General features: G+C 65.1%; 55 protein-coding genes (2 of these 55 cut by a window edge). 11 read left to right on the top strand and 44 right to left on the bottom strand.

The genetic code is table 11. The features are described 5' to 3' along the window. The 6 genes from J0H39_12820 to lexA all read left to right on the top strand — a co-directional run. Positions 1–760: the final stretch of a PAS-domain containing protein gene (locus tag J0H39_12820; GenBank protein MBN9497632.1), read on the top strand. Its footprint begins 1,859 nt before the window's first position; the window shows 760 of its 2,619 coding nt (coding positions 1,860–2,619); the start codon falls outside the window, past its left edge; the stop codon is at positions 758–760. A gap of 56 nt (positions 761–816) precedes the next feature. Then, on the top strand, positions 817–1,851 hold the full coding sequence (gene trpD / locus J0H39_12825) for an anthranilate phosphoribosyltransferase (GenBank protein ID MBN9497633.1): 1,035 nt from the start codon (positions 817–819) through the stop codon (positions 1,849–1,851). 1 nt (position 1,852) lies between these two features. After that, entirely contained in the window at positions 1,853–2,662 is an 810-nt protein-coding gene (gene trpC / locus J0H39_12830) for an indole-3-glycerol phosphate synthase TrpC (GenBank protein ID MBN9497634.1), read from the top strand. Further along, entirely contained in the window at positions 2,659–3,135 is a 477-nt protein-coding gene (moaC, locus tag J0H39_12835) for a cyclic pyranopterin monophosphate synthase MoaC (GenBank protein MBN9497635.1), read from the top strand. The genes trpC and moaC overlap by 4 nt, the downstream gene beginning before the upstream one ends. Then, positions 3,132–4,328, top strand: coding sequence for a molybdopterin molybdotransferase MoeA (locus J0H39_12840; protein ID MBN9497636.1), 1,197 nt, complete (start codon positions 3,132–3,134; stop codon positions 4,326–4,328). Before moaC ends, J0H39_12840 begins: the two co-directional genes overlap by 4 nt. A gap of 225 nt (positions 4,329–4,553) precedes the next feature. Then, entirely contained in the window at positions 4,554–5,300 is a 747-nt protein-coding gene (gene lexA / locus J0H39_12845; GenBank protein ID MBN9497637.1) for a transcriptional repressor LexA, read from the top strand. 68 nt (positions 5,301–5,368) lie between these two features. Here the strand turns inward: lexA and J0H39_12850 are convergent, their stop codons facing one another. Next, a complete protein-coding gene (locus J0H39_12850; GenBank protein MBN9497638.1) occupies positions 5,369–7,522 on the bottom strand; it encodes a ComEC/Rec2 family competence protein in 2,154 nt (717 codons plus the stop codon). Between the two features lie 94 nt (positions 7,523–7,616). Between J0H39_12850 and J0H39_12855 the strand changes: the two genes are divergently transcribed. From J0H39_12855 to J0H39_12865, 3 genes are all read left to right on the top strand, one after another. Beyond that, on the top strand, positions 7,617–9,026 hold the full coding sequence (locus J0H39_12855) for a glutamate--tRNA ligase (GenBank protein ID MBN9497639.1): 1,410 nt from the start codon (positions 7,617–7,619) through the stop codon (positions 9,024–9,026). A gap of 204 nt (positions 9,027–9,230) precedes the next feature. Beyond that, positions 9,231–10,526 carry a citrate (Si)-synthase gene (gltA, locus tag J0H39_12860; protein MBN9497640.1) on the top strand — a complete coding sequence of 432 codons (1,296 nt, stop codon included), beginning with the start codon at positions 9,231–9,233 and terminating at the stop codon, positions 10,524–10,526. A 65-nt stretch (positions 10,527–10,591) separates the two neighbouring features. Beyond that, entirely contained in the window at positions 10,592–10,783 is a 192-nt protein-coding gene (locus tag J0H39_12865) for a hypothetical protein (protein MBN9497641.1), read from the top strand. A gap of 46 nt (positions 10,784–10,829) precedes the next feature. On the opposite strand, the gene gloA is transcribed toward J0H39_12865, so the two are convergent. Further along, positions 10,830–11,219 (bottom strand): lactoylglutathione lyase, encoded by a 390-nt coding sequence (gloA, locus tag J0H39_12870; protein MBN9497642.1) that lies wholly within the window; start codon positions 11,217–11,219, stop codon positions 10,830–10,832. Positions 11,220–11,302: 83 nt separating this feature from the next. Here gloA and J0H39_12875 point away from each other — a divergent pair, with 83 nt between their 5' ends. Continuing rightward, entirely contained in the window at positions 11,303–12,271 is a 969-nt protein-coding gene (locus tag J0H39_12875; GenBank protein MBN9497643.1) for a Gfo/Idh/MocA family oxidoreductase, read from the top strand. Here J0H39_12875 and lpxB read toward each other — a convergent pair. From lpxB to rpsB, 15 genes are all read right to left on the bottom strand, one after another. Beyond that, a complete protein-coding gene (gene lpxB / locus J0H39_12880; protein ID MBN9497644.1) occupies positions 12,255–13,421 on the bottom strand; it encodes a lipid-A-disaccharide synthase in 1,167 nt (388 codons plus the stop codon). The genes J0H39_12875 and lpxB overlap by 17 nt on opposite strands. Beyond that, entirely contained in the window at positions 13,418–14,206 is a 789-nt protein-coding gene (gene lpxI / locus J0H39_12885; GenBank protein ID MBN9497645.1) for a UDP-2,3-diacylglucosamine diphosphatase LpxI, read from the bottom strand. Before lpxI ends, lpxB begins: the two co-directional genes overlap by 4 nt. A 7-nt stretch (positions 14,207–14,213) precedes the next feature. Further along, complete coding sequence (gene lpxA, locus J0H39_12890) at positions 14,214–15,035, bottom strand: acyl-ACP--UDP-N-acetylglucosamine O-acyltransferase (GenBank protein ID MBN9497646.1); 822 nt, start codon at positions 15,033–15,035, stop codon at positions 14,214–14,216. Then, on the bottom strand, positions 15,035–15,511 hold the full coding sequence (gene fabZ / locus J0H39_12895; protein ID MBN9497647.1) for a 3-hydroxyacyl-ACP dehydratase FabZ: 477 nt from the start codon (positions 15,509–15,511) through the stop codon (positions 15,035–15,037). The genes lpxA and fabZ overlap by 1 nt, the downstream gene beginning before the upstream one ends. Then, on the bottom strand, positions 15,508–16,557 hold the full coding sequence (lpxD, locus tag J0H39_12900; GenBank protein ID MBN9497648.1) for a UDP-3-O-(3-hydroxymyristoyl)glucosamine N-acyltransferase: 1,050 nt from the start codon (positions 16,555–16,557) through the stop codon (positions 15,508–15,510). The genes fabZ and lpxD overlap by 4 nt, the downstream gene beginning before the upstream one ends. Before the next feature lie 42 nt (positions 16,558–16,599). Beyond that, on the bottom strand, positions 16,600–17,262 hold the full coding sequence (locus J0H39_12905; protein ID MBN9497649.1) for an OmpH family outer membrane protein: 663 nt from the start codon (positions 17,260–17,262) through the stop codon (positions 16,600–16,602). 18 nt (positions 17,263–17,280) lie between these two features. Continuing rightward, positions 17,281–19,593, bottom strand: a complete 2,313-nt coding sequence (bamA, locus tag J0H39_12910) for an outer membrane protein assembly factor BamA (GenBank protein MBN9497650.1) — start codon at positions 19,591–19,593, stop codon at positions 17,281–17,283. Between the two features lie 149 nt (positions 19,594–19,742). After that, on the bottom strand, positions 19,743–20,864 hold the full coding sequence (gene rseP, locus J0H39_12915; GenBank protein ID MBN9497651.1) for an RIP metalloprotease RseP: 1,122 nt from the start codon (positions 20,862–20,864) through the stop codon (positions 19,743–19,745). Between the two features lie 4 nt (positions 20,865–20,868). After that, the gene (locus J0H39_12920; GenBank protein ID MBN9497652.1) at positions 20,869–22,023 is read right to left on the bottom strand and encodes a 1-deoxy-D-xylulose-5-phosphate reductoisomerase; all 1,155 of its coding nucleotides are present in this window, start codon (positions 22,021–22,023) and stop codon (positions 20,869–20,871) included. Beyond that, complete coding sequence (locus J0H39_12925) at positions 22,020–22,826, bottom strand: phosphatidate cytidylyltransferase (GenBank protein MBN9497653.1); 807 nt, start codon at positions 22,824–22,826, stop codon at positions 22,020–22,022. The genes J0H39_12920 and J0H39_12925 overlap by 4 nt, the downstream gene beginning before the upstream one ends. Further along, complete coding sequence (locus J0H39_12930; protein MBN9497654.1) at positions 22,823–23,542, bottom strand: isoprenyl transferase; 720 nt, start codon at positions 23,540–23,542, stop codon at positions 22,823–22,825. The genes J0H39_12925 and J0H39_12930 overlap by 4 nt, the downstream gene beginning before the upstream one ends. 34 nt (positions 23,543–23,576) lie before the next feature. Further along, positions 23,577–24,137 carry a ribosome recycling factor gene (gene frr / locus J0H39_12935; protein ID MBN9497655.1) on the bottom strand — a complete coding sequence of 187 codons (561 nt, stop codon included), beginning with the start codon at positions 24,135–24,137 and terminating at the stop codon, positions 23,577–23,579. A 36-nt stretch (positions 24,138–24,173) separates the two neighbouring features. Continuing rightward, positions 24,174–24,896, bottom strand: coding sequence for a UMP kinase (locus tag J0H39_12940; protein MBN9497656.1), 723 nt, complete (start codon positions 24,894–24,896; stop codon positions 24,174–24,176). A gap of 23 nt (positions 24,897–24,919) precedes the next feature. Next, positions 24,920–25,843, bottom strand: coding sequence for an elongation factor Ts (locus tag J0H39_12945; GenBank protein MBN9497657.1), 924 nt, complete (start codon positions 25,841–25,843; stop codon positions 24,920–24,922). A 52-nt stretch (positions 25,844–25,895) separates the two neighbouring features. After that, complete coding sequence (rpsB, locus tag J0H39_12950; GenBank protein ID MBN9497658.1) at positions 25,896–26,774, bottom strand: 30S ribosomal protein S2; 879 nt, start codon at positions 26,772–26,774, stop codon at positions 25,896–25,898. A 275-nt stretch (positions 26,775–27,049) separates the two neighbouring features. Between rpsB and J0H39_12955 the strand changes: the two genes are divergently transcribed. Further along, on the top strand, positions 27,050–27,508 hold the full coding sequence (locus J0H39_12955) for a PAS domain-containing protein (protein MBN9497659.1): 459 nt from the start codon (positions 27,050–27,052) through the stop codon (positions 27,506–27,508). A 1-nt stretch (position 27,509) separates the two neighbouring features. Here J0H39_12955 and J0H39_12960 read toward each other — a convergent pair whose 3' ends face one another. The 27 genes from J0H39_12960 to J0H39_13090 all read right to left on the bottom strand — a co-directional run. Next, positions 27,510–28,028, bottom strand: a complete 519-nt coding sequence (locus tag J0H39_12960) for a cyclic nucleotide-binding domain-containing protein (protein ID MBN9497660.1) — start codon at positions 28,026–28,028, stop codon at positions 27,510–27,512. Positions 28,029–28,060: 32 nt separating this feature from the next. Next, complete coding sequence (gene dnaE / locus J0H39_12965) at positions 28,061–31,552, bottom strand: DNA polymerase III subunit alpha (GenBank protein MBN9497661.1); 3,492 nt, start codon at positions 31,550–31,552, stop codon at positions 28,061–28,063. A gap of 65 nt (positions 31,553–31,617) precedes the next feature. Next, positions 31,618–33,291, bottom strand: a complete 1,674-nt coding sequence (locus J0H39_12970) for a HAMP domain-containing protein (GenBank protein ID MBN9497662.1) — start codon at positions 33,289–33,291, stop codon at positions 31,618–31,620. 134 nt (positions 33,292–33,425) lie between these two features. Beyond that, the gene (locus J0H39_12975) at positions 33,426–34,169 is read right to left on the bottom strand and encodes a hypothetical protein (GenBank protein MBN9497663.1); all 744 of its coding nucleotides are present in this window, start codon (positions 34,167–34,169) and stop codon (positions 33,426–33,428) included. Next, entirely contained in the window at positions 34,166–34,645 is a 480-nt protein-coding gene (locus tag J0H39_12980; protein MBN9497664.1) for a hypothetical protein, read from the bottom strand. Before J0H39_12980 ends, J0H39_12975 begins: the two co-directional genes overlap by 4 nt. Before the next feature lie 124 nt (positions 34,646–34,769). Then, positions 34,770–35,450 (bottom strand): ABC transporter ATP-binding protein, encoded by a 681-nt coding sequence (locus tag J0H39_12985; protein ID MBN9497665.1) that lies wholly within the window; start codon positions 35,448–35,450, stop codon positions 34,770–34,772. Next, complete coding sequence (locus J0H39_12990; protein ID MBN9497666.1) at positions 35,443–36,690, bottom strand: lipoprotein-releasing ABC transporter permease subunit; 1,248 nt, start codon at positions 36,688–36,690, stop codon at positions 35,443–35,445. The genes J0H39_12985 and J0H39_12990 overlap by 8 nt, the downstream gene beginning before the upstream one ends. An 8-nt stretch (positions 36,691–36,698) precedes the next feature. Then, on the bottom strand, positions 36,699–38,021 hold the full coding sequence (locus tag J0H39_12995; GenBank protein ID MBN9497667.1) for a proline--tRNA ligase: 1,323 nt from the start codon (positions 38,019–38,021) through the stop codon (positions 36,699–36,701). Positions 38,022–38,077: 56 nt separating this feature from the next. Further along, a complete protein-coding gene (locus tag J0H39_13000) occupies positions 38,078–38,530 on the bottom strand; it encodes a hypothetical protein (GenBank protein MBN9497668.1) in 453 nt (150 codons plus the stop codon). A gap of 286 nt (positions 38,531–38,816) precedes the next feature. Continuing rightward, positions 38,817–39,374, bottom strand: coding sequence for a DNA-3-methyladenine glycosylase I (locus tag J0H39_13005; protein ID MBN9497669.1), 558 nt, complete (start codon positions 39,372–39,374; stop codon positions 38,817–38,819). Positions 39,375–39,378: 4 nt separating this feature from the next. Then, positions 39,379–39,636 (bottom strand): DUF1467 family protein, encoded by a 258-nt coding sequence (locus tag J0H39_13010; protein ID MBN9497670.1) that lies wholly within the window; start codon positions 39,634–39,636, stop codon positions 39,379–39,381. Beyond that, positions 39,633–40,037, bottom strand: a complete 405-nt coding sequence (mce, locus tag J0H39_13015; GenBank protein MBN9497671.1) for a methylmalonyl-CoA epimerase — start codon at positions 40,035–40,037, stop codon at positions 39,633–39,635. Before mce ends, J0H39_13010 begins: the two co-directional genes overlap by 4 nt. Positions 40,038–40,154: 117 nt before the next feature. Further along, the gene (locus tag J0H39_13020; protein MBN9497672.1) at positions 40,155–41,807 is read right to left on the bottom strand and encodes a ribonuclease J; all 1,653 of its coding nucleotides are present in this window, start codon (positions 41,805–41,807) and stop codon (positions 40,155–40,157) included. After that, positions 41,804–42,577 carry a type III pantothenate kinase gene (locus J0H39_13025; protein MBN9497673.1) on the bottom strand — a complete coding sequence of 258 codons (774 nt, stop codon included), beginning with the start codon at positions 42,575–42,577 and terminating at the stop codon, positions 41,804–41,806. The genes J0H39_13020 and J0H39_13025 overlap by 4 nt, the downstream gene beginning before the upstream one ends. Before the next feature lie 2 nt (positions 42,578–42,579). Then, a complete protein-coding gene (locus J0H39_13030) occupies positions 42,580–43,308 on the bottom strand; it encodes a biotin--[acetyl-CoA-carboxylase] ligase (GenBank protein ID MBN9497674.1) in 729 nt (242 codons plus the stop codon). A gap of 20 nt (positions 43,309–43,328) precedes the next feature. Beyond that, on the bottom strand, positions 43,329–44,774 hold the full coding sequence (gene nuoN, locus J0H39_13035) for an NADH-quinone oxidoreductase subunit NuoN (protein ID MBN9497675.1): 1,446 nt from the start codon (positions 44,772–44,774) through the stop codon (positions 43,329–43,331). Further along, positions 44,771–46,315: an NADH-quinone oxidoreductase subunit M gene (locus tag J0H39_13040; GenBank protein ID MBN9497676.1), complete on the bottom strand. Its 1,545-nt coding sequence runs from the start codon at positions 46,313–46,315 to the stop codon at positions 44,771–44,773. Before J0H39_13040 ends, nuoN begins: the two co-directional genes overlap by 4 nt. Positions 46,316–46,319: 4 nt before the next feature. Beyond that, positions 46,320–48,281 (bottom strand): NADH-quinone oxidoreductase subunit L, encoded by a 1,962-nt coding sequence (gene nuoL, locus J0H39_13045; GenBank protein ID MBN9497677.1) that lies wholly within the window; start codon positions 48,279–48,281, stop codon positions 46,320–46,322. Between the two features lie 8 nt (positions 48,282–48,289). Further along, the gene (gene nuoK, locus J0H39_13050; GenBank protein MBN9497678.1) at positions 48,290–48,598 is read right to left on the bottom strand and encodes an NADH-quinone oxidoreductase subunit NuoK; all 309 of its coding nucleotides are present in this window, start codon (positions 48,596–48,598) and stop codon (positions 48,290–48,292) included. Continuing rightward, on the bottom strand, positions 48,598–49,215 hold the full coding sequence (locus tag J0H39_13055) for an NADH-quinone oxidoreductase subunit J (GenBank protein ID MBN9497679.1): 618 nt from the start codon (positions 49,213–49,215) through the stop codon (positions 48,598–48,600). The genes nuoK and J0H39_13055 overlap by 1 nt, the downstream gene beginning before the upstream one ends. Before the next feature lie 10 nt (positions 49,216–49,225). Then, on the bottom strand, positions 49,226–49,717 hold the full coding sequence (nuoI, locus tag J0H39_13060; protein ID MBN9497680.1) for an NADH-quinone oxidoreductase subunit NuoI: 492 nt from the start codon (positions 49,715–49,717) through the stop codon (positions 49,226–49,228). A 19-nt stretch (positions 49,718–49,736) separates the two neighbouring features. Further along, positions 49,737–50,753, bottom strand: a complete 1,017-nt coding sequence (nuoH, locus tag J0H39_13065) for an NADH-quinone oxidoreductase subunit NuoH (GenBank protein ID MBN9497681.1) — start codon at positions 50,751–50,753, stop codon at positions 49,737–49,739. Beyond that, positions 50,746–52,812, bottom strand: a complete 2,067-nt coding sequence (locus J0H39_13070) for an NADH-quinone oxidoreductase subunit G (protein MBN9497682.1) — start codon at positions 52,810–52,812, stop codon at positions 50,746–50,748. Before J0H39_13070 ends, nuoH begins: the two co-directional genes overlap by 8 nt. Positions 52,813–52,825: 13 nt before the next feature. Next, positions 52,826–54,118, bottom strand: a complete 1,293-nt coding sequence (gene nuoF / locus J0H39_13075) for an NADH-quinone oxidoreductase subunit NuoF (protein MBN9497683.1) — start codon at positions 54,116–54,118, stop codon at positions 52,826–52,828. Then, positions 54,118–54,762, bottom strand: a complete 645-nt coding sequence (gene nuoE, locus J0H39_13080; protein MBN9497684.1) for an NADH-quinone oxidoreductase subunit NuoE — start codon at positions 54,760–54,762, stop codon at positions 54,118–54,120. The genes nuoF and nuoE overlap by 1 nt, the downstream gene beginning before the upstream one ends. Further along, positions 54,759–55,988 (bottom strand): NADH-quinone oxidoreductase subunit D, encoded by a 1,230-nt coding sequence (locus tag J0H39_13085; protein MBN9497685.1) that lies wholly within the window; start codon positions 55,986–55,988, stop codon positions 54,759–54,761. Before J0H39_13085 ends, nuoE begins: the two co-directional genes overlap by 4 nt. Before the next feature lie 2 nt (positions 55,989–55,990). Further along, positions 55,991–56,461, bottom strand: partial view of an NADH-quinone oxidoreductase subunit C gene (locus J0H39_13090; protein ID MBN9497686.1) — the 3' portion only. 171 nt of this gene lie beyond the right edge of the window; only the last 471 of its 642 coding nucleotides appear in the window; the start codon falls outside the window, past its right edge — the gene reads right to left on this strand; its stop codon occupies positions 55,991–55,993.

The following is a 56,461-nucleotide window of genomic DNA, read 5'->3' on the forward strand; positions in this document are numbered from 1 at the left end:
GCAGTTCCTGGCCAATATGAGTCACGAATTGCGCACGCCGCTCAACGCCATCATCGGCTTCGCCGAGATCATGAACGACCAGCTGTTCGGGCCCTTGGGCGACCAGCGCTACGCCGAATACGTCAAGGACATCGAGGAATCGGGCAAGCATCTGCTGACGCTGATCAACGACATTCTGGACCTGTCGAAGATCGAGGCGAACGAAGCGACGTTGCGCGAAGAACAGGTCGATCTGGGCGGCGTGTTCGAATCCTGCGCGCGGCTGGTGCGCGAGCGCGCGCAACGCGCGCGCGTCGAACTGCGCGTGCCGTCGGGCGGCGATCTGCCTGTCGTGTGGGCCGATCGCGGAAAGCTGAAACAGATTTTGCTGAACCTGCTGTCGAACGCGGTGAAGTTCACCCAAGCCGACGGCGCGGTCGACGTCGAAACGGGTTTGCGCGAAAACGGCGGCGTGTTCGTGCGCGTGCGCGATACCGGGATCGGTATGCGCACGGAGGATATTCCCCTGGCGTTGCAACCCTTCCGCCAGATCGAAAACACGCTCGCCCGCAAGCACCAGGGCACGGGGCTGGGCCTGCCCTTGTCGCTATCGCTCGCCCGGATGCATGGCGGCGACCTCGAAATCGCGTCGGAGCCCGCCAAGGGCACATCGGTGACGCTGGTCCTGCCCCCCGACCGCACCGTCGCCCCCCACGGCGCGCGCGAAACCGAGCCGAGCGTGGCCGAGTTCCTGGCCGGGCGGGATACCGGCGGCGCCTGACAGCGCCCGCCAAACTCGGCTATAACCGCCCTCCGGATCGAGGGAGACGCATAAAAATGGCCGGCGACATGACCCAGTTGAAGGCGCTGATCGCGCGCGTGGCCGACGGCCATGCCCTGACCCAGGCGGAGGCCGAGCAGGCGTTCGACATCATGATGTCGGGCAACGCCACCCCCGCCCAGATGGGCGCCTTTCTGATGGCGCTGCGCGTGCGCGGCGAAACCGTCGACGAGATCGCCGCCGCCGCGCGCACGATGCGCGCCAAAGCGCTGAAGGTGAACGCGCCGGCCGGTGCGGTCGAAGCCGTGGGCACGGGCGGCGACGCGTCGGGCAGTTTCAACATTTCGACCGCGTCGTCCTTCGTCGTCGCGGGTGCGGGCCAGAAAGTCGCCAAACACGGCAACCGCGCCTTCTCGTCAAAATCGGGGGCGGCCGACATCCTCACCTCGCTCGGCGTCAATGTCGAATGCGACGTGAAGCTCGTCGAATACGCGATCTCCAAGGCCGGCGTGGGCTTCATGATGGCGCCGCGTTTCCACTCCGCGATGCGCCATGTCGGCGGCGTGCGCGTCGAGATGGGGACCCGCACGATCTTCAATCTGCTCGGCCCTCTCGCCAACCCGGCGGGCGTGAAGCGCCAGCTCGTCGGCGTGTTCGCGCGCAAATGGGTGCGCCCCGTCGCCGAGACGTTGGGCCGCCTCGGTTCCGAACACGCTTGGGTCGCGCACGGGTCCGACGGGCTCGACGAAATCACGACCACGGGCCCGACCTTCATCGCCGAGTTCCGCGACGGCAAGATCAACGAATTCGAAGTGACGCCCGAGCAAGTCGGCATCGCCCGCGCCAAGCCCGAGGATTTGAAGGGCGGCACACCGGCGGAAAACGCCGCCCTGCTGCGCGAATTGCTCGACGGCAAGAAGGGACCGCTGCGCGACGTCGTCATGATGAACGCGGGCGCCGTGCTGGTCGTTTCGGGCGCCGCCGCCGATCTGAAGCAGGGCATTTCGCAAGCCGGCGCCTCGATCGATTCCGGCGCGGCGAAACGCGCGCTCGAAGCCTTGATCGAAATCACCAACCGTTCGGCCGCCTGATATGGACGACGTGCTGGCGAAAATCTGCGCGGACACGGCCATCGAAGTCGGCAAGCGCAAACTGCGCGTCTCCGTCGATACGTTGCGCGCCAAGGCCGAGAAGCTGCCGCCGCCGCGCGGTTTCGCGAACGCTTTGCGCGCGACCAAGACGCGCGGCGCAGTACCCTTGATCGCGGAGATCAAGAAGGCTTCGCCGTCCAAAGGCCTGATCCGTCCCGATTTCGATCCGCCGAAACTCGCCCGCGCCTATCGCGATGGCGGGGCCACGTGCCTGTCGGTACTGACCGACAAGCCCTATTTCCAAGGCGAGGATGCGTATCTCGTCGCCGCGCGCGACGCGGTTCCCCTGCCCGCCTTGCGCAAGGATTTCATGCTCGGCGAATACCAGATCGAGGAAAGCCGCGCGCTGGGGGCGGATTGCATTCTGCTGATCCTCGCCTGCCTCGACGATTGCACTGTGCAGGATCTGTGCGAACTCGCGTTGATGCGCGGCATGGACGTGCTGGCCGAAGTACATGACGAGGAAGAAATGGCGCGCGCGTTGAAGCTGCCCGCCACCGGCCCCGGCGGCACGGTGACGATGCTGGGCGTCAACAACCGCAATCTAAAAACGCTGAAGGTCGATCTGGCGACATTCGAGCGTTTGGCGCCGATGGCGCCCAAAGATCGCCTGCTGGTCGCCGAAAGCGGGATCAAGACGTGCGCGGATATCGACCGCCTGACGAAGGCCGGTGCGGGCGCCTTCCTGGTCGGCGAAAGCCTGATGCTGCAAGACGACGTCACCGCCGCGACGAAGGCTCTCATCGGATGAGCAAGCTCACCCATTTCGACGCCGCGGGCAACGCGGTCATGGTCGATGTATCGGCCAAGGATGCGACGGAACGCGAAGCGATCGCGCGCGGACGCGTGGTGATGGATGCGGCGACGCTCGCGGAAATCGTCGGGCGGCGGATCAAGAAGGGCGATGTGCTCGCCATCGCCCAGGTCGCGGGCATCATGGCCGCGAAGAAGACGCACGAATTAATCCCGCTCTGCCATCCGCTGCTGCTGTCGTCCGTCAAAGTCGAGCTTTCGCCCAACGAGGCCGAGAACGCGGTCGAGATCGAAGCGCGCGTCAAGGTCACCGGCCAGACAGGCGTGGAGATGGAAGCGCTGACGGCCGTGTCGGCAGCTGCCCTCACCGTCTACGACATGGTCAAAGCCATCGATCGCGGCATGCGCATCGAAAATATCCGCCTGGTGCGCAAGACCGGCGGCAAATCCGGCACATTCGAACAAGCATGATCCCGGTCGCGGAAGCCCAGCAACGCATCCTTGCCGGTCTTCGCGCGATCGGCGCGGAGACGATCGGCCTCGACGCCGCGTTGGGTCGTACGCTCGCCGAGGATCTGCGCGCGCGCCTCACGCAGCCGTCCGCTCCCGTTTCGGCGATGGACGGCTACGCCGTGCGCGCCGCCGATATCGCGTCGCTGCCCGCATCGCTCAAGCGCATCGGCCAAGCGCCCGCCGGCCATCCGTTCGACGGCAAAGTCGGGCAAGGCGAATGCGTGCGCATCTTCACCGGCGGCGAAGTGCCCGAAGGTGCCGACACGATTTTGATTCAAGAGGACGCCGAGGAAAGCGACGGCATCGTCCGCCCGAAGGAAAGCGTGAAGCGCGGCACTTATGTGCGTCCCGCCGGGCTCGATTTCCGCGAAGGCGACGTGGTCCTGCGCGAAGGCTTGACGCTCGATCCGCGCCATATCGGTTTGGCGGCCGCATCGAACCATGCATGGCTCAGCGTGCGCCGGCGTCCGCGTGTCGCCATTCTCGCGACCGGCGACGAAATCGTGTTGCCCGGCACTGCCCCCAAGAAAGGCCAGATCGTTTCGTCGAACGGTCCGTCGCTCGCGGCTTTCGTGCGCCGCGCGGGCGGCGAGCCGATCGTGTTGCCGATCGCGCCCGATGATCCGGCAGCGTTGAAGGAACTCGCGCGCGGGGCCGCCGGTGCGGATCTTCTCGTCACCTCGGGCGGCGCTTCCGTCGGCGAACACGATCTCGTGCGTTCGGCGTTGGGCGAAGAAGGCCTGTCGCTGGATTTCTGGCAGATCGCGATGCGCCCCGGCAAACCGCTGATGTTCGGCACGCTCGGCGCGATCCCGTTGCTCGGGCTTCCCGGCAATCCGGTGTCGGGCTTCGTCTGCGCGCATCTGTTCCTCGGCCCTGCCATCGCCAAGCTGCTCGGCAAAGCCGATGTGTTGCCGCAGCCTGTCGCGGCGAAACTCGGCCGCGATCTGCCCGCCAATGATCGGCGCGAAGATTATCTGCGCAGCGCATTGACGCGCGACGCGAGCGGCAATCTGATCGCCACACCGTTCGAGAAACAGGACAGCTCGATGATCTCGGTCCTCGCCCGGGCCGATGCTTTGGCGATCCGCCCGGCGAGCGCGCCGGCCGCGCAAAAAGGCGATTCCATTTCCGTTCTCCCTCTGGCCTGAATTCGCCGCAGCTTTCCGGTTGTGGATAAGGCTTGACCGAGGGCACGAACCGAACTAGAACATTCATAGTCCGTTGCACCTCTGTTTTCGACATGTTGTCGGGTGGTGCAGCGGGACACCCCATCGGTGGCGCTTTTTAGTGCAATCGGCCGGGTGCCCCGTCGGACCCCGATCAACCCCGCCTGCCCGGCGTTTCCGGGCGGGCCCGCGACGCGAGGGCGAACCATGCTGACGCGCAAACAATACGAATTGCTGCTGCTGATCAATCAGCGGCTGACCGAGATCGGCGTCCCGCCCTCGTTCGACGAGATGAAGGATGCGCTGGGTCTCAAATCCAAGTCGGGCATCCATCGCCTGATCACGGGGCTGGAAGAACGCGGCTTCATCCGCCGCCTGCCCCATCGCGCGCGCGCGCTGGAAGTCGTGCGCCTGCCCGACAATCTGGCGGCGCAAGGCGTCAAGCCCGCGTCGAACACCGCGATGCCGGCGGCCGAAGCCGCCGCCACGCGCGGCTTCCGTCCGCAGCTCATTCGCGGCGACGGCAAGATGCCGCTGGGCGGTGCCGCCGTCGCCAACGCCAACGAAGTGGTGAAGCTGCCGCTTTACGGGCGCATCGCCGCCGGTCTGCCGATCGAAGCGGTGCGCGATACGTCCAACGCGATCGACGTGCCGCCGTCGCTGCTGGGCAGGGGCGATCATTTCGCGCTGGAAGTCGCCGGCGATTCGATGATCGAAGCCGGCATCCTGGATGGCGACACGGTCATCATCCAGAAGGCCGAAGGCGCCGAGAACGGGCAGATCGTCGTGGCGCTGATCGACGAACAGGAAGTGACGCTGAAGCGCTTCCGCCGCCGCGGTGCTTCGATCGCGCTGGAACCGGCGAACAAGAACTACGAAACCCGCATCTTCGGGCCCGACCGCGTGCGCGTGCAGGGCAAGATGGTCGCGCTGGTGCGCAAGTTCGACGGCTAGCGCCGCCAACTCCTTAGCCTTTCCGATGGGCCGGAAAACCCTGGGGGAAACCCCGGGGTTTTTCGTTTTCAGCGCCGGAATTCGGGCTCGCGCAAGCGCGGCGGCGAAACCCACGGGCGCTGGCCTTGCGCCGCGCGCACGGTTTCGATCCGCAACGCGCCGTCCTTGATCCAGATCGCGTGCGCCCCGTCGGCCAGCAGATCCATGCGATCGATCGCGCGCCCGGTCATGCGCCGGCAGGTCGCGTAAAGCGCCACGGGCGCGATCGTCAGATCCGTGTCGCGGCAGGCGATGGGAAGTGCGCGCGGCTGGCGCACCAGCGCCACCGTCGCGCCGTTCGCGCGATAGACGCAATGCGAGACTGCGCAATCGAGTCTGCCGTCGAGCGATTTGCCGATGCGCGGCCAGGACTCGATGCCTTCGTCGATCTCGCCGTCGCGGCGCAGCCAGGTTTCGCGCGCGAATCCGCCGCCGCGCGGGCGCGACAGCATCAAGCGTCCCGCCTCGTCGCGCACCGCCATCAAACGCCCGTCGCCGGAGACGAGGATATGCGGCGGCTCGACCGTGGCGAGCGACAGCAATCCCGCGATCACGGCGGGGGCACCGGCAAGGCGCACACGGCCGGTCCACAGGCACAGCCACAATCCACCGAACGCCGTCAGCGCCATGCCCCAGAGCGGCATCGCGGGGAAAAGTGCTACCGCTCCGTCGAGCCCCGCGACCCAGCGCGCGATATCGAGCAAGCGGTCGATGCCCCAGCCCATCGGGATCAGCGCCCAGGATTCGAGACCGAAGGGAAACAGCAATCCCGCGACGATCGCCCACGGCATGATCCATAGGCCGGTGAGCGGCACACCGAGGAAATTCGCGAGCAAGCCGAACGCCGCGAAGCGATTGAAATGGTAGAGCGCGAAAGGGGCACTCGCGAACCCCGCGACGACCGACGTCATCGTGGCGCCCGCGAACCACACGAACGCACGGCGCGTCCAGCGCCGGTCGGCGCGCCAGCGCTGGAACGTGTCGCGCGAGGCTTCCCACGCCGCGACGAGTGCCACGACCGCGCCGAACGACATTTGGAACGAAGCACTCAGCAGACTTTCGGGCCGGAAGGCGAGGATCGCGGCGGCGGCCCAGGCAACCAAACGCAGCGTGATCGCCGTGCGGTCGATCAACACGGCAAGCAGCACGATGCCGGTCATCAACCAAGATCGTGTCGTCGGCACGCTCGCCACCGCGAAGAACGTATAGAAGGTGATTGCCGTCAGCGCGGCGAGGGCCGCGATCTTCTTGGTGTCGGTGCCCAACGCGATCGCCGGTACGAAGGCGAGCAGCAAGCGGATCGCGAAGAACACGATGCCCGCGACCATGCCGATATGCAGGCCCGAGATCGACAGAATGTGTTGAAGGCCTGAATCGCGGAAGGCTTCGAGTGCCTCTTGCGAAACAGCGCCCTGCTCGCCCGCGATCAGCGCGGCGGCGATGGGCCCCGCCGGCGGCGGCAGTGTTTCAAGAATGCGGCGCGACACCTCCGCCCGCCAGCGCGCGAGCGTTTGCATCGGCATCGAAACGGGTGCCCGCGCGACGACAAGGGGTGCGTCGAGCGCGTAGCCCACCCCGCCCAAACGTTCGAACCAGGCTTGGCGCGTGAAGTCGAACGCGCCGGGGGCGCTGGGCCCCGGCGGGGGCATCACGAAGGCGCGCGCCACGCGGATATCGTCGCCGGGCGCGAAAGCGCCGAGCTTCGCGTCGATCCGCAAGCGCACGGTCTCCGGCGTCGCCGCCGGATCGAGCCCCGCGATCGACAAGCGGTCGAGCGTCACGCGCGTTCCTTCGGGGCGCAAAGCGAGTTCGATCACACGGCCTTCGATCGCGACGGGACCGATCCGCTTTTCGATCACCGGGGCGGCGACATCCTGCGCGCGGATTTGCGCCAACGCGAAACCCGTGCTCGCCGCCAGCAAAGCCGCCGCCAGCACGCGCACCGAACCGACGCTGCGACCGAGAATCAGGAAGGCCAAAGCCATCGCGGCGAAGGCGGGCGCGATCCAGAAATCCGGCTCCACCGACAGCGCGAAATACGCGCCCGTGCCGGTGCCGAACGCGACCGGCAGCCACAGCACCAGCCGGCCGCGCATCGCTTCGCCGGTACGAACGACGAACCCGGCGAGCCCGTCCGTCCTTGCGGGCAGCGCAAGAGCGTCGGGCGGATCGAAACGATGCATGGGGCGGGGCCATGTGCTAGGCAGTGGCCGCGCCGGGCAGGTCCCGGCGGTCCGTCCCGCCTATCTCAAGTTTTGGATTTAATACGGTTTTCCTATGAGCGACAAGATCGTCTGCCGTTTCGCACCGTCCCCCACCGGCTATCTGCATATCGGGGGTGCGCGGACGGCGTTGTTCAACTGGCTTTACGCCAAGCGTTTCGGCGGCACGTTCCGCCTGCGCATCGAGGATACGGACCGCGCGCGCTCCACGCCCGAAGCGACCGCCGCCATCCTCGACGGCATGAAGTGGCTCGGCCTCGATTGGGACGGCGAGGTCGTCCACCAATTCGCGCGTATGGATCGTCATGCGGAAGTCGCGAACCAATTGCTCGCCTCGGGCGGCGCCTATCATTGCTATGCGAGCCCGCAGGAACTCGACGACATGCGCGCGGCGCAGAAAGCCGCCGGCAAGCCGATCCGCTATGACGGCCGCTGGCGCGACCGTGATCCCAAGGACGCGCCCGAAGGCGTCAAACCCGTCGTGCGCTTGAAGGCGCGCCAGGACGGCGTGACCGTGATCCGCGACCGCGTGCAAGGCGACGTGACGATCGGCAACGATCAACTCGACGACATGATCCTGCTGCGCGCCGACGGCACGCCGACCTACATGTTGTCGGTCGTCGTCGACGATTACGACATGGGTGTGACGCATGTCATTCGCGGCGACGACCATCTGAACAACGCCGCGCGCCAGATGCAGTTGATCGAGCGTTTGGGCTGGCCCACGCCGGTCTACGCGCATATCCCGCTGATCCACGGGGCCGACGGCGCGAAGCTTTCCAAGCGCCACGGCGCGCTGGCGGTCGATGCCTATCGCGATATGGGTTATCTGCCCGAGGCGATGCGCAACTACCTGCTGCGTCTGGGCTGGGCGCATGGCGACGAGGAAATCATTTCGACCGCCAAGGCGATCGAATGGTTCGATATCGACGCGGTCGGCCGATCGGCCTCGCGCTTCGATTTCAAGAAGCTCGACAATCTCAACGGCCATTACATGCGCGAGACCGCCGACGACGTGTTGTTCGGCCACGCCGCGCCGCTGATCGAGAAGGAAGCCGGTGTCGCGATCTCGCCCGAGGGCAAGACGCGACTGATCGCCGGCATGGGCGGACTGAAAGCGCGCGCCAAGACGCTGCTGGAACTCGCCAAGGCGGCGGTGTTCTACGTGCGCAGCCGCCCCCTCGCCCTTGACGACGGCGCAAAGAAGCTTCTCGCGGGCGATGCGAAAGCCAATCTCGCCAAGGGCCGCGACCTGTTGGCGCAGGCGGCGGATTGGAATGCCGCTTTCCTCGAAGAAACCTTCCGCAAGGCGGCGGAAGCCGAGGGTGCGAAGCTCGGCCTGCTGGCCCAGCCGCTGCGCGGCGCCTTGACCGGCCAAGCCACGTCGCCGCCGATTTTCGAAGTCATGGCCATTCTGGGCAAGGACGAGACGCTCGGCCGGATCGACGACGCTTTAGCGGCATAGCCGCCCGGCGATTACGGCAGGGCCCAGGGCTGAGATATCATCACCCTGCCCTTGCCAAAATCCGGCGGCTGGGCTCCAATGCCGCAACTGCGAAATGCCGAGGCCCGTCCGGGCCTAAACGGGGGCCCATCCAGGCCCCATACCCATGCTTCATACGAGGAGCGAAGTCCGCGCTCCGCACTCCAGCAAATCGAGGGGAACCGCATGTCGAAATCCGTGACCTTGACCGACAAAGCCACCGGGAAAGACTACAATTTCCCCGTCCTGTCGGGCAGCGTGGGCCCCGACGTCATCGACGTGCGCAAGCTCTACACGGACACCGGCTTCTTCACCTACGACCCGGGCTACACCTCGACCGGCGCTTGCAAGTCGGCGATCACCTATATCGACGGCGACCAGGGCATTCTTCTGCATCGCGGCTACGCGATCGAAGACCTCGCCGAGAAGAGCGACTTCATGGAAGTCGCCTATCTGATCCTGAAGGGCGAGTTGCCCAACGCCGATCAGAAGAAGCAGTTCGACCGCGACATCACGCTGCACACGATGTTGCACGAGCAGATCAACCGCTTCTTCTCCGGCTTCCGCCGCGACGCGCACCCGATGGCGGTGATGTGCGGCGTGGTCGGCGCGCTCTCGGCCTTCTATCACGACAGCCTGGACATCGCGGATCCGCACCAGCGGATGATCGCGTCGTACCGCCTGATCGCGAAGATGCCGACCATCGCGGCGATGGCCTACAAATATTCGATCGGCCAGCCGTTCATGTACCCGCAGAACAACCTGCCCTACGCCGACAACTTCCTGCAGATGACCTTCGGCGTGCCGTGCGAGCCCTATAAGGTCAATCCCGTCCTCGCCAAGGCGATGGACCGCATCTTCATCCTGCACGCCGACCACGAGCAGAACGCGTCGACATCGACCGTGCGTCTGTCGGGTTCGTCGGGCGCCAATCCGTTCGCCTGCATCGCGGCGGGCATCGCCACGTTGTGGGGCCCGGCGCATGGCGGTGCGAACGAAGCCGTGCTGAAGATGCTGGCGGAGATCGGCCACAAGGACCGCATCCCCGAATTCATCAAGCGCGTGAAGGATAAGAACGAAGGCGTGCGCCTGATGGGCTTCGGGCACCGCGTCTACAAGAACTACGATCCGCGCGCCAAGGTGATGGCCAAGACCTGCCAGGAAGTGCTGGGCGAGCTCGGCATCAAGAACGATCCGCTGCTCGACATCGCTGTCGAACTGGAGCGTATCGCGTTGCAGGACGAGTATTTCGTCTCGAAGAAGCTGTACCCGAACGTCGATTTCTATTCGGGCATCATCCTGAAGGCGATGGGCTTCCCCACCGCCATGTTCACGGCGCTGTTCGCGCTCGCCCGTACCGTGGGCTGGATCGCCCAGTGGAACGAGATGATCGAGGACCCGGAACAGAAGATCGGCCGTCCGCGCCAGCTCTATACCGGCCCGGCGCACCGCCCCTTCGTCCCGCTCGACAAACGCGCCTAACCGAGCTACGAACACCCCGAGCCCGCGAACAACGCGGGCCGGGGTTTTCCCCCGGGAGGAATGCCGTGCTGAACGCCAAACGCCAGGAACGCGTCGAATTCGTGCCCGCCGCCCGTCTCGGGTCGATGCTGGGCCGCCGCCGTTTGCCCCCCGCCGCCAACGACAACCAGCCCGGTTTGGCGCGTATCGCGCGTTGGGCCGGCTTCGCGATGTTCTTGATCGCGTTCGGCGTTTTCGCCCTCAAAGCGGGCGTCTGAGACCGGCTTTGGCCGGCCCCCGCTTGGGGGACCGGCGCCGGTTTCCTTACTTCTCGATCAATTCGATCTTGTAGCCATCCGGATCCTCGATGAAGGCGATCACGGTCGTGCCGTGCTTCATCGGCCCCGGCGGACGGGTGATTTTCACGCCCGATTCGCCCAGCTTTTTGCACACGCCGTAGATATCCTTCACGCCCAGCGCCAAATGGCCGAAACCGTCGCCCAGATTATAGGGCGCGTGGTCCCAATTATGGGTGAGCTCGATCACCGTGTTCGTCGCTTCGTCGCCGTAGCCGACGAAGGCGAGCGTGAATTTGCCGTCGGGATAGTCGCTTTTGCGCAGCAATTTCATGCCGAGCTTGTCGCAATAGAAGGCGATCGACTTGTCCAAGTCGAACACGCGTATCATCGTATGCAGCATCCGGAATTCGGTCATCGCGTCGGGCTCCCCTAAGAGGGCGGCAGAATGGCGCGTCGCGGGGCTTTGCGCCAGCCCCCGAAACGCTGTAGGACGGCGCCATGGACAAAGTCAGGACCGCCGTGATCGGCACCGGCCATTTCGGCCGTTACCACGCCGACAAATACGCCAAGTCGCCGCTCTCGCAATTCGTCGGAATCGTCGACGCCGATGCCGGGACGCGCGATACGGTCGCCGGCAAATACGGTGTGGCCGCCTTCGCCGATCATCGTGAATTGATCGGCAAAGTCGACGCGGTGTCGGTCGTCGTGCCGACCGTGCTGCATCACGACGTGGCGCGCGACCTGATCGACGCGGGCATCCATGTGCTGATCGAAAAGCCGATCGCCGAGACGGTCGAACAAGGCGCCGCCCTGGTGACGTTGGCCGACCGGCGCAATGTGGTGCTGCAGGTCGGGCATCTCCAGCGCTTCCTGCTGCAGCGCTTGGAAACCGCCACGTTCGTCGGCACGCCGCTCTATATCGAAAGCGTGCGCATCCACCCGTTCAAGCCGCGCGCGCTCGACGTGTCGGTCGTTCTCGATCTGATGATCCACGATATCGACCTCGTCCTCGCCTTCGCGAATTCGCCCGTCGAATCGATCCACGCCATCGGCACGCCGGTCGTGACCGAGGAGGAGGATATCGCGAATGTGCGCCTGGGATTCGCGTCGGGATGTGTGGCCAACATCACCGCGAGCCGCGTGAGCCGGACGACCGAACGGCGCATGCGCCTCTTCGGCCGCGAATCCTATGTCAGCATCGATCTGCAAAACCGGCGCTTCGCCGCTATTCGCCGGGGCGACGGCGAGCCTTGGGCGCCCGGACTGCCGCCGGTCGAGCGCATCGAGCGGGAATACGCCGACGGCGACGATCTGGCCGCCGAGATCGACAATTTCCTGGGCGCCGTGCAAGGCAAGCACAAGCCGCTGGTCGATGGGCGCGCCGGGCTTCAGGCGCTGGACGTCGCGCTGAAAATCGAGGAAGCGACGCGCGCGCATCGCGAACGCATCCTCAAGATCTACGGCTGAGAAGCTCCAGCACGGCCGACGCCGCGCGATCCGACGGATAGACCCCCTTTCGGATTTCGCCTTCGCCGAGCTTCGCGCACACCGCGTCGAATTCGCCGCGCATCGCCGCCGCGTAAGTCTTGTCGTCGACGAGACGCGCGAGATCGGCGGCCAGCGTTTCGGGCGTGCACGCCTCCTGCAAACGCTCGGGCAGTATCTCGCGCCCCGCGATCAAATTCGGCGGCGTGACATGCGTCACCTTGATCAGGCGCCGCGCGAGGAATGCGGATAGCGCATTGACCTTGTGCCCGACCGCGACCGGCAATCGCGCGACCGCGAGTTCCAAGACCGATGTGCCCGAAATGCTGAGGGCCGCGTCGGCCGCCGCCATCGCCGCGCGCTTGTCGTCGGGCGAATTCACGCGCACCACGCGGCCAGGCAGCGTCTTGGCGAATTCGATCGACAGCGCGTCGGTGTTGGCGACATAAGGCAACAGGAACACCGGCGCTTTGCGGCCAGCTGCGAACAAGCGCAGCGCGTCGCCGAAGATCGGCGCCATGCGGTTGAACACGCCGCGCCGGCTGCCGGGCAAAACCTCGATCACCAGATCGTCGGGCGCGATGCCACGCGCCGCGCGGAAGGCGTCGCGCGCGCCCGGTACCGGCAAGGCTTCGATCGACGGATGGCCGACATAGATCGCCTTCAAGCCCAGCGTGGCGAAGAAATCCGGCTCGAACGGAAACAGCGCCAGGATCGCGTCGACGCGGCGCTTGAGTTTTTTCGCGCGCCCCGGACGCCATGCCCAAAGCTGCGGCGCCACGTATTGGACGATCGCGACGCCCGTATCGCGCACGCGATCGGCGACGCGCAAGCCGAAGCTGGGCGCGTCGATCAGCACGACGACATCGGGCTTGACCGCGCGGATCGCATTGGCCGTGCGCTTCAGCCGGTCGAGAATGACCGGAAGTTTCGGCAGCACTTCGACGAAGCCCATCACCGACAGATCGCCGATCGGGAACAGCGTTTCCAGACCTTCGGCCGCCATGCGCTCGCCGCCGATTCCGGCGAAACGCAACGACGGATCTTGCTTGCGCAAACTCGCCATCAGCTTGGCGCCGAGATTGTCGCCCGACGGTTCGGCCGCGACGAGGAAGACCAGCTTGCCGGTCATGGCGCCACGCCATAGACGAAGATGCCGGCCGCGTCGGCCGCTTGCGCCATCGCGTCGCGATCCATGACGATCGCCGCCCCCGCCTCCACCGCAATGCCGCGCAAGCCCGCGCGCTTGGCCTGATCGATCGTGTCGAGCCCGATCGTCGGCAGATCGACGCGCCGGTCCTGTCCCGGCATCGCCGCCTTCACCAGAATGCCGCCCGGCAAGGGCGCGTTGCGGATCAGCGCCGTCGTGCCGCCGCGCCCTTCCTTGGCGCGCACTTCGCCGTCGCGCACCAGCACGGCTTGGCCGCGTTCGGTCCGGCCCAAGGCCTTGGCGGCGGCGAAGCCCGCATCGATATCCGCGCGCTCCTTGTCCGTCGGTGATTCCTTTCCGTAAGCGCCGGCCGTCGCGAGAAGATCGGGCCGCAATTCCGGCACCCCCATGACCGTGAAGCCCGCGCGCTCGACTTCGGCGAGGACCCGCGCAAGCAGCGATGCGTCCCCGCCCCACACGGGCAGCAGGCGCAGCAGCACGCGAAAGCCCGTCCAGTCGAGCCGGAGCCCCGCGAAAGACGGGCGCAAGAACAAGCCGGCCATGCCGACATGCGTGCAGCCCGCTTGGCGCAACGCGGCGAAAATCGCACCCGCTTTGCCGACGGGCAAAATCACATCGGCGAGTTTGGGATCGACCGAGCCTTCGAGGCCGAGCACGAACATGTCGGGCCGCGCTTCGCGCAGCAACTCGGGCAGTCTTCCCCCGCTGGCGATCAGACCGATCTTCAACGGAGAGGCCGGGATCATCGGCGGCTCACGCCGCCCCGTCGGCCTTGGGCAGGCACAGCGAACGGTTGTTGGCGGTGCGGATGAACTCGACGATATCCATCACCGGCGCCACATGCGCGTGCAGCTTGGTCGCGTCGTCCAGCCGTTCGGCCAACGTGCCTTCCTGCGCGAACAGCAGGCGATAGGCGGTGCGCAGATCATGGATCTGGTCACGGCTGAAACCGCGGCGCTTCAAGCCGACGATGTTGAGGCCTTGAAGGCGCGCGCGATCGCCGGTGACCATGCCGTAGGGGATCACGTCGCCCTCGACGCCGGTCATGCCGCCGATCATCGCGTATTTGCCGATGCGCACGAATTGGTGCACGGCCGAGTTGCCGCCGACGATCGCGTACTCGCCGACTTCGACATGGCCGCCGAGCGTGGCGTTGTTGACCAGCACGACGCCGTCGTTGACGCGGCAATCATGCGCGACATGGGCGCCGACCATGATCAGGCAATTGGCGCCCACCGTCGTCAGCGACGTGCCGCCCGCCGTGCCGGGATGCATCGTCGCGTGTTCGCGGATGATCGTGTCGGCACCGACCGTCAGGCGTGTGGGTTCGCCCTTGTATTTGCGGTCCTGCGGCGGCTGTCCCACCGCGGCGAAAGGATGGATGACGACGCGCGCGCCGATATCGGTATGGCCGGCGACGACGGCATGGCTGATGAGTTCGACGCCCGCGCCTAGCTTCACGTTGGGGCCGACGATGCAATAAGGTCCGATCTTGACTCCAGCCCCCAGCTCGGCGCCCGGTTCGACGATCGCCGTCGGGTGGATCGACGTCACGGTCTGAGACGTATCGTCCATCACCGGTCCCGGATCATCGCCGAGAACGTCGCTTCCGCGACGCGCTGGCCGTCGACGGTCGCGACACCCTGGAAACGCCACACCATGCCGCGCGAGCGGTCCTTGGTGACCAGAATGCGCAGCTGATCGCCGGGGCCGACGGGCTTGCGGAAGCGCGCCTCGTCGATCCCCATGAAATAGACGAGTTTGCCTTCCGCACTCGGCCCCAGCGTATGCACGACCAGCACGCCGGCGGTCTGCGCCATCGCTTCGACGATCAGCACGCCGGGCATCACCGGATGGCCGGGGAAATGGCCCTGAAAGAAATACTCGTTGATCGTGACGTTCTTGACGCCGACCGCGCTCTCGTCCGACTTCACCTCGACGACCTTGTCGATCATCAGGAACGGATAGCGATGCGGGATCATATCGACGATGCGGTCGATCTCGATCGTCTCGCCGATGGGCGCGGTTTGCGGCGGGGTTTGGTCGTTCATTCTTCTCTTCCGTCTTCGCTTGCGTCGCCGGTCTCGCGTTTGACGAGCTGGCGCAACTTGGCGGCTTGGCGGCGCCACTCGCCGATCGGAACCGCCGGCGATCCGCCGACGGCGCCGCCGGCCGGCACGTTACGCGACACGCCCGCCTGCGCGGCGACGCGCGCCCCGTCGCCGATCTTGAGATGGCCCGCGATGCCCCCTTGCCCGCCGACCATCACCTGATCGCCCAGCTCGGTCGAGCCGGAAATGCCGACTTGCGACACGATCACGCTGGCCTTGCCGATCTTCACGTTGTGCCCGATCTGGACCAGGTTGTCTATCCAGGTACCTGGTCCGATCACGGTGTCGGAAGCGCTGCCGCGATCGATGCAGGTATTGGCGCCGATCTCGCACTTGTCGCCAATGCGCACGATGCCGAGCTGCGGCACCTTCACGAAACCCGTCGGCTCGATCGCGAAACCGAACCCGTCCTGCCCGATGCGGCAGCCCGGATAGATCGCGACCTGGCGGCCGATCACCGCATGGCTGATCGACGCGTTGGCGCCGACGCTCGAACCGTCGCCCAACTCGACCGCTTCGCCGATCGTCGCGTTGGGCCCGATCGCGCAGCCCGCGCCGATCTTGGCGCCCGCCAGGATCACGGCATTGGGCCCGACGCTCGTGCCGTCGCCCAATGTCGCGGTCGGATCGACGAACGCCGTCGGATGGATGCCGGCGGCGGCGACGGGCTTGGGATGGAACGCGGCCGCGACGCGCGCATAAGCGGCGTAAGCCGTGCGCGTGGTCAGCGCCAAAGCCGACGCCGGCGCGCGCGCGGCAAGGGCGGGATGTAGCAGCACGGCACCCGCATTGGTCGCGGCGAGATCGGCGAGATAGCGCTTGTTGTCGAGGAACGAAACATGCGCCGGACCGGCGTCGGAAAGCGACGCCACGCCGTCGAACTCGCGCGCGAGATCGGCACCCGCCGGCGCCGCGGCGCCGGATATCTCGATCAAGCGCCCGAGAGAAAGGCGCCCCGCCCAAGGATGGAAGCGCCTATCGGCCATGATCGTCGCGGACGCGGGCGTGCCCCGGGGGCGGCGGCCGCGTCAGTTACCCATCGAGGCGGTCGGGATGCGGCGGTTCAAGCGCCGCGCGACTTCGCCCGACACGTCGAGCGCCGAGCGCGCGACGAAGATGAACGTGTTCGGCAGGACGATTTGATATTCCTGCTCGTTCATCACTTCGATGACCGATTCCGTCAGCGCCTGCTGAACCTTGCCGGCGGCGTCGGAATAGGATTGCTCGAGATTGCGCCGGCGCGTCTGGATCTGCTGCTGGGCGTTGGCGACGCGATCCTCGAACTGGCGGCGGCGCTGGTTGAACGCGTCCTGCGACAGCACGTTGCGCTGGCCGGTGAGTTCCTCCTCGGCCTTGCGCAACTCGCCTTCCTGGCGCTGGGCGTCGTTCTGCAACGCCGTGCGCTGACGCTCGGCCTGCGAATTCAGGTTCTGCATCGCGGTCGACGCGCGCATCACGGCGTCGACGTCGAAGAACACGATCTGCGTGCCCTTGGGCGGCAATTCAGTCGACAAAGCCGGCGCGGCGGCGCCACCGGCGGCGGGTGCGGCCGGCGCCTGGCGCGGCTGGGCCGGTGCGGGGCGCTGCTGTTGCTGCTGCTGCGCAGCGGCGGGTGCGGCGGCCAATGCCAAGGCCAAGCCAGCCATGGCGGCGAGTTGCGCGGCGCGCGCGCGGAAAGCGATCGTCGACATCGGTATCCTCTTGGGTGACTAGAACCGCGAACCGAATTGGAAACGGAACAGTTCGGTGCGGTCGAATTCTTCCTTGACCACGGCCTTGGCCAAGCTGACGCGGATCGGACCGAAGGGCGAGCGCCACATCAGACCCGCACCGACGCTGGCGCGCAGACTGGAGCTGTCCTGAATGGGCGAGTTCGCACCGGGACGGCCGGGCCCCGGCCGATCGATCGACCACAAGCTGCCAACGTCGGAGAACAGCGCGCCGCGCAGTCCGAATTCCTTCGGCAGGCCGGTCGGGAATTGCAGTTCGGCCGTCGTCGTATAGAAGCGATTGCCGCCCAACGCGCCGCCGGTCGTCTGATCGCGCGGGCCGACACCTTGGGTGCGGAAGCCGCGCAGATTGTCGCCGCCCAGGAAGTAACGGTGCTGCAAGCGCACGCGATCGTCGGACAGGCCGAAGATGTAGCCGACTTCGCCGGTCAGCGCGATCACGTATTCGGGAATGATCGGATAATAGAAGCCGCCCGAAACGCCCGAACGCAGGAACTTGGCGTCGCCGCCCGCCCCCGCGACGTCGTTGGTGAGGCGCACATAATAACCGTCGGTCGGATCCTGACGGTCGTCACGGCGATCGTAGCTCGTGGTATGGCCGAAGCCCGACAGCAGAACTTCGCCCGCGGCATCCTTGACGACATTCGAAGCGCCCGCATCGACGTTGGTGACTTCGTCGTTGCGGATCGTGTAGCGCACTTCTTGCGTCAGATATTCCGTGATCGGATAGGTCAATCGCGGAATGGCGCCGGTCGTGCGGTAGTCGTAGCCGGCTTCGCGCTGGTAGTCGCGCTGCAAGCGGAACAGATCGATACCCGCCGCCATATCCCGGTCGAGGAAATAAGGCTGCGTGAACGAGAAATCGATCTGCTGACGGCGACCCGAGATCGTGCCGCCGAGGCGGATATCCTGGCCGCGGCCGAGCAGATTGCGTTCGCGGATCGAGGTGTCGAACAACGGACCGTCGGCGGAGGAGTAGCCGACGCCGAACGAAACTTCGCCGGTCGATTTTTCCTGCACTTCGACGTTCACGACCGACTTGTCGGGCGCGTCGCCGGGCGTATTCGTGATGTCGACGCGATCGAAGTAGCCGAGCGCGCGGATACGTTCGCGCGAACGGCGGATCTTGGCGTTGTTGAGGGCGTCGCCCTCGACCAGCTGCATCTCGCGGCGGATGACCTTGTCGATCGTGCGGACGTTGCCGACGATGTTCACGCGCTCGACATAAACGCGCGGGCCTTCCTGCACTTCGAACACGATCGCGATCGTGCGGCCGTCGCGGTCGCGCGTCACGCGCGGGCGCACGTCGGCGAAGCCGAAACCCTTCGAATTGGCGTAGTCGGTCAGCGCGTTGACCGAACCTTCGACCTTGTCGGCGTTGTACCACGACCCTTCCGACGCGGTGACCTGACGGATCAGATCCTCCGGCTTCAGATCGCGGATCTGCGACACGACTTCGATCTTGCCGAAGCGGTAGCGCTCGCCCTCGTCCAGCGTGAAGGTGACGTTGAAGCCCGCGCGATCGGGCGACAACTCCGCGATCGCCGAAACGACGCGGAAATCGGCGTAGCCGTAGGACAGGTAATATTTGCGCAGCAATTCGCGGTCGTAGGACAGACGATCGGGATCGTACACGTCGTCGTTCGACAGGAACCGCCACCAGCGGCTTTCGCGCGTCTGGATCTGCTCGCGCAACGAACCGTCGGCGAATTCCTTGTTGCCGACGAAATTGATGCGCTGAATGCCGGTGATCGCGCCTTCTTCGATCTCGTAGACCACGTCGACGCGGTTCTGCGGAAGTTCGATGATCTTCGGCTCGACCGTCGCGGCGAAGCGGCCGGTGCGGCGATAGATGTCTTGAAGGCGCTTCACGTCCGCTTGGATCTTCGCGCGCGTGAACACGGTGCGCGGCTTCAAGCCCATTTCGGGGGTCAGCGTTTCGTCCTTGATGCGGCTGTTGCCTTCGAAGGCGATGCGATTGACGATCGGGTTCTCGACCACGCGCACGACCAGCGCGCTGCCTTCCTGGCGCAACGTCACGTCGGCGAACAGGCCCGTGCCGAACAGCGCCTTCAACGCCTTATCGAGATTTTCGCCGTCGAGCGTGTCGCCGGGCTGGATCGCGACGTAGGAGCGCACGGTTTCCGGCGCGATACGCTGCGTGCCTTCGATGCGGATTTCCTGGACGGCGCCGGACATGACGCCTTGGCGCGTGGTGAACTGTGCGGCGGCCGGCGCGGCGCATGCCGCAGCCAGCGCCAATACGGCGCACGCGGCGCGCAGCGCCTTCATGCCGCTCGCCTTCTTGCCGAATTCAGTCCCGTCAGCCATGCGAACCCGTGAACCCGCCCTAAACCATAAACGCCCGTCGCAGCCGCCAAATTGACGACTCCGCCATCTCTTACTTACCCGAATCCCGGCCGAAGATCACGAGATGGGAATCAAGAGACCAGCCCGACGAGGAAACGGACCGCGCCCGTATGGACGAGGTCGTTCCAAGTCGCGAAAATCATGAGGGTTATAACCAAAGCGAAGCCGATCCGGAAACCGTAATCGACCGCCCGTTCGGGCAAGGGTTTGCCGCGTACCGCTTCGGCCGCGTAAAGCACCAAATGCCCGCCGTCGAGCATCGGAATCGGGAACAGGTTGATCAGGCCCAGATTGACCGACAAAACCGCCATGAACACGATCAGACTGGCAATTCCGCCCTGCGCGACCTCGCCCGACATCTGGGCGATGCGGATCGGCCCGCCCAATTCCTCGGTCCCGCGACTGCCGGTAACGATCTGACCGAGCGCCTTCAGCGTGCCGGTGGTCTGGTTCCAAACCTCCCCACCCGCCCGCCAGATCGCCTCGGCCGGGTTGTGGCGCTTGAAGGCCACACCCTGGCCGCGAATGCCCAGGCGCGCGATGCGTACATTGTTGCCCAGCCGGTCGGTTTCCTGAATGACCGTCGGCACGGCGTTCAGATCGACCGGCACGCCACCACGATCCACCTGGATATTCAAAGGCTTGTCGAGATTGAGCTGGACGATGCGCTGGATATCTTCGAAGCGCTCGATCCCCGATCCGTTGATCGCGACGATCAGATCGCCTTCCTGCAGACCGGCGCGCGCGGCGGCCGAATCTTCGACCACCCCGCCGACCCTTGCCGGCGTGAAAGGCTGGCCGATGAAGGCGAACACGCCGGCGAAAAGCACGATCGCCAGCAGGAAATTCGCCGCCGGCCCGGCCGCCACCACGGCGGCGCGCTGGGCGAGCGTCTTGTGATGGAACGAGACCTTGCGCTCCTCGGCGGTCATTTCCCGGACTTCGCCCGAGGGGGTCGAAGCAGCATCGGCATCGCCGAACATCTTCACGTAGCCGCCCAGCGGCAGCAGCGCCACCTTCCAGCGCGTGCCCGATTTGTCGGTCCAGCCGAACAACTCGCGCCCGAAGCCGATCGAGAACACCTCGACCTTCACGCCGCAGCGTCTGGCGACCCAGTAATGCCCCAGCTCGTGGAAGAAAATCAGGACCGAGAGGACGAGCAAGAACGGCAGAACATAATCAAACAAATTCATATTACTATCCAGCCTTCTTGATCCAATTTTCCGCCTTGCGGCGGGCGGTCCTGTCGAGTTCAGCGACCGCATCCAGATCGCCCGGGGCGGCCGGACGATCCTCGGCGAGAACCGCTTCCACGCAAGCGACGATATCGAGAAACCCGATCCGTCGCGCCAGGAAAGCCGCCACCGCCACTTCGTTGGCCGCGTTCAGCAATGTAGGTGCGGCCCCGCCCTCCCGCAAGGCGTCTCGGGCGATCCGAAGGGCCGGAAAACGTTCAAAATCAGGATCTTCGAACGTCAAGTTCGCTGATTTCTTGAAATCCAAGCGCGGCACGGGGGCGGCCATCCGGTCGGGCCAGGCCAGCGCCACGGCGATGGGGGTGCGCATATCGGGCGTGCCGAGCTGGGCGAGGATCGAGCCATCGATATACTCGACCATCGAATGCACGACCGATTGGGGATGGACGATAACGTCGATCCGCTCCGCTCCGACGGGAAAAAGGAACATCGCCTCAATGGTTTCGAGGCCTTTGTTCATCATAGTTGCAGAGTCGACGGAGATCTTCGCCCCCATCGACCAATTGGGATGTGCCACCGCCTGCTCGGGTGTCACGTCGCGCATCTGATCCAGCGTGCGGGTGCGGAACGGCCCGCCCGACGCCGTCAGAATCAGCCGGATGACTTTGTCGGCCCGCGCGGGTTCGAAGACCTGGAAGATCGCCGAATGCTCGCTATCGACCGGGATCAGCGTCGCGCCCGCCTTGGCGACTTCCCGGGTCATCAACGCGCCGGCGGAGACCAGGGTCTCCTTGTTGGCGAGGCCGATGGTCTTGCCCTGGCGGATGGCCGCGAGCGTGGGGGCAAGCCCCGCCGCCCCGACGATCGACGACATGACCCAATCGGCCGGCATCTGGGCGGCCTCGACGACGGCGTCCGGCCCGGCGGCGGCTTCGATCCCCGTCCCCGCCAAGGCGGCCTTGAGATCGTCATAGGCGGCCGGATCGGCCACCACCGCGCGCTTGGCCTTCAACGCCACGGCCTGGGCCGCCAGCGCCTTGACGTCGCGATGGGCGGTCAGCGCCTCGACCGCGAAACGATCGGGCTCGCGGGCCAGCAAATCGACCGTGCTGCGCCCGACCGAGCCTGTCGCGCCCAGCACCGTAACGCGCTTCATCGCCATGCCAGCACCGCCCCGCCGGTGACCCATTGGAACAGGGCGAAGGCGGCGGCGGCCGTCAGCAGCCCGTCCACGCGGTCGAACAAGCCGCCATGGCCGGGGATCAGCTTGCCGCTGTCCTTCACCCCGAAATGACGCTTCACGAAGGATTCGAGCAGATCGCCGCCCTGCGCCACCACCGCGATCGCGGCACCCGCGAACGCCAAGCGCCAGCCCGACGGGCCGGTGGGCGCAAGCCAGCCGGCGACCGGTGCCACGAGGGCCGCGCAAGTCATGCCGCCGATCAATCCGGCCCAAGTTTTGTTCGGCGACAGGGCGGGCGCGAGCTTGGGGCCCCCGATGCCGCGCCCGGCGAAAAAGGCGCCCGTATCGGTCGCCCAAACGCACGCCATCAGCCACAGAATGGTTTCGAGCCCGGCGAGGTCGTAGCCGCGCAGCCAGATCAGCGCCACGATCGGCAGACCGATATAGAGCGGTCCCGCCGCCAGCCAGCGCGGATGGCCGCGCTTGCCGCCCTCGGCCACCAAGAACACGCCGATGGCGCCGGCGATGCACACGAGCAGGGCGAGCGCGAAACGTTCGTCGGTCGCGACGGCCCCCGCCGCCAGCACGACGAAGGCGATGGCGAGGCCGGAGATGCCGAAACGCCCCTCGCCCACCAGCCGCGTCCATTCCCATGCGAGAACGGCGCCGCACAAGGCCAGCATCAATTCGAAAGATTCGCGCCCCGAAAACAAACCGAGCAGCGCCAGGATCAGCATCACGATCCCGGACAGGATCCGTTTGCGCAGCGCGCTCATCCCACGATGGCGCCGTAGCGCCGATCGCGTTTGCCGAATTCGGCGATCGCCGCTTCGAAATGCGGGCGGTCGAAATCCGGCCACAGCACGTCGAGGAAGACGAACTCGGTATAGGCCGCCTGCCACAGCAGGAAGTTGGAGATGCGCTTCTCCCCGCTCGTGCGCACCAGCAGATCCGGATCGGGGATATCGCTGGTGTAGAGATACTTGGCGATATCCGCTTCGCCGATCGTCTCGGGATCGATTTCGCCCGCCTTGGCGGCATGCGCCAGCGCGCGGGCCGCGCGCGCGATCTCGGCCCTGGCGCCGTAGGACAGCGCGATGATGAAATCGAGCCGGGTGTTCGCCTCGGTCGTGCGTTCGGCCTGCTCGATGAGCGTGACGATATCCGGCGCCAATCGCGCGCGGTCGCCGATCACGCGCACGCGTACACCTTGCTTGTGCAACTCGGCGATCTCGGAGCGCAGATAATTGCGCAACAACGCCATCAGATCGGTGATTTCGTCGAGCGGGCGTTTCCAATTCTCCGACGAAAAGCCGAACAGCGTGAGGTAACGCACGCCCAGCTCGCCCGCGGACTTGACCGCGCGGCGCACGGCATCGGCCCCGCGCTTATGGCCCGCCACGCGCGGCAGGCCGCGGGATTTCGCCCAGCGGCCATTGCCGTCCATGATGATCGCGACGTGTTTGGGAACGGCGCGGGGCTCGGCGGTCATCGACCGTCCTCGACGTTGGAGAGCGAGCGGCGGATCAAACCGCCATGATGTCCTTTTCCTTGGCCGCGAGCTGCTCATCGATCTTCTTGATGAACTCGTCGGTTAGGGCTTGGAACTGGGTCTGCGCCTTGCGGTTCTCGTCCTCGGTCTGCTTGCCGTCCTTCAGCGCCGCCTTCAGACCGTCCATGCCGTCGCGACGGACGTTGCGGATGGAAACCCGCGCCGCCTCGGCGTAGTTCTTCGCGACCTTGGAGAGTTCCTTGCGGCGCTCTTCGGTCATCGGCGGCATCGGGATGCGGATCGACTGACCTTCGGTCATCGGGTTCAAACCGAGATTGGCCTCGCGGATCGCCTTCTCGACCGACTTCACCAGGCCCTTGTCCCAGACCTGAACCGACAGCATGCGCGGCTCGGGCACCGAAACGGTGGCGCATTGCGACAGCGGCATCGCGCTGCCATAGGCTTCGACCGTCACGGGATCGAGCATGTTGGCGTTGGCGCGGCCGGTGCGAAGTCCGGAGAATTCCTTCTTCAGCACGTCCATCGAGCCGTTCATACGGCGGCGCAGTTCTTCGATATCGGCGGTGGCGGACATGGTCTCGTTCCCCTATTGCGACAGGCCTGACGCGCGTCAGTCGGCGACGAGCGTGTGGCGGCCTTTGCCTTTCATGACCTCGGCGAATCCGCCGGGATTCTGGATCGAAAACACGAGGATGGGAATGCGGTTTTCGCGGGCGAGCGCGATCGCCGCGGCGTCCATGACGCCCAGATCGCGTTCGAGCACTTCCTTGTAGCCGAGCTTGTCGTAGCGCTTGGCCTTCTTGTCCTTGTTCGGATCGGCCGAGTAGACGCCGTCGACCTTCGTGCCCTTCAGCAGCGCGTCGCAGCCCATTTCGGAGGCGCGCAACGCCGCCGCGGTATCGGTCGTGAAGAACGGATTGCCCGTGCCCGCACCGAAGATCACGACGCGGCCCTTTTCCATATGGCGCATGGCGCGCCGGCGGATATAGGGCTCGCAGATCGACGCCATCGGAATGGCCGACTGCACGCGCGTGGTGACGCCGATACCTTCAAGCGCGTTCTGCAAGGCGAGCGCGTTGATGACGGTCGCCAACATGCCCATGTAATCGCCATGGGCGCGCTCGACGCCCTTCTTGGCCCCGGCGAGGCCCCGGAAGATGTTCCCGCCGCCGATCACCAGGCAGACTTCGATGCCTAGATCGCGGACTTCCTTCACATCGGCCGCGATACGGTCGATGGTTTCGGGGTGCAGGCCGAGCCCCGCGGGCCCGGCCAGCACTTCGCCCGAAATCTTCAGCAGCACGCGTTTGTACTTCGACGAGGCCTTAGCCATTCGCGCGCTCCTGTCGTTGGTGTTTAGGACTTGAGCTGAGCCGCGACTTCCGCCGCGAAGTCTTCCGACTTCTTCTCGATGCCTTCGCCCAGACCGTAGCGCACGAAGCCCTTGAGGGCGACGGCGGTGCCGAGGTCCTTGCCCGCCTTCGCGACCACGTCCTTCACGCGGGTCTCGCCGTCGACGACGTAGACCTGCTCGAGCAGCACGGTTTCCTCGTAGTACTTGCGCACGCGGCCTTCGACCATCTTCTCGACGACGGCCGGCGCCTTGCCCGACGCAGCGGCCTGCTCGGCGAGCACGGCCTTCTCGCGCGCCAGCACCGCCGGATCGACCGAGGTGATGTCGAGCGATTGCGGGTTCGCGGCGGCGATGTGCATGGCGATTTGCTTGCCCAGCGCCGTCAGCTTCTCCTTGTCGCCCGTGCTTTCCAACGCGACGAGCACGCCGATCTTGCCCAGGCCCGCCGACACCGACGAGTGGACATAGGTCGCGACCACGCCGTCCGACACGCTCAGCGACGCCGTGCGGCGCAGCGACATGTTCTCGCCGATCTTGGCGACGAGTGCGGTCAGCGCGTCGGCCGCGGTGCCGCCCGAGGGCAGCGCCGCGGTCTTCAGTTTTTCGACGTCGCCGCCGGCCGACAGCGCCGCCGTGGCGGCTTCGCGCACGAAGGCCTGGAACGCATCGTTGCGCGCGACGAAGTCGGTTTCCGAGTTGACCTCGAGCACCGCGCCCGTCTTGCCGTTCGACGCGACGCCGATCAGGCCTTCGGCCGCGATGCGGCCGGCCTTCTTGGCGGCCGCGGCGAGGCCCTTCTTGCGCAGCCAGTCGACGGCGCCTTCGATGTCGCCGCCGTTTTCGGTCAGCGCACGCTTGCAGTCCATCATGCCGGCACCGCTTTTTTCGCGCAGTTCCTTCACGAGAGCGGCGGTAATCTCGGCCATGTTCGTCCTCTAACGTATTCGATATTGGGAAAGCGGAAAGGAAACCTCGGCCTTATTCGGCCGAGGCCTTTTCCTTCGCGGGCTTCTTGGCGCGCGGCTTCTTGGGCTTGGCTTCGGCCGCGGCGGCCGCGTCCTTGTCGGGCACCGCCTCGCCTTCGGCCGGCGCGGCCGGAGCTTCGGAGACGGCTTCCACCGGCGCTTCGACCGCGGCGCCGACGTCGACGCCGGCGGCCTTCATTTCGGCCTGCAAGCCGTCGAGCACCGCGCCCGCCATCAGATCGCAATAGGTCTGGATGGCGCGCAGCGCGTCGTCGTTACCCGGCACCGGGAAGGTGACGCCCTTGGGATCCGAGTTCGAATCCAGGATCGCGATGACCGGAATGCCCAGACGGCGCGCTTCCTCGACCGCGATCGACTCCTTGTTGGTGTCGATGATGAACAGCAGGTCGGGCAGACCGCCCATTTCCTTGATGCCGCCCAGCGAACGCTCGAGCTTTTCCTTCTCGCGCGTCATGTAGAGCATTTCTTTCTTCGTGAGGCCCACGGCGACGCTGTCGCCGCCCAGACGCTCGTCGATCTCGCGCAGACGCTTGATCGAGTTCGAGATCGTCTTCCAGTTGGTGAGCATGCCGCCCAGCCAACGGTGGTTCACGTAATACTGGCCGCAACGCTTGGCGGCTTCGGCCACCGGATCCTGCGCCTGGCGCTTCGTGCCGACGAACAGCACGCGACCGCCGCGCGAGACGACGTCGCGCGCCGCCTGCAAAGCGGCGTCGAGCAGCGGCACGGTCTGCTGCAGGTCGATGATGTGAATGTTGTTGCGCACGCCGAACAGGTACGGCGCCATTTTCGGGTTCCAGCGACGGGTCTGGTGGCCGAAATGCACGCCCGCTTCGAGCAGCTGACGCATCGTGTAAGACGGAATCGCCATAAGCGAGGTATCCTTTCTCCGGTTGATCCGCCGCGGGACGAGCACCGGGTTCCCCAAGGGAACCGGCACCGGAACGGCCTCCGGCCTATGGCGCCGGAAGACGGAAAGTCCCGCGTGAGGGTTTGTCGCCAATCGGGCAGGATGCCCGGTGACGCGGGCAGGCATGTACCCCACCCCTCCATGCTTTGCAAGCGCGGCCTATGGGTAATTAATTACCTCGAATTTCCCGATCCGGCTTCAGGCGCCATTCAGCCCGGCTTGGCATGGTTCGCCGCATGAACCCCGCATCCACCCAACTGCGCCCCGAACGGCCGGAGCTGCGCCGCCTGCTGGAATACTGGCAGGCGAAACGCCGCACACTCGGCCGCCTGCCGGCACGGGCGGATATCGACCCGTTGGAGATGCGCTTCGCGTTGGGCCATCTGATTTTGGCCGATGTCGAGCCCGGCAATCCGATCCGGTTCCGCCACCGCTTGATCGGCACGCGTATCGTTGAGCATGCGGGCTACGACGCGACCGGACTCTATGTCGACGACATTCCTGATCAGGAACTGGCGCAGCGGCTTATCCAAACGTATCTCGACGTCGTCAAAACGCGCGAGCCGGCGCATGACCGCGTCGGCGGCATGGTCGGCGGGCGGGCGATAGACCTGGAAGTTCTTCGGCTGCCGCTGTCGGCGGACGGCGCGGCGATCGACATGGTACTGACCGGCGCCTATTTCAGGCGCATTTGAGTTACGCGGGCGGCAAACGCCGTTTGGCGTAGAAAATCAGCAGATCGGCGAGCGTGCCGAGGAATTCGTCGCCGCCGCGCGAGACGTTCTGCGTCAACTCCGCGCCGTCGATTAGCGCCGTCATTTCCGCGATCGTCGCGGCGTCCGGCGCGCCCTTCTCGCCGGGCTTGGCGAGACCGTGGGGCAACGTATCGCGCACGAATTCGATCAATCGCGCGAAAGTGCGATGGTCGTTTTCCGGCAAAGCGTCGAGCTTGCCGCGGAAGATCTTTTCGTCGAGCAGGAAGACCTTGCTGGGGATCAGCGCGCGCGCCGTCGCCATGCGCTTGCCGCCATCGACCAGCGAGAGTTCGCCGAAGATGCGCCCGGGCTGCACCTGCGCGATCGGCACGCGGGCGGCACCCTCGCCGCTGAACAGCTCGACCAAACCTTCGCGCAGCAGACACGCGAAATGGCCATCTTCACCTTGGGTGAAGATGATTTCGCCGGTCTTGTAGCTGCGGGTGAATTCCTCCGCCATGGCGGGGGAGAATAGCGACTATCGGGCGCGCGTCAAATCTCGGCGACTTCCAGGATGCCTGGGACTTGGCCCAGCGCTTGGCGGATCTCCGGCGTAATCGCGAAGGTTTCCTTCAAGCGGATCTCGACCTCCGCGCCTTCCGCACTGCGCACTTGGACGCGAATTGCGCCTTTGCCCTTCTTGGCGTTGGCGACGACCTTGCGCAATTCCTCGACCGCGCCCGCATCGCCGATGCCGATGCGCAAGCCCGCCGCCGAATTCGCGACCTCCTGGTCCAGCGCTTTGATGTCGCTGGCCAGCAGGCGCACGTTCTCCTCCTCCACCCGCGCATCGGCATAGACGAGCAGCGGTTTGCCGCTGTCCAAAAGCTCGCGCGATTTCGCCAGCACTTCGGAGAAGATCATGATCTCGTAGGTGCCGCCCGCGTCGGACAATTGGGCGAAGGCGAATTTATTGCCCTTGGCGGAGGTGCGTTCCTTGCGGCCCAGCACCGTGCCGGCCAAGCGCACGCGCGTCGACCCGCCGGCGGCGAGGCTGCGCGCGATCTCGCCCGAGCGCACGACGCCCAAACGCTTCAGCCCGACCGCGTAGGCGTCGAGCGGATGGGCGGCGAGATAGAAGCCCACGCTTTCGAACTCCGCCTGCAAGCGTTCGTGCAGGCTCCATTCCTTGACCTTGGGCAAGGGCGGATCGTTGGCGGCCGGACCGCCGGGCCCGCCGCCGAACAGATTGACCTGGTTGGTCTCGCGTTCTTCCGCCGTCGCTTGCGCGGTGCGCAGCAGCATTTCGATCGCGGCGAACACGCGCGCGCGGTTCGGATCGAGGCTGTCGAACGCGCCCGCCTTCACGAGGTTTTCGAGCTGGCGCTTATTGAGCTGGCGCGCGTCCATGCGCCGCGCCATGTCGAACAGCGATTTGAACGGCCCGTTCGCGTTGCGCTCGGCGACCAACGCTTCCATCGCGGCGAGGCCGACATTGCGCACGGCGGCGAGCGCGTAGCGCACCGCCCCCTTGCCCGCCGGGCCGTCCGGATATTCGACCGTGAACGCGGCTTCCGATTTGTTCACGTCCGGCGGCAGGATTTTGTAGCCGAGGCGCTCGACCTCCTGCCGGAACATATTGAGCTTGTCGGTGTTCGACAGATCGAGCGTCATCGACGCGGCGAAGAACTCGACCGGATGGTTCGCCTTCAGCCACGCCGTTTGATACGCGACGATCGCATACGCGGCCGCGTGGCTTTTGTTGAAGCCGTAGCCCGCGAATTTATCGACGAGGTCGAAGATCGACGAGGCTTGCGTTTCGTCCACGCCGTTGGCGACCGCGCCATCGACGAAGATCTTCCGCTGGGCGTCCATCTCCGCCTTGATCTTCTTACCCATCGCGCGGCGCAGAAGGTCGGCACCGCCCAGCGAATAGCCGGACAGCACCTGCGCGATCTGCATCACCTGTTCCTGATAGATGATGACCCCATAGGTCTCCTTCAGGATCGTTTCCAGCTTGGGATGGAGATAGTCCGGTTTCTCCGCCCCCTGCTTGACCGCGATGTATTTCGGGATGTTCTCCATCGGGCCCGGGCGGTAGAGCGCGACGAGCGCGATGATGTCCTCGATCCGGTCGGGACGCAGGCGGCGCACCGCGTCGCGCATGCCCGTACTTTCAAGCTGGAAGATGCCGACCGTGTCGCCTTTCGAGAGAAGCTCGTAGGACTTCCGGTCGTCGAGCGGCAGATGGTCGATATCGACCGTCACGTTCTTGCGCGCGATCAACTCGACCGCACGCACGATCACGGTCAGCGTCTTCAAGCCGAGGAAGTCGAATTTGACCAGACCGGCTTTCTCGACGTCCTTCATGTTGAATTGCGTGACCGGCATCGAGGATCGCGGATCGCGATAGAGCGGCACCAATTCGTCGAGGGGCCGGTCGCCGATCACCACGCCGGCGGCGTGGGTCGAGGCGTGGCGATAGAGGCCTTCGAGATTCTTCGCGATCTCCACGAGCCGCGCGACCGCTTCGTCGGCCGCGATCATCTCGCGCAAGGCGGGCTCGCCGTCGATCGCCTGTTGCAGCGTGACGGGTGCCGCCGGGTTATTCGGCACGAGTTTACAGATGCGATCGACCTGGCCGTAAGGCATGCCGAGCACGCGGCCCGTGTCGCGCAGCACCGCGCGCGCTTGCAGCTTACCGAAGGTGATGATCTGCGCGACGCGGTCTTCGCCGTAAAGGCTTTGCACGTAGCGGATGACTTCGTCGCGCCGATCCTGACAGAAATCGACGTCGAAGTCGGGCATCGACACGCGTTCGGGATTCAAAAAGCGTTCGAACAGCAGACCGAAGCGCAAGGGATCGAGATCGGTGATCGTCAGCGCCCACGCGACGACGGAGCCCGCCCCCGAGCCGCGGCCCGGGCCGACGGGAATGCCTTTCGCCTTCGCCCATTGGATGAAGTCGGCGACGATCAGGAAGTAACCCGGAAATCCCATCTGCACGATGATGTCGGACTCGAATTCGAGCCGCTTGAGATAGGGTTCGGCGATTTCCGCGCGCTTTGCGGCGTCCATATCGGACGTCCACACGTTTTCGATCAGGCGCTTCTCCAAACCTTCGCGCGCGAGGGCGCGCAGCGCGTCGGCCTCCGAAATCTCCTTGGCGCGCGACGAGCGCGGCAGGATCGGCTTGCGGCCGGAGAACCACCACGCGCAACGCTTGGCGACGACCAGCGTGTTGTCGATCGCCTCGGGCAGATCGGCGAACAACGCGCGCATTTCGGCGGCGGTCTTGAAGCGATGTTCGGGCGTCAGGCGCCGGCGCTCGCGATCGGCGACGAAGCGCCCCTCGGCGATGCACAGCAGCGCGTCGTGCGCTTCGTACATGCCGGTACCCGCGAAATATACGCCGTTGGTCGCGACCAGCGGCAGGTCGCGCGCATAGGCAAGCTCGATCAGCGCTTCTTCGATCTTCGCTTCTTCCGGCAAACCGTGGCGCTGGATCTCGATATACAAGCGCCCGGGAAACGCTTCCTGCAATTTGTCGAGGATGGCTTCCGCCGCCGCGCGCTGGCCTTCCAGCAGCAAGCGGCCGACCGGACCTCGCGCGCCGCCGGTCAGGCACAACAGGCCTTCGGATTTCTCGGCGATCTGCGCCAGCGTGACTTGCGGCGTTTCGCCCGGCGGCGTGTCGAGATAGGCGCGGCTCGACAATTTGCCGAGATTGGAACCGCCCGCTTCGTTCTGCGCGATCAGCAACAGGCGATCGGGCTCCGGCGCTTTGCCCACGCGCGCGGCCATGCCGCCGCCCTCGCCTTCGCGGCGCACGCCCAGATCGCAGCCGATGATCGGCTGCACGCCCGCGTCGATCGCGGCGTAGGAGAATTCGAGCCCGCCGAAAAGATTGCCGGTATCGGCGATGCCCAAAGCCGGCATGTCCGATCCCTTGGCGAGATCGACCAGCTTCTTCACCTTGATGGCGCCTTCGGACAGCGAATAGGCCGAATGGGCGCGCAGATGGACGAAATCGGCGTGGGGCATGGACGCTAATTTGGCATCCATGCCCCGAGTCGTTCCAGCCTTCCGGCCGCTTGTGGATTACTGCGTCAGGCCGCGCGGATTTTGGCGAGGAACCCGTCGACCTGGCCGCGCAAATGCTCGGCGTTCTTGGCGAGTTCGGCCGAAGCGCTCAGTACCTGCTCGGACGCGGCCCCGGTTTGGGTCGCGGCTTGGGTGACGCCAGTGATGTTGCTCGACACCTCCGTCGTGCCCGCCGCCGCCTGCTGGACGTTGCGCGCGATCTCCTGCGTCGCGGCGCCCTGCTCCTCGACCGCCGACGCGATCGCGACCGCGATCTCGTTGACCTGCGAGATCGTCTTGCCGATGCCCTTGACCGCATCGACCGAACGGCCGGTCGCGTTCTGCATCTCGTTGACCTTGGCGCTGATTTCCTCGGTCGCCTTGGCGGTCTGGTTGGCGAGCGACTTCACTTCCGACGCGACGACCGCGAAGCCCTTGCCCGCTTCGCCCGCGCGCGCGGCTTCGATCGTGGCGTTGAGGGCGAGGAGGTTGGTCTGCGACGCGATCTCGTTGATGAGTTGCACGACCGTGCCGATGCTTTGCGCGGCGTCGGCGAGGCCTTGCAGTTGCGTGTCCGTGCGTTCGGTTTCGGTCACCGCTTGGCTGGTGATGCGCGTCGACTCCGACACCTGACGCGTGATCTCCGCGATCGAGGATGACACTTCCTCCGTCGCCGCCGCGACAGTCTGCACGTTGGTCGATGCCTGTTCGGAGGCCGCGGCCACCGCCGTCGATTGACGGCTGGTGTCCGCCGCCGTCGCCGACATCGAACGCGCCGTCGTCTGCAATTCCTCGGCGGCCGACGCCACAACCTGCAACACGCCGGTCACGGTCTTGTCGAAATCCTTGATGTAGCCGTCGACGACGCGCTGACGCTCTTCCTTCTTGATCTGCTCCTGGCGCTGGGCTTCGGCCAACTCGTCGGCCTTGATCATATTGTCCTTGAAGACCTGGACGGCGCCGGCCATCTCGCCGACCTCGTCCTTGCGGCCCACGCCCGGGATCGCGACGGCCTTGTCGCCGCCCGCGAGTTTCAGCATCGCGTCGGTCATCGACTTGATCGGGCCGGCGATGCTGCGCGCGGCGATCAACGCCAGACCGATGCCGATCATCACGGCGGCGATGCCCGCGATCAGCGACACCATGATGCCTTCGCGCAGATCGGCCGCCGCTTCAGCGGTCGCTTGTTCCGCCACGTCGAAGAAATTCTTCTGCATCGGATCGGCGATGCCGAAGATCTTCGCCGCCTCCGCGTTCGTCGCGTCGATCGCCGCGCGCCATTCGGGCGCCTCGACCGACACGTTGCGCGCGCGCAGATCGCGCAGCGCCATCGCGCGCGCGATATAGGCATCGACCGCGGCGCGAAGTTCGCGAATTTGCCGCAGACGCTCGGGATTGACCGTCGATTTCTCCAGGCTTTCGAAGCCCGCCGCGACGGCCTTCAGCGATACCTGCGCATTGTCCCAGCGCGCCAGATCGTTCGTCGCCACGCCGATCCAAATATGCGCGCGGCCTTCGTGCATGCTGCGCAGCGATTGCTGGATCAGCGTTTCGTTGTTCTTGATCCGCACGACGCGTTCGAATGCCGCGATCGTATCCCTGGATGCGTCGACGTTGTAGTAGCTGAGGCCGGCGATCATCAGAACCAGCAGACCGAAACCGATCAACAGGCGGTAGGCGATTTTGAGATTGGCGAGCATTGGGGACTCCTGCGCGGTCGGAAATTCTTGCGCCGATCAATGCGCCGGAGTCTTTAAGCGCGGGTTAATCCGCACGCCGATAAGTCGCATCGCGTGCGAAATTTATTCCGACAATTTTCGGGGTATTCGCGGGGTTAACCCGCCGCTAACCAACGCCACGCCGGATCGCGCAACGCCTGGTCGTCGCACGTAGTCAGAACGCCGATGCGCGGATCGTCGAGGATCGCGACGGTTTCTCCGCCCCAGCGATCGAGCCATGCGGCGAGCGACGCCGCTTCGGCCGCGTCGAGATCGTCGGCAAGATGCCACAAGCCGATCGCATAGAAGCCCGATGCGCGTGCGCCGATCGCGCGTTGCAGATCGGCATACATATCGGCACCGTCGCGCTTCTCGGGGTACACGGGCAGATAGATGCGCCCGTGATTGCGGTTGCCGACGAACGGCCCGCCGAGCCTGATCGCCGCGTTGCCGGTGCGCGCGCGCCACGCATTGCCCGCACGCAGATAGCCGTCCGCCCCTTGCCCATCGACCGGCCCGGCGATGGTCGCGTGCAGTACGTCGCGGCGCTTGTCCTGCGTCGTCCACGCGATTTTTTTCGCGACCGCGCGGCCGCGCAGATCGGCGTCGAGTTCGCGATAGATGGCGCTCGCCAGCAACGTCTCCGTCGCGACATGCACGGCGAGCGCATGGCGCGGCGTGGCGTAATAGCCGCGCTGGTAATCCTTGCCCGGCACTGACGCGATAATCTTGGGATGGGCGGGATCGACCAGCGGCAAATGCGCGAGACGATAATCCTCGCCCAACGCGAAACCTTCGCCGGGAACGAAACGATGTCGGGAGGCTTCGTAGCGCAGATCCGCGCCGGAACAGAAAATCACCGCAGCGGCGCGCTATCGACCTGCGGGCGCGGATTGGCCGGCAGCGGGGCCGGCTGCGTCGGCTGCGGACCGTTGGACATGACCCGCAATTGACCCGTGCGCGGCGTCATCGAGAATTCGACCTTGCTGGCGGCCGTGATCGTGCCCGACGGGTTGATCTGGATCGTCGCCACGCGGTCGCCCTGCTGGAACACGAGCACCGAATTCGCCGAGCGGATATTCGACACCTCGGACCAGCCGAAGCGCGGCATCTCGCGGCGGTAGAATTCGTACATGTCCGCGACCGAACTGCCCGGCGACAGCACGATTCGGCCGAACCATGCGCCGTCATTGCCCATGACGAACAGATTGTTGAGATCGACCGACGCGTTGGCCGGCATCGGCACGTCGGTGAAGCGCACGAAACCGGGACCGGGCGACGCGTTCTTGTCGTTCGGACCCGCCGCCGAACCGGTCGACGCAGATTGGCCCGTCAAGCCGCACGCCCCCAAAACGAGGGCGGTGACGGCAACGATTCCCAAATTGCGAATTGCGGTTAGGCGCAAAACCGACTCCCGAGTCGCGAAGATGTCGTTAGTGTTTCGCCCCGCTCCGCTTACGTCAAGTGGCGGCGAGCAATCCGTCGCGTAAGGTGAGCTTTCGATCCATCCGATCGGCGAGTTCGGGATTATGCGTCGCGACCAACGCCGCCAGCCCGGTCGTGCGCACGAGATTCAACAATTCCGAAAACACGCCTTCGGCGGTCCGCGGATCGAGATTCCCCGTGGGTTCGTCGGCCAACAACACGCGCGGCCCGTTGGCGACGGCGCGCACGATCGCCACGCGCTGCTGCTCGCCGCCCGACAGACGCGCGGGGCGATGATCCTCGCGCGCCGACAAGCCCACGCGCGCGAGCAGTTCCTTGGCGCGCGATGCCGCCTGCACTTTCGTTTTGCCGGCGACGAGTTGCGGCATCATCACGTTTTCAAGCGCGGTGAATTCCGGCAGCAGATGATGGAACTGATAGACGAAGCCGATATCGGAAAGCCGTGCCTTGGTGCGTTCCGCTTCGTCCATCATCGCGCAATCGCGCCCGCCGAGCAGGACCGCACCTTCGTCGGGCTTCTCCAACAGCCCCGCGCAATGCAGCAGCGTCGATTTGCCCGCCCCCGACGGGCCGATCAGCGCCACGCATTCGCCGGGCATCAAGCGAAGCTCGGCGCCGCGCAAGACATGCAGCGTGCCGCCCGCTTGCGAAAAACGGCGATGCAGGGCTTTGAGTTCGAGCGCCGCGTCACTCATAGCGCAGGGCCTCGACCGGATCGAGACGCGCTGCGCGCCACGCGGGATAGATCGTCGCCAGGAACGACAGGCCCAGCGCCATCAGCACGACCTGGATGACTTCGTTCGGGTCGGTCTTCGACGGCATCGTCGCGAGGAAATAGACCTCGGCCGAGAACAATTGCGTGCCCGTCACCCATTGCAGGAACTGGCGGATATGCTCGATGTTGAGATTGAACAACATGCCCAAGCCCAGGCCCGCGAAGGTGCCGAGCACGCCGATCGACGCGCCCGCCATGAAGAAGATGCACAAAACCGATCCGCGCGAAGCGCCCATCGTGCGCAGGATCGCGATGTCGCGCGACTTGTCCTTCACCAGCATGATGAGGGACGAGATGATGTTGAACGCGGCGACCAGGATGATCAGCGTCAGGATCAGGAACATCACGTTCCGCTCGACCTGCACCGCGTTGAAGAAGCTGGAATTGGCTTGCTGCCAATCGAGCACGCGCACCGGCTGCTGGGCCGCCGCGATCACGTCCTGGCGCGCGCGCCACACGCGTTGCGGATCGCGCACGAAAACTTCGATGCCCGACACGTCCTCGCCGGTGCGGAAGAAATTCTGCCCCGCCTCCATCGGCAGGAACACGAAAGCGTTGTCGTATTCGAACATGCCGACTTCGTAGATCGCGGCGATTTTGAAGGCGCGCAAGCGCGGCATCGTGCCGAAAGCGGTGACGTTGCCTTGCGGCGAAATCAGCGTGATCCGGTCGCCGACCTTCAAGCCCATGCGACCGGCCATGCGAATACCGATCATCGCCGCGTCGTCGCCCGTGAAATCGGCGATGTCGCCCGATTTGACGTTGGAGACGATCAGCGTGCGCCGCGCCATATCTTCGGGCTTCATTGCGCGCACGAGCGCGCCGCTCGCCGCCCCGTTCGCCGTCGCCATCGCCTGGCCTTCGACCAGCGCCGTCGCGTCGACCACATCGGGAAGTGAACGCATGCGCTGGGCGACCGCATCCCAATCGCGCAGCGGTTCGGCGGCGCCATAGACGGTCATATGGCCGTTGAGGCCGAGGATGCGGCCGAGCAATTCGGCGCGGAAGCCATTCATCACGCCCATGACGATGATGAGCGTGGCGACACCCAGCGCGATCCCGGTCAGCGAGAACCACGCGATGACGGAGATGAAACCTTCCTGGCGGCGCGCGCGCAGATAGCGCATCGCCACCATCCGCTCGAACACGCCGAAGGCCATGCGCGGGCTCAGGCCGCCGGCGCGAGCAGGCGGTTCAACGCCTCCTCGACCGACAATTCGATACGCTCGCCCGTGCGGCGGCGCTTCAATTCGACCTTGCCGTTGGCGAGGCCGCGCGGGCCCACGACCAGCTGCCAGGGCAAGCCGATCAGATCCATCGTCGCGAATTTGGCGCCGGCACTGTCGGACGTATCGGCGTAGAGCACGTCTTTGCCCGCCTTCTGGAGCTTGGCGTAAAGGTCTTCGCACGCCGCGTCGCATTTGGCGTCGCCCACGCGAAGATTGACCAACGCCACGTCGAACGGCGCCACGGCGTCGGGCCATACGATGCCCGCTTCGTCGTGGCTCGCTTCGATCAACGCGCCCACGAGGCGCGACACGCCGATGCCGTAGGAGCCCATCTCGACCAGTACCGGTGCCCCGTCGGGCCCCGCGACCTGGGCGTTCATCGGCTTCGAATATTTGGTGCCGAAATAGAAGATGTGGCCGACTTCGATGCCGCGCGCCTTGCGCAATTGGTCGGGCGGGACCGGGCATTTCGCGGGATCGTGCATCTCGCTGGTCGCGGCGTATTTCGACAGCCACTCGTCGACCAGCGGCTGCAGATCAGCCGAGAAATCGACGTCCTTCTTCAGCACGTCGGCTTCCATCCACGACGCGTCGCAATAGACTTCCGACTCGCCCGTATCGGCCAGGATGATGAACTCATGGCTGAGATCGCCGCCGATCGGGCCCGTATCGGCGCGCATCGGAATGGCTTTGAGGCCCATGCGCGCGAAGGTGCGAAGATAGGCGACGAACATCTTGTTGTAGGCGGCGCGGGCGCCCTTCCCATCGATGTCGAAGGAATACGCGTCCTTCATCAGGAATTCGCGGCCGCGCATCACGCCGAAGCGCGGGCGCACCTCGTCGCGGAACTTCCACTGGATATGATAGAGGTTCAGCGGTAGGTCCTTGTAGCTCTTCATATAGGTGCGGAAGATATCGGTGATGAGCTCTTCGTTCGTCGGCCCGAACAGCATTTCGCGCTCGTGCCGGTCGACGATGCGCAGCATCTCCTTGCCGTAATCGTCGTAGCGGCCGCTCTCGCGCCAAAGATCGGCCGATTGGATCGTCGGCATCAACAGCTCGATGGCGCCCGAGCGGTTCTGCTCCTCGCGCACGATCTGCTCGATCTTCTTCAGCGCCTTGAAGCCCAGCGGCAGCCAGGAATAGATGCCCGCCGCCGATTGGCGGACCATGCCCGCACGCAGCATCAAGCGATGCGAGACGATCTGCGCCTCGGAGGGGTTTTCCTTGATCGTGGGCAGAAAGTAACGCGACAGGCGCATGGGACCGTTCGGGGCTGGAGGGCGGTTCGGGAAAGTGGCGCGACCGTAAGCGAATCTTAGCGTGGCGCCAAGCCTTGGGCTTTGCAGGCTTCGCGCAAAGCTTCAATCTCCGGATTGCCGATCGCCTCGCCGTTATAGAGGGTCTTGCCGGTCAACACGTCGACCCGCACCTCGCCCAGCTTCACCGAGGGCTGGAACAAGGGCGAGGTTTGCGGCACGCCGAAACGGCGCAGATCGACCGCCACGTCGAAGGCCACGGTTTCCGGGACTTTGATCTGTGGCGCGGGGTTCAAATCGGCCGGGGCGACCGGCTTGCCATGGACGTCCACCCCCGGCTTATAGGCGACATCGGCCGAAGGCTGGTGGGTCACGAACAACCGGCGGCAATCCACCCCCGTCACCTCGATCTTGGTCGGAGTCGCGGGCGGATTTTGCGCCCGAGCGAACCCCGGCACCGCGACGGATATTGCGAGCCCGATGACGGCGATCCACCTGAAATTGGCGGTCATTTAGGCCTCCTGCGCCTAGCGCCCTTCAATCTCATGATAATCCGGCAGAATTACGACAGGCCTGCCCGGCTTTTGTGCAGCGCAACAAATTCTTGAAACTTCATTTCGTATGTACACAAGCAACTTCTCACAAATTGCTCGACAGGCGCGTTTGGCTCTCTATACTCGCCTTAAATAAGAACACGCCCCGCACGGGGACGCACGGCCCAAGTTTGGGGAGTTCACGCCAATACCAACCCGGCGGGTTCGCTTAAAAAGCGGCCGCCGGGTTTCGGTTTTCTGGGGCTCAGTAAACGAAACCTTTCTTCGCCGCCTTCATCCAAGGCGGGTTCCGCTTGGCAATACGTTTGTAGGCGGGGCACGTGTCGCGGTGCGCACCGGGCAGATAGCCGATGCTCATCAAAAATTCGCCGACGATTTCGCCGCCGGTGAATTTGAAGGTCTTCGCGAAGACCTTGCACCATTCCTTCTTGGTCAGCGGATGATACGCTTCGATCCAATCGGCGAAGGACCCGTGCGACTTGGCGATGCCGAGGATCACGTTCGCGTTGTGGATCGCCGCGGCGACCTTCAGGCGATTGCGCACGATGCCGGCATCCGCCAGCAAGCGCGCCGTGTCCTTGGCGCCGAAGCGCGCGACCTTGGCGACCGAGAACCCGGCATAGGCTTCGCGGAAGCCTTCGCGCTTCTTCAGCATCAATTCCCAGGACAAACCGGCCTGGTTGATCTCCAGCAGCAAACGCTCGAACAGCGCGTCGTCGCCGGTCAGCGGAAAGCCGTACTCGCCGTCGTGATAGGGCCCGTGCAGCGCGTGGCCGGGGGCGAAATCGCAGTAACCGCTCATCGGATCATCTCGGCGGCAGTTGAAGCGCGTCGCGCACCGGCAGAAGATCCGAATGCACGATCGCGAAGATGATAAGCCAGACGACTGCCGCGACGATGCTGGTCCAGATCACCTTCTTGCCCATCATCGGCTTTTCGGGGGCGCCGGTCATCTGGCCCTTCCCGCCCGGCGCCTCGGTCGGCTTCACGCCGAAAGGGAGCACGGCGAACAGCACGATCCACCAAATCACCACATACATCGCGATGGCGGTGAACGGCGTCATGCTTGTTCCAGCTCCACCAGCGTGCCAGCGAAATCCTTCGGGTGCAGGAACAGCACGGGCTTGTCGTGCGCGCCGATCTTCGGCTCGCCGTCGCCCAGCACGCGCGCACCCTGCGCCTTCAAGCGGTCGCGCGCCGCCAGAATATCGTCGACCTCGTAGCAGACATGGTGCATCCCGCCCGAGGGATGGTCGGCGAGGAATTTCGCGATCGGCGATTTCTCGCCCAGCGGATGCAGCAATTCGATCTTGGTGTTGTCGAGTTCGACGAACACCGTCGTCACGCCGTGGGCGGGCAGATCGACGGGGGCCGAGACCTTGGCGCCCAAGGTCTCGCGATAGGTGCGCGATGCCGCGGCCAAATCCGGCACGACGATCGCGACATGGTTCAAACGGCCGATCATGGGGAAGGAAATAGCACTCTCCGTCACCCCGGCCAAGCCGACGCGAAAGCGTCGGCGCCGAGCCGGGGCCTGGAGATCCCGGGTCTCGCGAACGCTCGCCCGGGATGACGCGTTTTCTTAAACCCGCACGACGTGGATCTGGGCGACCGGCTTCTTTCCCAGACGCTGATTGACGAGCTTGCGCACCGCGCGGCGCGCGGCTTCGGCGATCTCGTCCTCCGGCGCTTTGTCGGGCACGCGGGCGACGGCGCCGCGCACCGCCTCGATCAGGTCGTCGGCCAATTCGTCGCCCGGATCGTCGGAATCGATCAGGCCGGGGGCGGAGACTTGCGGATCGGCCATCAAACGGCCCTTGCGATCGACCACGACGGTCGCGACCACGGCGCCGTTCCACAGCAGCTTCGCCCGGCCGCGCACCACGGCGCCATCGACCGGCAGCAAGCGCCCGCCATCGACCGCCCAGCGCCCCGATTGCACATGATCGACGACCTCCGGCCCGCCGGGCAAATCCAGGCGGATGATCTGGCCGTTCTCCGGCACGATCTGGAACGGCACCTGGCAATCGCGCGCCAAGCCGGCATGCGCCGTCATATGCAGATGTTCGCCATGCACGGGGATCGCGATGCGCGGACGGATCCATTGATACATCGCCGCCAATTCATCGCGGCACGGATGGCCCGAGACATGGATCGGCGCATCGCGATCGGTGATGACCTTCACGCCCAGGCGCATCAATTGGTTCTGCATCCGGCCCACGGCACGGTCGTTGCCGGGAATGGTGCGCGAGGAGAACAAGACCCAGTCGTCCTCCTCCAGCACGATATGCGGATGATCGTCGGCCGCGATGCGCGACAAGGCCGCGCGCGGCTCGCCTTGCGAGCCCGTGCAGATCAGCGCGATCCGGTCGCGCGGCACGTAACCCGCGTCGGTCTCGGTCATGAAGGGCGGCAAATCGGCGAGATAGCCGTTCTCGCGCGCACTCTCATAGATGCGCCACAGCGAGCGGCCGACCAGCGCCACTTCGCGCCCCGCCGCCCGCGCGGCGCGCGCGATACTTTCGACCCGCGCGACGTTGGACGCGAAACACGCGATCGCCACGCGCTGCGGGGCGGCGGCGATCTGTTTCACGAGTTCGTCGTAGACCGAACCTTCGGAGCCTGACTCGCCGTCCTTGATCGCGTTGGTGGAATCGCCGACCAGCGCCAACACGCCTTCGTCGCCCACGCGGCGATAGGCGTCGGCATCGGTCACCGGGCCGATCAGCGGCTCGGCATCGAGCTTCCAATCGCCGGTATGCAACACCGTGCCCGCCGGCGTGCGTATCGCCAGCGCGTTCGGCTCCAGGCAGGAATGGGTGATGTGGATGAGTTCGACGTCGAAATCGCCGATCTGCAGACGCGCGCCCTGCTCGATCACATGGATCGGCACTTGGTTGGCGAAATCGGTCTCCGCCAGTTTGCGCTTCAGGAACGACGCGGTGAAGCCCGTGGCGTAGATCGGGCAGCGCAACAGCGGCCACAGATACGGGACCGCACCCAGATGGTCCTCATGCGCGTGGGTCAGCACGAGGCCGAGCAGATCGTCGCGGTTCTCGGCGATGAAGCTGGGATCGGGCGTGATGACGTCGATGCCCGGCATCGTGTCGTCGCCGAAGGTGACGCCGAGATCGACCATCAACCACTTTCCGCCATAGCGGTAGAGGTTGAGATTCATCCCGATCTCGCCGGAGCCGCCGAGCGGCAGAAAATAAAGCCCCTTGTCCACGCTCATCGGTTCAATCTGTGGATATCGACCAGACCTTTCAAGGTCAGATCGGGATCGACATGGGCGAGAAGCTTGGTGTGCTCGGCGATAATGGAGATAAGGCCGCCCGTGCCGATGAAGGTCGGCGTGCCGCCCAGTTCCTCGGCGATGCGTGTACCAATGCCCTCGATCAGGCCGACATAGCCCCAGAAAATGCCCGACTGCATCGCCGTCACGGTCGACGTGCCGATGGTGCGCGCGGGGCGTCGGATTTCGATGCGCGGCAATTTCGCCGCCCCCATATAGAGGGCTTCGAAAGCGAGATTGATGCCGGGGCTGATCGTGCCGCCGCAGTAATTGCCGGCCGCATCCAGCACGTCGAATGTCGTGGCGGTGCCGAGATCGACGACGACGCCCGGCACTTTGTAGCGCGTGCGCGCCCCCACCGCGTTGGCGATGCGGTCGGCCCCCGCCTCCTCCGGCCGGTCGATGCGGATCTCCAGGCCGTATTTCAGGCCCTTCTCGCCGACGATGACGGGTTCCGCCTTCGCGTAGCGGCGGCAGAAGTCGCGCAGATTGAACATCGCCTGCGGCACGACGTTCGACACGACCACGCCCTCGATCTGCGCGAGCGTCATCGATTGCAGCGCCATCAGATGCGTGAGCCACACCGCATATTCGTCGGCGGTGCGTTTCGGATCGGTCGAGATGCGCCACGAGGCGCGCTTCTCGCCCGTCGCGTAATCGAACGCACCGAACACGGTGTTGGTGTTGTTGGAGTTGATGACGAGCAGCATGGTCATCCGATCCCGGGTAAATGGACGTCGCCCGCCGTGACGATACGCCGCCCGGCGGCGGTGTCGAGCAACAACTCGCCCCCCGGACCCAATTCGGCGAACACGCCGCTCAGCGTGGTGTCCGGCAAACGCACTTCGATCGCTTGGCCCAAACGCGCGGCAAGGGCGAGCCACGCCTCCCGGATGGGCGCGAAGCCTTCATCCGACCAGCGGCGATACCAGAGCAGGAAATGCCGCGCGAAAGCTTCGAGCGCCGCTTCGACCGGGGCCGCATTGTGCAGCGACGTGGCGGGGTAGCGCGTTTCGGCGGGCGAGGACGCCAGATTGATGCCCACGCCCAGGATCAAATAGGCAAGGCCGTCGCCGCCGCTTTCGGCTTCGAGCAGCACGCCCGAGATTTTGCGCCCGCCGACCAGCACGTCGTTGGGCCATTTATACTCGATGTCTTGCGCGCCCAATTCGGCGACCGTCTCGCCGACCGCGACGCAGGCAACGAAGGAAAGCTGTGCGGCGGTTGCGGCTTTCGCGTTGGGCCGCAGGACCAGCGAAAGATAGAGATTGCCACGCGGGCTGGCCCAGGTGCGGCCTTGGCGGCCCCTGCCCGCCGTTTGCTCGCGCGCCCAGACGAGCGTGAGATCGGCGGCACCGCCCTGCGCCAACGCCTTGGCTTCGTCGTTGGTCGAGCCGACGCTGTCATGCGCCGCCAGAAGGAATTCCGGCGGCAAGCGCATACGATCGGCAACCGGCGCGATCAACCGCCGAACAGCGACGCGGCGGCGGTGGTCGCGGCCGCGACCAGCGGACCGGGCAGCAGGAAGAACAGCAGCGTGAAGACCGACGAAACCGCCAGCACCGCCGCCGGGCCATTGCCTTCGGCCGCGTCGAAGGCGGGTACGGGCTCGTCGAAATACATGATCTTGACGATGCGCAGGTAATAGAAGGCGCCCACGACCGAGGCGAGCACGCCGATCACGGCGAGCAGATAGAGGCCCGCCGACACCGCCGCGAGGAAGACATAGAGCTTGCCGAAGAACCCGGCGAGCGGCGGGATTCCGGCCATCGAGAACATCGCGATGCCAAGCCCGCCCGCCAGCATCGGCCGCGTGCGCGCGAGACCGGCGAGATCGCCGATCGTTTCGACCATCTTGCCGTCGCGCTTCATCGACAGGATCACGGCGAAGGCGCCGAGATTCATCACGACGTAGATCGCCATATAGACCAGCACGCCGCGCACGCCGGTTTCGTCGCCGGCGGCGAGACCGACCAGCGCGTAGCCGACATGGCCGATGGAGCTATAGGCCATCAGGCGCTTGATGCTAGTCTGCGCGATGGCGGCGAAGCTGCCGATCAGCATCGACAGGATCGCGACGAAGACGACAATTTGCCGCCAATCGCCGACCAGGGAGCCCAGCGGCTCGACCAGCACGCGCACCAGCAGCGCCATCGCGGCGAGCTTCGGGGCGGCGGCGAAGAACGCCGTGACGGGCGTCGGCGCGCCTTCGTAGACGTCGGGCGTCCACATATGGAACGGGGCCGCCGACACCTTGAAGGCCAACGCGGCCGAGACGAACACGATGCCGAACACCACACCGATCGGAGCCCCCCCCGAATGGTCGGTCATCACGCCGGCGATGGTTTCGAAATTCGTGGCGCCCGAGAAGCCGTAGATCAGCGACGAACCGTAGAGCAGCATCCCCGACGACAGCGCGCCGAGCACGAAATACTTCAAGCCCGCTTCGGTCGCGCGCGGGGAATCGCGGCGGATCGAGGCCAGCACGTAAAGCGACAGCGACTGCAGTTCGAGGCCGAGATAGAGCGAGATGAGGTCGTTCGCCGACACCATCATCGACATGCCCAGGGCCGCGAAGATCGTCAGCACCGGATATTCGAAGCGCGCGAAGCCTTCGCGGCGGTTGTAGTCGTCCGACAGGACCAGGGCAGCCGCCGTCGCCAGGAAGATTACGACCTTCGCGAAGCCGGAAAACGCGTCGGCCACGAACATGCCCGACATCAACGTCGTGCGGTCGGGCGCTTGCGTGGCGGCCGCGAGAGCCGCGACCAGCAACGAAGCGATGGCGAGCACGTTCACGTTGCGCGTCGGATCGCCCTTCGAGAACGCGCCGACCATCAACAGCGTCAGGCCCGAGACGGCGAGGATCAGCTCGGGCAACAGCGGAGCGAGTGCGAAGTCGGTCATCGGGCGTTCTCCGCCGGCACTTGTGCTTGCGTCGGCGCTTGGGTGTCGGCGTGGTTATGCGTGCCGCGATCGGCCTCGTAGCGATCGACGACCGATTGGATCGTCGTCCCCATCATGTCGAGCACGGGCTTGGGCTGGATGCCGAGCCACAACGTGGCAACGATCAGCGGCGCGAAGATCAGCTTCTCGCGCCAGTCGAGATCCAGCATGTCCTTGAGGTCGTCGCGCACCAGCTTGCCGAAGATCACGCGGCGATAGAGATAGAGCATATAGGCCGCCCCCAGGATCACGCCGGTCGCGGCCAACGCCGCGGCCCAGGTCGAGGCCTGATAGGTGCCGGTCAGCACCAGGATTTCGCCCACGAACCCGGCCGTGCCCGGCAAGCCGACCGCACCCATGGTGAACACCATGAACACGGCCGCGTAGACCGGCATGCGATGGACGAGGCCGCCGTAACGCTTGATCTCGCGCGTGTGAAGGCGGTCATAGACGACGCCCACGCACAAGAACAAGGCGCCCGAGACCACGCCATGCGCGATCATCTGGAACATCGCCCCTTCGACGCCTTGGCGGTTGCCCGCGAACAGGCCCAAAGTCACGAAGCCCATATGGGCGACCGACGAATAGGCGATCAGCTTCTTCATGTCTTCCTGCACCAGCGCGACGAGCGAGGTGTAGATGACCGCGACGATCGACAGGGTGAATACCAGCGGCGTGAAATAGGCGCTCGCCTCCGGGAACATCGGCAGCGAGAAGCGGATCATGCCGTAGCCGCCCATCTTCAACAGCACGCCGGCCAGGATGACCGAGCCCGCCGTCGGCGCTTCCACATGCGCGTCGGGCAGCCAGGTGTGGACGGGCCACATCGGCACCTTCACCGCGAAGGACGCGAAGAAGGCGAGCCACAGCCACATCTGCATCTGGCGCGGGAAGTCGTAGTCGAACAGCTCGACGATGTTCGTCGTCTCGGTCTGCCAATACATCGCTAGCATCGCGATCAGCATCAGCACCGAGCCGAGCAGCGTGTAGAGGAAGAACTTGAACGCCGAGTAGACGCGGCGCGCCCCGCCCCACACGCCGATGATCAGGAACATCGGGATCAGGACGGCTTCGAAGAAGACGTAGAACAGCACCATGTCGAGCGCGATGAAGGTGCCGACCATGAAGGTTTCCAGCACCAGGAACGCGATCATGTATTCGCGCACGCGCTTTTCGACGTGCCAGGACGCCGCGATGCACAGCGGCGTCAGGAACGTCGACAGCAGCACGAAGGGGGCCGAAATCCCATCGACGCCGACGTGATAGCCGATCCCGTAGCCGGGGATCCACACATGGCGCTCGACGAATTGGAATTCCGCCGTCCCGCGATCGAAGCCGAACCAGATCGGCAGCGACAGCACGAACACGACGAGCGAGGTCCACAGCGCCGCCCAGCGTGCGTTGCGGGCGACCGCTTCCTCGGTGCCGTTGAGCAGCAGGATGAACAGCGCCCCGGCCAGCGGCAGGAACGCGACGAGGGAAAGGATGGGCCAGTCGGTCATGATCTCAGCGGCCCGTCCGCAGAATGTACCAGGTGGCGAGGACCACGATGCCGATCAGCATCGCGAAGGCGTAGTGGTAGACGTAGCCCGTTTGCAGGCGGCCGGCGCGCTTGGCGACGACCAGCGTGCCCGCCGCGATCGCGTCGGGCCCCATGCCGTCGATCACCGTGCCGTCGCCGCGCTTCCACAGGAAGCGGCCGATGACGAAGGACGGGCGCACGAACAGCGCGTTGTAGAGCTCGTCGAAATACCACTTGTTGAGCAGGAACTCGTACAGGCCCTTGAAGTCCTTCGCGATCTGCTTGGGCTTGGAAGGGTTGCGGATATAAAGGCCGTAGGCGATGCCGATGCCCGCGATGCCCACCGCGATCAGCAGCGGCGGAATCCAATGCGGGGCGTGGTGTGCCGCTTCGATGCCGTCATGCAGCGTGAAGATGGCCGTGCCCCAGAACGCTTCGCGGCCATCGCCGACGAAGAAGTAATAGAGGCCCATGCCCGAAAACAGCGCGCCGAAGGCGAGCACGAACAACGGGATCAGCATGACCATCGGCGATTCATGCGCGTGGTCGACCGCGTGATGATCCGTATCCGGCGCCTTGTGGAAGCTCATGAACAGCAGGCGCCAGGAATAGAAGGCGGTCATCGTGGCGGCGGCGAGGCCCAGCCAGAAAGCGTATTGGCCCGCGCCCGTATGGACGCCGTAGGCGGCCTCCATGATGATGTCCTTGGAATAGAACCCGGCGAAGCCGATGTTCAAACCCGGGATGCCCATGCCCGCCAGCGCCAGCGAGCCGATCCACATCATCGCGTAGGTGATGCGGATTTTGGTCCATACCTGCCCGCCCATCTTGCGCATGTCCTGCTCGTGATGCAGCGCGTGGATGACAGAGCCCGCCGATAGGAACAGCAGCGCCTTGAAGAAGGCGTGGGTCGTCAGGTGGAACATCGCGGCCGAATAGGCCGACACGCCCGCCGCGAAGAACATGTAGCCGAGCTGCGAGCAGGTCGAATACGCGATCACGCGCTTGATGTCGTTCTGCACGAGGCCGACCGACGCGGCGAACAACGCGGTCGAAGCGCCCACGATCGTCACGACCATCAGCGCCGTCGGCGCGTATTCGAACAGCGGCGACAGGCGGCAGACCATGAACACGCCCGCGGTCACCATGGTGGCGGCGTGGATCAGGGCCGAGACGGGCGTGGGGCCTTCCATCGCGTCCGGCAGCCAGGTGTGCAGGAACAACTGCGCCGACTTGCCGCAAGCGCCAACGAACAGCAGCAGGCAGATCAGCGTCAGCGCATGGAATTCCTTGCCGAGGAATTCGAGCTTCGCTTCCGTGAACTGCGGGGCGGCCGCGAAAATCTGGTCGAACTGGACCGAGCCGAACAGCAGGAAGCAGGCGAAGATGCCCAGGGCGAAGCCGAAATCGCCGACGCGGTTCACGAGGAACGCCTTGATCGAGGCTTCGTTGGCGCTTTCCTTCTCGTACCAGAAGCCGATCAGCAGGTACGACGCGAGACCCACGCCTTCCCAGCCGAAGAACATCTGGATGAAATTGTCGGCCGTCACCAGCATCAGCATGAAGAAGGTGAACAGCGACAGATACGCCATGAAGCGCGGGATCGACTTGTCCTCGGCCATGTAGCCGATGGAATAGAGATGCACCATCGACGAGACGATGGTGACGACGCACAGCATCGTCGCCGACAGCGCGTCGAATTTCAGCGCCCAGTTGGCGACGAAGGCGCCGCTTTCGATCCAGGTGAACAACTCGACCGTGCGGGTCTGCCCCTGCACGCCGACCTGGTAGAAGATGACCAGCGAGAAGAGGCCTGCGAGCATCACGCAGCCCGTGGTCACGTATTGGGCGACGCGTTCCTTGGTCGCGTGGGGCAGCGACGAGGCCATCGCCAGACCGGCGATCGCGAAACCGAGAAGCGGGAGAAGGACGGCGGCGGAGTACATGGCCCGGATCAGCCCTTCATCATGTTGATGTCGTCGACCTCGATCGTCCCGCGATTGCGGAAATAGACGACGAGGATCGCGAGCCCGATGGCGGCTTCGGCGGCCGCGACGGTCAGCACGAACAGCGCGAAGACCTGGCCGACCAGGTCGCCCAAATGGGTCGAGAACGCGACGAAGTTTATGTTCACCGCAAGCAGCATCAATTCGATCGACATAAGAATGACGATCACGTTCTTCCGGTTGAGGAAGATGCCGACGACGCCGAGCGTGAACAGGATCGCCGCGACGGCGAGGTAATGCGCGAGACCGATGGCCATCAGACGTCGACCCCCTTGCGGCTTTCGACCGAGACGACGGCGACACCTTCGGCGCGCGTGCGCGCAACCTGGCGGGCGATCGACTGGCGCTTCACGCCCTCGCGCTCGCGCAAAGTGAGGACGATCGCCCCCACCATCGCGACGAGCAGCACGAGGCCCGAAGCCTGGAACACGTAGACGTAATCGTCGTAGAGCACGAGGCCGAGCGCCTTCGTGTTGTGGATCTGCGAAGGATCGGGGATCGGCAGCGCCATCGCTTCGGGCAACGCGGGCGACACGGTCCAAGCGCCGAAGACGAGGATGAGTTCGGCCACAAGCACAAGGCCGATCGCCGCCCCGATGGGCAGGTAATTCGCGAAGCCGCTGCGCAGCTTGGCGAAGTCCACGTCCAGCATCATGACGACGAACATGAACAGCACCGCGACCGCGCCGACATAGACGACGACCAGCAGCATCGCGAGGAATTCCGCACCCATCAGCACGAACAAGCCGGCCGCGTTGAAGAAGCACAGGATCAGGAACAGGACCGAGTGGACCGGGTTGCGCGCGACCACGACCATGGTGGCGCCGCCGATCAACACGGCCGAGAACAGGTAGAAGACGATGGTCTGGAGCATCCCCTCGCCCTCAACGATACGGCGCGTCGGCCGCGAGATTGGCCGCGATCTCGGCCTCCCAGCGGTCGCCGTTCGCCAGCAATTTGGCTTTGTTGTACATCAGCTCTTCGCGCGTTTCGGTCGCGAACTCGAAATTCGGACCTTCGACGATCGCGTCCACCGGGCAGGCTTCCTGGCAGAAGCCGCAATAGATGCATTTCGTCATGTCGATGTCGTAGCGCGTCGTGCGGCGGCTGCCGTCGTCGCGCGGCTCGGCCTCGATCGTGATCGCCTGGGCGGGGCACACGGCCTCGCACAGCTTGCACGCGATGCAGCGTTCTTCGCCCGAGGCGTAGCGGCGCAGCGCATGCTCGCCGCGGAAACGCGGCGAGATCGGGCCCTTCTCGTAGGGGTAGTTCATCGTCACGGTCGGCTTGAAGAAATACTTCAAGGTCAGCGCCATGCCCGTGACGAGTTCGGACAGGAGCAGCGATTTCGCGGCGCGGTCGAGGCCGGTGGCCATTGTGTTTCTCCCCATCCCCTCAGCGCGGGACCCAGCCGGTGGCCATCAGCACGCCGGCGGTCAAGACCACCCAGAACAGCGAGAACGGCAGGAACACTTTCCAACCGAGACGCATGAGCTGGTCGTAGCGGTAGCGCGGCATCGTCGCGCGCACCCACAGGAACACGAACAGGCAGAACGCGACTTTCAGCGCGAACCAGATCGGGCCCGGCACCCAGTTGAAGGGCGCGATATCGACCGGCGGCAGCCAGCCGCCCAGGAACAGGATCGAGGTCATCCCGCTCATCAGGATCATCGCCGCGTATTCGCCCAGGAAGAACAGCGCGAAGCTCATCGACGAATACTCGACGAAATAGCCGGCGACGATTTCGGACTCGCCTTCGGGCAAGTCGAAGGGCGAGCGGTTCGTTTCCGCCAAAGCCGAGATGAAAAAGATGACGAACATCGGGAACAGCGGCACGGCGAACCACATGTTCTTCTGCGCCATCACGATGTCGGTCAGGTTCAGCGAACCGACGCAGAGCAGCACGGTGATGATGACAAAGCCGATCGAGACTTCGTAGGACACCATCTGCGCCGCCGAGCGCATGGCGCCCAGGAACGCGTATTTCGAGTTCGACGCCCAGCCGGCCATGATGATGCCGTAGACGCCCAGCGACGAAATCGCGAAGAGATAGAGGATGCCGACGTTCAGATCGGACAGCACGATCCCGTAATCGAACGGGATCACCGCCCAGGCGACGAGGCTGAGCAGGAACGTCACCATCGGCGCCATCATGAACACGAACCGGTTGGCGCCGGTCGGCACGATGGTTTCCTTGAGCAGCAGCTTCAGGCCATCGGCGAAAGGCTGCAACAGGCCGAAGGGCCCGACGACGTTCGGGCCTTTGCGCAGCTGCATGGCGCCGATGACCTTACGCTCGGCGAGCGTCAGGAAGGCGACGGCCACGAGCAGCGGCACCACGATCGCGAGGATCTTCGCGATGATGATGGCGCCGGGGACGATCACGCCCCAGAGGAGATCGTTCTCAGCCATGCGTACCGGTCCGGGGCGCTTCGCCCTTCACGTAGACCCGGGTGCACTCGGCCATCGTCGCCGAGGCGCGGCTGATCGGGTCGGTCATATAGTAATTGTCGATCGGCGAGACGAACGCCGCCGGGTCCACCGCGCCCGCCTTGCCCAGCGCGCCGAGCGTGGCGGCCGGATGGGCGGTTTCGATTTCGGCGAACACGGGCGACGCCTTCGCCAAGCGCGCGCGCAACTGCGACAGCGTGTCGTAAGGCAGCTTGGCGCCCAGCGCGTCGGACAGCGCGCGCAGGATCTTCCAATCCTCCTTCGCTTCGCCCGGCGGGAACACGGCGATACGCGCGTGCTGCGCGCGGCCTTCGACGTTCACATAGGTCGCGTTCTTCTCGGTATAGGCGGCACCCGGCAGGATCAGATCGGCGCGATGGGCACCCTTGTCGCCGTGATGGCCCTGATAGATGACGAACGCCTTGCTGAGCTTCGACGTGTCGATCTCGTCGGCCCCCAGCAGATAGACGACGTCGATCTCGCCCTTCGAAGCACCGTCGAGAATGCCGGCGACGTCGCGCCCGTTCGCCCCCGGCACGAAGCCGAGTTCGAGGGCACCCACGCGGCCCGCGGCGGTGTTGAGCACGTTGAAGCCGTTCCAGCCGTCCTTGACGATACCGGCCTTGGCGGCGAGTTCGCCCGCCAGCGCCAACACGGCCGCACCGTCGGCGCGCGCGAGGGCACCCATGCCGATAATCAGCGTCGGCTTCTGCGCATTCTTCAAAGTCTCGAAGAACGCGTTCTTGCCCGAAGCCAAGTCGGCGAGCGTCGTCGGGCCCGCGCCGAGATATTCGTATTTGTAGCGCAGATCGAGCTGCGGCCCGATCGCGGCGATCTTCACCCCGCCCGCACGGTAGCGCTTGCGGATGCGCGCGTTCAGCACCGGGCTTTCCCAGCGCGGATTGGTGCCGATCAGCAGGATCGCGTCGGCATCTTCGATGCCTTGGACGGTCGAGTTGAACAGCCACGACGCGCGGTTCACCGGATCGATCTTGGCGCCATCTTGGCGGCAATCGAGATTGGCGACGCCGAGCCCGGCGAGAATATCCTTCAGGGCGGCAACCGATTCAGCGTCGGCGAGATCGCCGGCGATCGCGCCGATGCGCGACGCGTTCGTGCCCTTGAGCTTGGCGGCGGCGGCGGTCAGCGCCTCGGCCCACGAAATGGGCTGGAGCTTGCCGTCCTTGCGCAGATACGCACGGTCGAGGCGCTGGCGCTTCAAACCGTCGACGGCGTGGCGCGACTTGTCGCCGATCCACTCCTCGTTCGTTTCCTCGTTCAAGCGCGGCAGAACGCGCAACACTTCGCCGCCGCGCGCGTCGACTCGGATCGACGCGCCCAGCGCGTCGAACACGTCGATCGATTCCGTCTTGCGCAGTTCCCACGGGCGCGCCGTGAAGGCGTAAGGCTTCGACGTCAAAGCGCCGACCGGGCACAAATCGACGATATTGCCGGAGAGTTCGCTGGTCAGCGCCTTCTCCACATACGTGTCGATTTCCATATGCTCGCCGCGGAACACGGCGCCGAGTTCCTCGTTGCCCGCGACTTCGGTCGAGAAGCGCACGCAGCGCGTGCAATGGATGCAGCGCGTCATGGTCGTCTTGACCAGCGGCCCGATTTCCTTGTCGGGCACGGCGCGCTTGTTCTCGTGATAGCGGCTGCTGTCCTTGCCGTAGGACATCGCCTGATCCTGCAAATCGCATTCGCCGCCCTGATCGCAGATCGGGCAGTCGAGCGGATGGTTGATCAGCAGGAATTCCATCACGCCGTTGCGGGCCTTCTTGACCAGCGGCGTGTCGGTCTTGATGACTTGGCCTTCGGCGACCGGCATCGCGCAGGACGCGACGGGCTTCGGGCTCTTCTCCATCTCGACGAGGCACATGCGGCAATTGCCGGCGACCGACAGGCGCTCGTGATAGCAGAAGCGCGGCACTTCCTTGCCCGCGATCTCGCAGGCTTGGAGGACCGTGATGCCCGCGGGCACTTCGATCGTTTCGCCGTCGATGGTGACTTTCGGCATCGTTCGCTTCCCGTTATTCCGCGGCCTGGGCGGTGAGCGCCGCCTTGTAGTCGCGGATGCGCTGTTCCATGTGCGGGCGGAAATTGCGGATCAAGCCCTGCACGGGCCATGCGGCCGCGTCGCCCAGCGCGCAGATCGTGTGACCTTCGATCTGGCGGGTGACTTCTTCCAGCATGTCGATCTCGGAAAGATCGGCCTGGCCCTTCACCATGCGCTGCATGACGCGGTAGAGCCAGCCCGTCCCTTCGCGGCACGGCGTGCACTGGCCGCAGCTTTCGTGCATGTAGAAACGCGACAGGCGCGCGATCGCCTTCACGATGTCGGTCGACTTGTCCATGACGATCACGGCGGCCGTGCCCAGCCCCGAGCGATGCTCGCGCAGCGCGTCGAAATCCATCAGCACCGTGTCGCAGATCGACTTGGGCAACGCCGGCACCGACGAGCCGCCCGGAATGACCGCGAGCAGATTATCCCAGCCGCCGCGCACGCCGCCGCAATGCTTCTCGATGAGCTCCTTCAGCGGGATGCTCATCGCTTCTTCGACCGTGCAAGGCTTGTTCACATGGCCGGAGATGCAGAACAGCTTCGTGCCCGAATTCTTGGGCCGGCCGATACCGGCGAACCACGCGGCACCGCGACGGATGATCGTCGGCGCGACGGCGATGGATTCCACGTTGTTCACGGTCGTCGGGCAGCCATAGAGGCCGACACCCGCCGGGAAGGGCGGCTTCAGGCGCGGCTGGCCCTTCTTGCCTTCGAGCGATTCGATCAGCGCGGTTTCTTCGCCGCAGATATAGGCGCCGGCACCGCGATGCACATAAACGTCGAACTTCCAGCCCGAGCCGCACGCGTCGTCGCCGAGCAGCTTGGCGTCGTAGGCTTGCTGCACCGCGAGTTCGAGATGCGAGGCTTCGTTGTAGAACTCGCCGCGCACATAGATGTAGGCGGCATTGGCGCCCATCGCGAAACCGGCGATCAGGCAGCCTTCGATCAGCTTATGCGGATCGTGGCGCAGGATCTCGCGATCCTTGCACGTACCCGGTTCGGATTCGTCGGCGTTGACGACCAGATAATGCGGACGGCCATCCGATTTCTTCGGCATGAAGGACCATTTCATGCCGGTCGGGAAGCCCGCACCGCCGCGCCCGCGCAGGCCCGAATCCTGGACTTCCTTGATGATCCAGTCGCGGCCCTTGGCGAGAATGTCCTTGGTGCCGTCCCAATCGCCGCGCGCCATGGCGCCTTTCAGGCCCCAGTCGCCGTCGGCATAGAGATTGGTGAAGATGCGGTCCTTGTCCTGAAGCATCAGTCTTCTCCGGCACCCGTCTTGGCCGCGAACTCGGTCAGCGACGTGCGCCCGCCTTCGGGCATCGAATGCTGACGGCCCTTCATCGAACCCTTGGGCGGCACTTGGCCGCTGCGCAGCGCGTCGATCAGCTTTTCGGTCAGCGGACCGTCGAGATCTTCGTAGAAATCGTCGTTCACCTGGATGATCGGCGCGTTGACGCACGCCCCCAGGCATTCGACTTCGCGCACGGTGAACTGGCCGTCGGCCGAATGCAGGAACGACGCGTCCTGCTGGCCCTTGATGCCGAGCTTGCGCTCGCACGCGGCCATCACTTCGTCGGAGCCGCGCAGCCAGCACGGCGTGGTCGTGCAGACTTGCAGGAACCACTTGCCGACGGGCGCGAGGTTGAACATCGAATAGAAGGTCGCGACTTCGTAGACGCGGATCGGCGCCATATCGAGCAAGCCGGCGATGTAATCCATCGCCGCGCGCGGCAGCCAATTATGGTGCTGGCGTTGCGCGAGGTCGAGCAGCGGCAGCACGGCGCTGGCCTGACGGCCCGGCGGGTACTTGGCAATGATGCGCTGCGCACGCGCCAGATATTCGGGCGTGAAAACGAAGCTCGCCGGCTGTTCGACGTGAGAGTGGTTTGCGCCGCTCATCGATCGACTTCTCCGAACACGATGTCGAGCGAACCGATGATCGCGACGACGTCGGCCAACATGTGGCCCTTGGCCAGGAAATCCATCGCCTGCAGGAACGCGAAACCGGGTGCGCGGATCTTGCAGCGATAGGGTTTGTTCGTGCCGTCGGAAACGAGATACACGCCGAACTCGCCCTTGGGCGCTTCGACGGCGGTGTAGGTCTCGCCCGCGGGCACGTGATAGCCCTCGGTATAGAGCTTGAAGTGATGGATCAGCGCTTCCATCGACTTCTTCATCTCGCCGCGCGTCGGCGGCGTCACCTTGCGGTCCGGGCCCTTCACGGGACCGGAAGGCATCTTCTCCAGGCACTGCTTCATGATCCGCAGCGACTGGCGCATTTCCTCCATCCGGCACAGATAGCGATCGTAGCAATCGCCGTTCTTGCCGATGGGCACGTCGAATTCCATCTGGTCGTAGGCGTCGTAGGGCTGCGACTTGCGCAGATCCCACGGAATGCCCGACCCGCGCACCATCGGGCCCGAGAAACCCCAGGCCAGCGCGTCCGCCTTCGACACCACGCCGATATCGACCGTGCGCTGCTTGAAGATGCGGTTTTCGGTCAGCAGCGTTTCGATGTCGTCGATGATCTTCGGGAAATGCTCGACGAACTTCATCATGTCGTCGGCGAGACCCGCGGGCATGTCCTGCGACACCCCGCCCGGGCGGAAATACGCCGCGTGCAGACGCGCGCCGCACACGCGCTCGTAGAACTCCATCAGCGTTTCGCGCTCTTCGAAGCCCCATAGCAGCGGCGTCATGGCGCCGACGTCGAGGGCGAAGGTCGTGACGTTGAGGATGTGATTCAGGATGCGGCCGATTTCGGCGTAGAGCACGCGGATATATTGCGCGCGTGGCGGCGCCTGGATGCCCAGCAGCTTTTCCACCGCCAGCGCGTAGGCGTGCTCCTGGTTCATCGGCGAGACGTAGTCGAGGCGGTCGAAATACGGCACCGCCTGGAGATACGTCTTGTACTCGATGAGTTTCTCGGTGCCGCGATGGAGCAAGCCGATATGCGGATCGGCGCGCTCGATCACCTCGCCGTCCATTTCGAGCACGAGGCGCAGCACGCCGTGCGCGGCCGGATGCTGCGGCCCGAAATTGAGCGAGTAGTTCTTGATCTTGACCTGGCCGGCGGCGTGATCCGGATCGGCGGCGACGTTCGTCGTGGCGACGGGTTCGGCCATGATTACTGTCCCTTCGCCTTTTCGTCGCCCGGCAGCGGCGGCTTCGGCTCGCCGAGCTGGTTGAGGCCCAGGCCTTCCCACGGCGACATGAAATCGAAGCTGCGGAAATCCTGCGTCAGCTTCACGCGTTCGTAGACGACGCGGCGCTGCTCGGCGTCGTAGCGCACTTCGACATGGCCCGTGAGCGGGAAGTCCTTGCGCAGCGGATGCCCTTCGAAACCGTAATCGGTCAGGATGCGGCGCAGATCGGGATGGTCGGCGAAGAACACGCCGTACATGTCCCAGGTCTCGCGCTCGAACCAGCCCGCCGACGGAAACACGCCCACGGCCGACGGCACCGGATTGTTTTCGTCGGTCGTCAGCTTCACGCGGATGCGGCGGTTATGGCGCATCGACAGAAGATTGTAGACGACCTCGAACCGCTCGGGCTTGGCCGGCCAATCGACGCCGCACACATCCATCAACGCGCCGAA

Source organism: Alphaproteobacteria bacterium (assembly GCA_017308135.1).
Classification (GTDB): domain Bacteria; phylum Pseudomonadota; class Alphaproteobacteria; order CACIAM-22H2; family CACIAM-22H2; genus Tagaea.

Bases quoted from the DNA above. Each gene is read 5' to 3' on its own strand.
- trpD (MBN9497633.1), top strand. From the start codon at position 817: ATGGCCGGCGACATGACCCAGTTGAAGGCGCTGATCGCGCGCGTGGCC.
- trpC (MBN9497634.1), top strand. From the start codon at position 1,853: ATGGACGACGTGCTGGCGAAAATCTGCGCGGACACGGCCATCGAAGTC.
- moaC (MBN9497635.1), top strand. From the start codon at position 2,659: ATGAGCAAGCTCACCCATTTCGACGCCGCGGGCAACGCGGTCATGGTC.
- J0H39_12840 (MBN9497636.1), top strand. From the start codon at position 3,132: ATGATCCCGGTCGCGGAAGCCCAGCAACGCATCCTTGCCGGTCTTCGC.
- lexA (MBN9497637.1), top strand. From the start codon at position 4,554: ATGCTGACGCGCAAACAATACGAATTGCTGCTGCTGATCAATCAGCGG.
- J0H39_12850 (MBN9497638.1), bottom strand. From the start codon at position 7,522: ATGCATCGTTTCGATCCGCCCGACGCTCTTGCGCTGCCCGCAAGGACG.
- J0H39_12855 (MBN9497639.1), top strand. From the start codon at position 7,617: ATGAGCGACAAGATCGTCTGCCGTTTCGCACCGTCCCCCACCGGCTAT.
- gltA (MBN9497640.1), top strand. From the start codon at position 9,231: ATGTCGAAATCCGTGACCTTGACCGACAAAGCCACCGGGAAAGACTAC.
- gloA (MBN9497642.1), bottom strand. From the start codon at position 11,219: ATGACCGAATTCCGGATGCTGCATACGATGATACGCGTGTTCGACTTG.
- J0H39_12875 (MBN9497643.1), top strand. From the start codon at position 11,303: ATGGACAAAGTCAGGACCGCCGTGATCGGCACCGGCCATTTCGGCCGT.
- lpxB (MBN9497644.1), bottom strand. From the start codon at position 13,421: ATGACCGGCAAGCTGGTCTTCCTCGTCGCGGCCGAACCGTCGGGCGAC.
- lpxI (MBN9497645.1), bottom strand. From the start codon at position 14,206: ATGATCCCGGCCTCTCCGTTGAAGATCGGTCTGATCGCCAGCGGGGGA.
- lpxA (MBN9497646.1), bottom strand. From the start codon at position 15,035: ATGGACGATACGTCTCAGACCGTGACGTCGATCCACCCGACGGCGATC.
- fabZ (MBN9497647.1), bottom strand. From the start codon at position 15,511: ATGAACGACCAAACCCCGCCGCAAACCGCGCCCATCGGCGAGACGATC.
- lpxD (MBN9497648.1), bottom strand. From the start codon at position 16,557: ATGGCCGATAGGCGCTTCCATCCTTGGGCGGGGCGCCTTTCTCTCGGG.
- J0H39_12905 (MBN9497649.1), bottom strand. From the start codon at position 17,262: ATGTCGACGATCGCTTTCCGCGCGCGCGCCGCGCAACTCGCCGCCATG.
- bamA (MBN9497650.1), bottom strand. From the start codon at position 19,593: ATGAAGGCGCTGCGCGCCGCGTGCGCCGTATTGGCGCTGGCTGCGGCA.
- rseP (MBN9497651.1), bottom strand. From the start codon at position 20,864: ATGAATTTGTTTGATTATGTTCTGCCGTTCTTGCTCGTCCTCTCGGTC.
- J0H39_12920 (MBN9497652.1), bottom strand. From the start codon at position 22,023: ATGAAGCGCGTTACGGTGCTGGGCGCGACAGGCTCGGTCGGGCGCAGC.
- J0H39_12925 (MBN9497653.1), bottom strand. From the start codon at position 22,826: ATGAGCGCGCTGCGCAAACGGATCCTGTCCGGGATCGTGATGCTGATC.
- J0H39_12930 (MBN9497654.1), bottom strand. From the start codon at position 23,542: ATGACCGCCGAGCCCCGCGCCGTTCCCAAACACGTCGCGATCATCATG.
- frr (MBN9497655.1), bottom strand. From the start codon at position 24,137: ATGTCCGCCACCGCCGATATCGAAGAACTGCGCCGCCGTATGAACGGC.
- J0H39_12940 (MBN9497656.1), bottom strand. From the start codon at position 24,896: ATGGCTAAGGCCTCGTCGAAGTACAAACGCGTGCTGCTGAAGATTTCG.
- J0H39_12945 (MBN9497657.1), bottom strand. From the start codon at position 25,843: ATGGCCGAGATTACCGCCGCTCTCGTGAAGGAACTGCGCGAAAAAAGC.
- rpsB (MBN9497658.1), bottom strand. From the start codon at position 26,774: ATGGCGATTCCGTCTTACACGATGCGTCAGCTGCTCGAAGCGGGCGTG.
- J0H39_12955 (MBN9497659.1), top strand. From the start codon at position 27,050: ATGAACCCCGCATCCACCCAACTGCGCCCCGAACGGCCGGAGCTGCGC.
- J0H39_12960 (MBN9497660.1), bottom strand. From the start codon at position 28,028: ATGGCGGAGGAATTCACCCGCAGCTACAAGACCGGCGAAATCATCTTC.
- dnaE (MBN9497661.1), bottom strand. From the start codon at position 31,552: ATGCCCCACGCCGATTTCGTCCATCTGCGCGCCCATTCGGCCTATTCG.
- J0H39_12970 (MBN9497662.1), bottom strand. From the start codon at position 33,291: ATGCTCGCCAATCTCAAAATCGCCTACCGCCTGTTGATCGGTTTCGGT.
- J0H39_12985 (MBN9497665.1), bottom strand. From the start codon at position 35,450: ATGAGTGACGCGGCGCTCGAACTCAAAGCCCTGCATCGCCGTTTTTCG.
- J0H39_12990 (MBN9497666.1), bottom strand. From the start codon at position 36,690: ATGGCCTTCGGCGTGTTCGAGCGGATGGTGGCGATGCGCTATCTGCGC.
- J0H39_12995 (MBN9497667.1), bottom strand. From the start codon at position 38,021: ATGCGCCTGTCGCGTTACTTTCTGCCCACGATCAAGGAAAACCCCTCC.
- J0H39_13000 (MBN9497668.1), bottom strand. From the start codon at position 38,530: ATGACCGCCAATTTCAGGTGGATCGCCGTCATCGGGCTCGCAATATCC.
- J0H39_13005 (MBN9497669.1), bottom strand. From the start codon at position 39,374: ATGAGCGGTTACTGCGATTTCGCCCCCGGCCACGCGCTGCACGGGCCC.
- J0H39_13010 (MBN9497670.1), bottom strand. From the start codon at position 39,636: ATGACGCCGTTCACCGCCATCGCGATGTATGTGGTGATTTGGTGGATC.
- mce (MBN9497671.1), bottom strand. From the start codon at position 40,037: ATGATCGGCCGTTTGAACCATGTCGCGATCGTCGTGCCGGATTTGGCC.
- J0H39_13020 (MBN9497672.1), bottom strand. From the start codon at position 41,807: ATGAGCGTGGACAAGGGGCTTTATTTTCTGCCGCTCGGCGGCTCCGGC.
- J0H39_13025 (MBN9497673.1), bottom strand. From the start codon at position 42,577: ATGCTGCTCGTCATCAACTCCAACAACACCAACACCGTGTTCGGTGCG.
- J0H39_13030 (MBN9497674.1), bottom strand. From the start codon at position 43,308: ATGCGCTTGCCGCCGGAATTCCTTCTGGCGGCGCATGACAGCGTCGGC.
- nuoN (MBN9497675.1), bottom strand. From the start codon at position 44,774: ATGACCGACTTCGCACTCGCTCCGCTGTTGCCCGAGCTGATCCTCGCC.
- J0H39_13040 (MBN9497676.1), bottom strand. From the start codon at position 46,315: ATGACCGACTGGCCCATCCTTTCCCTCGTCGCGTTCCTGCCGCTGGCC.
- nuoL (MBN9497677.1), bottom strand. From the start codon at position 48,281: ATGTACTCCGCCGCCGTCCTTCTCCCGCTTCTCGGTTTCGCGATCGCC.
- nuoK (MBN9497678.1), bottom strand. From the start codon at position 48,598: ATGGCCATCGGTCTCGCGCATTACCTCGCCGTCGCGGCGATCCTGTTC.
- J0H39_13055 (MBN9497679.1), bottom strand. From the start codon at position 49,215: ATGCTCCAGACCATCGTCTTCTACCTGTTCTCGGCCGTGTTGATCGGC.
- nuoI (MBN9497680.1), bottom strand. From the start codon at position 49,717: ATGGCCACCGGCCTCGACCGCGCCGCGAAATCGCTGCTCCTGTCCGAA.
- nuoH (MBN9497681.1), bottom strand. From the start codon at position 50,753: ATGGCTGAGAACGATCTCCTCTGGGGCGTGATCGTCCCCGGCGCCATC.
- J0H39_13070 (MBN9497682.1), bottom strand. From the start codon at position 52,812: ATGCCGAAAGTCACCATCGACGGCGAAACGATCGAAGTGCCCGCGGGC.
- nuoF (MBN9497683.1), bottom strand. From the start codon at position 54,118: ATGCTTCAGGACAAGGACCGCATCTTCACCAATCTCTATGCCGACGGC.
- nuoE (MBN9497684.1), bottom strand. From the start codon at position 54,762: ATGAGCGGCGCAAACCACTCTCACGTCGAACAGCCGGCGAGCTTCGTT.
- J0H39_13085 (MBN9497685.1), bottom strand. From the start codon at position 55,988: ATGGCCGAACCCGTCGCCACGACGAACGTCGCCGCCGATCCGGATCAC.